Origin of the sequence: Pseudonocardia sp., from assembly GCF_050250275.1 — a bacterium.
Taxonomy (GTDB): domain Bacteria; phylum Actinomycetota; class Actinomycetes; order Mycobacteriales; family Pseudonocardiaceae; genus Pseudonocardia.
In genome coordinates this window covers 1-45031 of the sequence record NZ_JBFWOY010000045.1, presented here as the reverse complement: position 1 = coordinate 45031, position 45031 = coordinate 1, and the positions used below count along the sequence as shown (strand labels likewise).

Here is a 45031-nt window from a genome sequence, read left to right as displayed (position 1 = left end):
TCGGGCACCGGATGGAACTGGGTCTCGAAGGCCACCGAGAAGGCCCGGCCGCCCGCCACCTCGGCGCGCGCCGCCGGGTCGGTGTGGAACACCCCCGACGACAGGTACTCGAACTCGAGGATGGGACCGTCGAACCCGTTGAACCGGTAGAAGCCGACGACCTCGTCGAAGAAGCCGGGCGACAGGGCCCGCGGCCAGATCGTCAGCGTCATCGCCGACAGCGCCGCCATCGCGACGGGCGACTCGCCCGCCAGGACGTGGTCGGCGGCGAGGATGACGCCGATCTTCTCGTGGCGCAGCGTCGCGCACTCCAGGTCACCCGACAGCGTCGGGCAGCGCGCCAGCCCGATGTCGAATCGGCCCGCCTTGACCGCCTCGACCCCCTCGGCCTGCCACATCTCGCACATCTGCAGCGCCACGTCGGGATGGCGGTCGTGCAGCTCCGCGACCAGCAACGGGAGGGTCTCGTCGGCGAGTGTGGGGGTGAAGGAGATCGCGAGCAGCCCGGCCTCCCCCGCGGCGGTGCGCCGGGTGCGTTCGAACGCCGTCGACACCGCGTCGAGGATGCCGCGGGCGTGGTCGAGCAGCTCGCGGCCGGCCTCGGTGAGCTCGACGTTGCGGGTGGTGCGCCGCAGCAGCTGCACCCCCAGCTCCTCCTCCAGCTGGCGGATCTGCGTCGAGAGCGCCTGCTGGACGACGTTGAGGCGCTTCGCGGCGCGCGAGAAGTGCAGCTCCTCCGCGACGGCGACGAAGGCGCGCAGATGCCGCAGCTCGGCGTGCCCGCTCACGTGCCCGATTCTCACCTCCCCGACCGGTCCTGGCCAGGGTGGTGCGACCGCGCCCGCCCGGCCGATCGCCGTGCGGGGCGCTGGTCGCCCCGGCGACCCTCGCCCGTCGCCGGCGGACCGTGAGCCGATCCGGGCAGCGTCCGGCGTCGTTCACCGAACACCCCCTGGGCGAGATCCCCCGCCGGGCACCAAGATGGCCCCGAGACGGTTCGGGGACACGCGGACGCCATACAGGACACGCACGGGAGTCGAGCATGAAGATCGGGATGGTCGGGCTGGGACGCATGGGCGCCAACATGGTGCGCAGGCTGATGCGCGACGGGCACGAGTGCGTTGTCCACGACGTGTCACCGGACGCCGTGAAGCAGCTCGAGTCCGAGGGCGCGATCGGGGCGTCGTCGCTGGCCGAGCTCGTCGGCAAGCTGGAGGCGCCGCGCACCGTGTGGCTGATGCTGCCCGCCGCGATCACCGGCCAGATCGTCGACCAGGTCCTGGAGCTCGTCGAGCCGGGCGACGCGATCGTCGACGGCGGCAACTCGTCCTACCGCGACGACATCGACCGGGCCGAGCACACCGCGACCCGCGACGTCGACTACGTCGACTGCGGCACCAGCGGCGGCGTGTGGGGGCTCGACCGCGGCTACTGCCTGATGATCGGCGGACCCGACCGCGCCGTCGAGCGGCTCGACCCGGTCTTCGCCTCGCTCGCCCCCGGGATGGGCGACGTGGACCGCACGCCCGGCCGCACGGGTGACCCGTCGCCGTCGGAGCAGGGCTACCTGCACTGCGGACCGTCCGGAGCCGGGCACTTCGTGAAGATGGTGCACAACGGCATCGAGTACGCCCTGATGGCGGCCTACGCCGAGGGCCTCAACATCATCAAGAACGCCGGGATCGGTACCCACGCCCACGACGTCGACGCCGAGACCGCGCCGCTGGCCGCGCCGAAGTACTACCCCTACGACGACATCGACCTCGGTGAGGTCGCCGAGGTGTGGCGGCGCGGCTCCGTGGTCAGCTCGTGGCTGCTCGACCTCACCGCGCAGGCCCTGCACTCCGACCCGACGCTGGAGCAGTTCTCCGGCCGCGTCTCCGACTCCGGCGAGGGCCGCTGGACGTCCATCGCCGCCATCGAGGAGGGCGTGTCCGCGCCGCTGCTGACCACGGCGCTCTACGCGCGCTTCGGTTCCCGCGGCAGCGAGCTGTTCGCCGACAAGATCCAGTCGGCGCAGCGGATGGGATTCGGCGGGCACATCGAGAAGAAGGCATGACGGGCTCGTCCCAGCCGGTCGCGGGCGACGTCCTCGTCCTGTTCGGGATCAGCGGCGACCTGGCGCACAAGAAGATCCTGCCCGCGCTGTACCGGCTGACCGAGCGCGGCGAGCTGACCGTGCCGGTCGTCGGGGTCGCGCTCACCGACTGGGACACCGACGCGCTGCGCCGTCACGCCGCCGACGCCGTCCGTGAGGCGATCGACGACGTCGACGACGCTGTGCTGCAACGCTTCCAGGACCTGCTGACGCTCGTGGCGGGCGACTACTCCGACGCGGGCACCTTCACCCGGCTGGCCGACGAGGTGCACTCGCGGGCCACGGCCGACGACCCGTTCGTCGTGCACTACCTCGCGGTGCCGCCCAGCCTGTTCGCCACGGTCGCCGACGCCCTCGCGGGCGTCGGTCTGCACGAGCGGGCGCGGCTCGTCGTCGAGAAGCCGTTCGGGCACGACCTCGCGTCGGCCCGCGCGCTGAACGCCGAGCTGGCGAAGCACTACACCGAGGACCAGGTCTTCCGCGTCGACCACTACCTCGGCAAGGAGTCCGTCGAGGACCTGCTGGTGCTGCGCTTCGCCAACACGGTGTTCGAGCCGCTGTGGAGCCGCAGCTGGGTCGAGCGCATCGAGATCACGATGGCCGAGAGCTTCGACGTCGCCGACCGCGGCTCGTTCTACGACGCCGTGGGCACCGTGCGCGACGTCCTGCAGAACCACCTGCTGCAGGTACTCGCCTACCTGACGATGGAGGTGCCCAACAGCGACGCCGCCGACGACCAGCGCGACGCCAAGCACGCACTGCTCGCCTCGGTCCGCTCGATCGACCCGGCCGAGACGGTCCGCGGCCAGTACACCGGCTACCTCGACGTGGCGGGGGTCGCGCCGGGCTCGACGACGGAGACCTTCGTGTCGGTCGTCCTGCACATCGACGACTGGCGCTGGACCGGGGTGCCGGTGCACATCCGGGCGGGCAAGGCGCTGGCGGAGACGTTGCTGGAGATCGACGTCGTCCTGCAGGCCCCGCCCCGGCCGCTGTTCGCGGGGGCCGACACCGCGACTCCCCCGGCCAACCGCATCCGCATCCGGTTGCAGCCCGACTCCGCGGTCACCTTCTTCCTGCTGGCCAAGCAGCCCGGCAAGGGCGACGTCGCCGTCGAGGTGCCGGTGGGGGTCGACCTGCGGCAGGTGTTGGGCCTGGCGCACGAGCCCTACGAGCGGATCTTCGGCGACGCCCTGGTGGGCGACCCGGCGCACTTCGCCCGGTTCGACACCCTGGAGGAGGCGTGGCGGATCGTCGCGCCGATCCTCGACGCGACGACCACACCGGAGCCCTACACGCCCGGGACCTGGGGCCCCACCTCCGTCACGGACGCATCCACAACGTCCAGCGGGTGACGGGCACGTACCCCATCCGCCGGTAGACGCCGGCACCGGCGTCGCTCGCGATCAGCACCGCGGGCGACGACGGGTCCGCGAGGGTGGCGGCCCGGGTCACCGCCGACCCGACGCCACGGCCCCGGAACCGTGGCAGGGTCGCCACGGCCTCGACGTCGACGAGGCCGTGGCCGGTGTGGGACAGGGCGACGGCGGCCGGTTCGCCCTCCACACGGGCCAGCCAGAAGCGCGTCGCCCCGCCCAGGAGACCCGCCGGGGCCGGCGAGTGCGGCACCGGGTAGCCGGCGGCGAGGACACGGTCCCACTCCCCGAGCACCTCGGCGTCGACGACCTCCTCCACGGTGACGCCCGGCGGCGCGGGCACGGGCGCGGCACCTCCCGCGGGCCGCACCATGAACGGCGGACGGCCCATGAGCACCAGGCCGGCCGGGGTCAGGTCGGCGGTGGGACCCGGACTCACGACCAGCAACGGCCTGCCGTCGGGGAAGAACCCTGCCGCAGCGGCGGCCCCGGCCGGCTCCGGCGGGACGTCGAACAGGGCGGCGTTGAGGAACACGCAGGGCGACCCGGCGTCGGCGAGCACGACACCCGGCAGGCACCCGGTGCGCCCGCCCGCGGCCATGGCCCACGCGACGGCCCGGCCGGCCATGGCGGCCAGCGCGTCCCGGACGACCGTCGGCTGGTCGACGACCGTCACCGGTCAGCCCTCCAGCCGGTAGAAGCGGAACATCGCGTCCTCGATCGGGAGGTCGGTCACGCGGGAGAAGCCGGCATCGGCGGCGTAGCGGCGCAGCGTCGCGGGGCGCATCACCGTCCCCGTCGCGGCCGAGTGCTCGGCGCACCGGCCGACAGGCAGGCAGTGCAGCACGCTCGCGGCGTAGAACAGCCGGTCGACGGGCCCACCGGGGACGATGAACCCGTCGGCGGCGTTCTCGTCCATGACGACGACGGGCCCCCGGGTGAGCCGGCGCGCGCTGCGCAGGGCGGCGACCGGGTCGGCGAGGTCGTGGATCATCTCGAACGCCAGCACCCCGGCGTGGTCGCCGGTCAGCGCGGGGTCGGTGACGTCGGCGACGACGAATCGGACCCGGTCGCCCACGCCCGCCTCGGCGGCGTTGCGGCGCGCGGCGTCGATCGAGGCCGGGTCGGCGTCGAACGCGTCGACGGTCGCCGCGGGGTAGCCGCGGGCGATCGAGATCGCCGCCCAGCCGACGCCGCACCCGAACTCGGCGACGGACCCGCCGGCCCGCAGGGCGGCGTCGAGGTCGGGGACCGTGGGTAGCCACTGCGACACCAGACGGCCGGTGAACGCGGGCCGGTTGAACCCGCCCTGCGCGTGCTGGACGCCGTAGTCGGCGTACGGAACGCCGCCGCCGCTGCGGTACGCCCGCTCGAGCGCCGCCATGACGCGGCCCGCCGACTCCACGAACCCGGCGATCGGGACGACGTAGGCGGGGCTGTCGGGATCGAGCAGCACGGCCTCGCTGCCCGCGGGCAGCGTGTAGCGGCGGGCCTGCGGGTCGGCGGCCGGGTCGTCCACGGCCAGGATCCCCGCGGTGGCCTGCTGCTCGCACCACTCGCGGACATAGCGGGCGTCGACGTCCGCGGCGGCGGCGAGCTCCCCCGGCGTCACCGGTCCGGGCCCGTCGGCGAGCGACCGGTACAGGCCCAGCCGCTCCCCCAACCCGACCGTCAGCAGCTCGATCGCGCCGATCCCCGCCTCGAACAGCCTCCCGGCCAGCTCCTCGGCGACCTGCTCGGGCGCACGGTCCTCGATCGTGGTCATGGTGTCCTCCTCGGTCCGGTGGTGTCACCGGGGAAGGCGCCAGATCGGGCGTGGCGGTGCTACAGCCGCCAGGTCACGTCACGATCGGGGGCGTAGCGGCAGAACGTGCCCGTGCGCACCGACGTCGCCAGATGGCGTCCGAGGTCGGGCAGCACCGCGTCGATGCGCGCCAGTGCCTGCCGGATCCGGTTGCCGACGGCCTTGCGCATCCGCTCGACGTCCGACCCCGCGGTACGGGCGCGCCCGCCGAGGCCGGTCACCGCGGCCAGCTCCGCGAGCAGCGCGGCGCGCTCGTCGGCCGCCCGCTCGGCACGGGCGTGATCGTGGTCGTCGGTGGCGTCGTCGACCTCGGCGGCGAGGTCGCGCAGCCGGGCACGGTAGGCGTCCAGCGCGGTCCGGTCGGCCAGCTCGACGGGGGCCGCGGCGACCAGCGCGCCGGTCAGCTCGTGCACGGCGACCTCCTGGCCCGGCCGGGCCAGCAGCACCGCGAGGTCGCGCAGCCCCTTCGCGTCCCGCAGCCGGACCTCGCGGCCCGCCCAGCCGACCGTCCAGACGTCGCCGTCGCGGCGGAACGTGCCCACCCCCGCCCCCGCCCCGGCCTCCGGGGACCCCGCCGCGGCCCGGGTCCTGGCCGCCAGGGCGGGTCCCGCGGCCGCGTCGAGCCGGGCCGCGGCGGCCAGGTGCCTGCGGGCCGCCGCGGCGTCACCGAGCAGCGCGGCGAGCCTGCCGAGATACCCGTCGACGCTCCCCCACGTCGCGGCGAAGATGCCCTCGACGGCGAACAGCCCGGCGAACGGCGCGAGCCGAGCCCGCACGACACGCGCCGCGTCGTGGTCGCCGAGCAGGACCGCGGTCTGCGCGGCCTGCACCACCTCGGGCAGCCACTCGCTGTCGTGGGGGGTGTCCTCACGCACCGCCAGGTAATGGTGCAGCGCCTGCCGCGCCTGGTCGGCGGCTCCGGACAGCGCGTGCAGCAACGCGACCGTGCAGGGCGCCGACACCACCGGGTCCGGGGCCAGCTCCACGAACCGCGCGACCGACCCCGAGGCACGGCCGTCGAGGCCGGCGCGGACGAAGTCCTGCGTCATCGCGAGCAGCTCGGCGTTGCCGCCGGCCGACGCCGTCACCAACCGGGCGAGCTCGGCCCGGTGCCCGGCCTCGGCCGCGACGTCCCCGTGCATCGTCGCGCGGGCCCCGCGCCACAGCGGGACCGGCCAGGCCAGGTCCGGGCGGCGCACCGTCGCGGCGACCCGGGCATAGCCGTCGATCTCGGCGTCGACGCCCGCCCAGTCGCCCGCCTCCGCGAGCGCGACGAGGCGCAACCGCCTGCCGAGCAGCTCCGCGACCCGGTCGCCGGCCGCGCGTGCCGTCGCGACGATCTCGGTCGCCGCCGCGGTGCGCGCGCGGACGTGCTCCGGGCCGGCCGCGGCGTCACACCACGCCGCCAGCGCGCCCGCCAGCGCGCGCGGGTCGTCGAGGCGGCGCGCCATCGCGACCGCGGCGTCGGCCAGACCGGTCCGGCGCGCCTCACCGGCGGTGAAGCTCAGCGCCACCGACAGCCGCGCCGTCACCCCGCAGCGCAGCACGGTGTCCGCCGCGGGCAATGCCTCGAGGGCCTCGGTCAGCACCGCGACCCGGTCCGGATCGGACAGGTCGACCTCGAACCCGACGGCCCCGCCGGTGCGTCCCAGCGCGGCGGTGGCCAGCAGGTCCGCGCGGCCGAGGGCGCGGGCGAGTGTCGTGGCCGCGGTGAAGTCGCGCCGCGAGCGCTCCGGGTCGCCCGCGGCCAGCGCCGCCTCACCCCGCGCGCACAGCAGCGTGGCCCGCCGCCCCTCCGGGTCGGCGTCCTCCCCCGCCAGCACCAGCAGCGCCTCGTCGAGCCAGGTCCGCGCGTCCTCGTAGGCGGTAGCGCCGGCGGCGTGCGTGGCCGCCGCCTGCGCCGCTGCCGCGGCGTCACGTGCCTCGTCCCGCTCCCCCGACAGCCGCGCGGCCGCCAGCAGCTGGCGGGCGACGTCGGCGGCGGACGCGGTTCCCGCCCCCCGGCGCAGCGCGAGCACCGCCGCGGCACGCCGGTGCAGGTCGAGGCGTTCCCCGGGCGCGGTCCGGGCCGCCACGGTCTCGGCGACGAGGGCGTGGGGGAACCGGTACCGGCCGCCGTCGTCGCGCAGCAGCCCGGCGGCCGTCGCCGGTCCGGCCTCGGCCGCGAGCGCGCCGGGGACCAGACCGGCGACCCGCGCCAGCAGCGTCGCGTCGACCCCGGCCGTCACGCCCGCGTCCAGCACCGCCGCGGCCCGTAGGACGGCCTCGGCGCCGTCGGGAAGCCGGTCCAACCGCCGGTCGAGGACGGCGCGCACCCCGCCGGGGACGCCGCCGTCGCGCCCGCCGCGACGCATCCGGACGACCTCGGCGGCGAAGAACGGGTTCCCGCCGGTGCGTGCGTGCAGGTCGGCCGCGGCCGCCGCGTCGAGCTCCACGCCGGTCAGCTCGGCGAGCACCGGCACCAGATCGTCGGCCACGAGGCCGCGCAGGGCGATGCGCCGGTCGGCGACCAGGTCGTCGAGCGCCTGCGCCGCGGCGGGATCGCCCTCGCGGACCGTCGCGAGGAGCACCACCGGCGCCGCGGCCAGGTGCGCCCGCAGCGCGCCGAGCAGCCGCAGCGTCGGTGGGTCGGCCCACTGCAGGTCGTCGACGACGGCGAGCAGCGGCCCGGCGTCGCGCAGCGCGGCGGCGACCGCGTCGAACAGGAGGAACCGGGCCAGCTCCGGCTCGGCGGCCGGGGCGACGTCGAGGGCGTCGGCGCGGCCGAGGGCGGCGAGCAGCTGCGCCACCGGCCAGTACGGCGGGGCCCCACCGTCGGCACGGCACGCCGCCCAGGCGACGCGGACACCGTCGCCCCTCAGCCGGTCGGCCACCTCGGCGACGAGCCGGGTCTTCCCGATGCCGGCGTCACCGACGACCAGCGCGGACGTGCTGCGGCCGGCCGCGTACGCGGCCGCCGCCGCGGCGAGCAGCTCCCGCTGCTCGGACTCCCGCCCGCGGAGCACGCGCGGGAGTATGGCCCTCGCCGCCCGGCCACGGAACCCCGCGACGGGGCGATCGGGTCTGGAGCACCGCCGTGCGACGTCCCGGGGGTCACTGCTGGTAGACCGGTCCCATCGTCCCGTCGAGGTCCGGGGTCTTCTCGACGACGCCGTAGCGCACCATCAGCTGCCCGAGCAGCGCGACCTTGTCCTTGTCGAGGGTCGCTGAGTAGTTGGGCAGTGCCATCTTCTGCAGGGTGGCAGGCGGGATCTTCGTGTACGACGCGACAACTGCGCGGGTCTCGTCCGGGTTGGCCTTCGCATATTCGGTGGCCCGGTCAATGACGGTCTTGAACTTGCGGACTGTCTCGGGATTCGCGGACACGAACTGGCGGGTCGCGAAGTACACGCCGATCGGGAAGTCCAGCGCGGGTCCCTCGAAGTTGTAGAGCACCGGTCGCAAGCCGGCGTCGAGGCCCGCGGTCATGTACGGCTCGACCAGCCACGCCGCGTCGATCCGCCCCGCCAACGCTGCCGCCGCCATGTCGGGGAACTGCATCTCGACGAACTTCAGCCCCGACGGGTCGATGCCGTCACGTTCCAGAGTGGCCTTGATGGTGAGGTCGCCGAGGCCGTTGAGGGTGTTTACCGCGATCGTGCTGCCCTTGAGGTCTGCCTCGGTGCGGATCGGGCTGTCCGCGGGAACTATCACCGCGGACGTGATGTGGGCCTTGTCGTCGATGCTGCTCGCGGCGTTGTTCTGGCCGGCGATGGCCTGCAGCGGCAGGCCCTGGGTGTTGGCCTTGAGCACCGAGATCAGGTTTCCGGTGCCGATCTGCCGCTCGCCGTTGACCAGCGACGGAATGATCGCGGCCGCCCCGCCGCCGGTGCTGATGTCGACGGTCAGGCCCTGCTCGGCGAACCAGCCCTTCTGGTTGGCGAGGTAGAGCGGTGCGTCGGTGGTCAGACCGACGATCCCAACGGTCAGCTTCGTGGTCTCACCAGTACTCGAACCGGAGCCCGATCCGGAACCGCAGGCGGCGATGGTGGTGGTGAGGGCGGCGAGAGCGACCAGCGCGGCCGCCCGTGGGGGGAATCGCATGGGTCCGTCCTTCGGTCGGCGTGCATGAGGGTGTGGGTACTGTGCGAAGAGCCGTGTTCGAGAAGTGCCCTGCAGGGGCCCGCGGGTACGGGCGCCGTTCGAGGGACCACCGTGGCGGTCAGGACCCGGTGCCGAGCCAGATCAACCGGTCACCGTCCAGGCGCGCGGCGCCAGCCGCGCACAGCTCGGTGAGGTAGGCGCACATCGTGTTGAGCAGCGGGCTGCCGTCGTCGTAGCGCGGGTAGTGCTCCCGGGTGGCCCGGGACAGCTCGGCCACCGTCGCCGACCCGGCCTTCGCGAGCGCGGCCTCGATGACGACGGCGTACTCGTCGGCGAACCGGCGGGACTCGGCGACCAGCTGCGCCGCGCGGTGCGCGGTGCACACCCCGGTGTGAGCGGTCCCGACGATCTCCGCGCCGCACCCGGCGAAGAAGTCCAGCGAGCGGCGGTACTCCTCGACATGGCGATAGTTGGGGAAGAAGTCGGCCCGTCGCTGCAGGGGGGTACCCCTGGCCTGCAACGCGTCCCCGGTGAACAACACCTTCGCTGCCCGGTGCAGCAGCGCGACCGAGCCATCGGTGTGCGCCGGGATGTGCTCGACCGACAGGACGTGGCCGCCACCGAGGTCGATCTCGTCGCCGTGGGCGAGCTCCACGGTGACCGGGAGGTCGGCACCGCACAGCCGCCGGATGCGGTCGACGGCCTCGGCCGGCGGTTCCCAGGCGGGCCGGAAGCGCAGGTACTCCTCGGCGACGTAGCGCTCGGTGTCGGTGATCCAGGCGACGTCGGCGGGGTGCGCGGCGATCGCGACGCCCGGGTTGTGCTCGGCGACGACGCCGTTGCCGCCCCGGTGGTCGTGGTGGCCGTGGGTGTTGACCAGCAGCTCGACGTCGGCGAGCCGGTGGCCGAGCTCCCGCAGGCCTTCCACGAGCCTGCCGGCGGCGGTCTCGGGCACGCCCGGGTCGATCACGGTGAGCCGGGTGCCCTCGACGACGTAGATCTGCAGTGGCACGTCCTCGAAGGGGGCGTCGATCGCGTGGACGCCGGGCGCGAGGGTCTCGACGATCACGACCGAACCCCGATCGCGTCGGCAACCAGCTCGCGGGCGAACAGCGGGGAGAACTTGAACCCGCGCCCCTCGCAGGCCACCACCGCCGTGACCGGCCCGGACCGCTCGACGACGAACCGGCCGTCGGTGTGGGTGAACAGGCACGTGTCGAGGCCGACGGGGGCCGACGAGGCGTGCGGGAGCCGGGCCCGGACGTGTTCCATCAGCACCTCGACGGTCCGCGGGTCCGGCTCGCCGCGGGTGCCCGGCTCCGGGGCGGGTGCGCGGTGGTCGTCCATGCCGAGGCGGACAGTGGTGTCGCCGCTGGACACCCAGTACTTGGACGGGTCGCCCTCCTCGAACAGAGCGGGCAGCGTGCGGGCGCCGGGGTCGTCGACGTAGACGACCGTCTGCCGCGTCGCGCGGGCGTCGACGTGGATGCCCAGCGGTGAGACCAGCGCGGGCGTCCACGATGCCGCGGCGACGACGGCGTGCCGCACCCGGGCGGCGCCGGTCGCGGTCTCGAGTACGACCCCGTCGCCGTCGCGCGCGAGGCCGTGCACGGCGGCGCCCTCGTGGACGACGCCGCCGCCATCCTCGGCGAGGCGCCGCAGCAGCGTGAGCACGCGGTCGGCGCGCAGGGTGCCGCCGTCGGGGGTGTGCACGACGGGCGCGCCCGGTCCGAGGGTCAGGCCGGGCCACCGCGCCTCGACCGTGGCGGGGTCGAGGACCTCGTGCTCGATCCCGGCCGCGGCCAGCGCGGCGGCGACCGGCTCGGGGCGGGCGGTGCGCAGCATCGCGCCCTGCGCCCAGTAGAGCTCCGGGTCGTGGGCGGCGAGCTCACGCCAGAGCGCGCCGGCGCGACCGGCCGGTTCGACCAGCTCGGGCATCAGGTGCGGGGTGGCGAACGCGCGGGCCGGGCCGTGGCTGGAGCCCAGCGGGTGACCGATGTGGTCGCGTTCGAACAGGACCGCGCTGCGTCCGGCCGCAACGGCCTCACGCAGGACCGACAGGCCCATCACTCCGCCGCCGACGACGCCGATGTCGTAGGTGTCCATCCGTGTTCCTTCCGTGCGCAGGGGGTCAGTGGACCGGGAGCTCCGGGGCGAGGGTGCGGACCACGACGTCGGTGGGCGCGACCTCGGCGAACACGGTGCCCATCAGTCGCAGGCTGTTGCTGTGCAGGTCGTCGACGTAGCCGGCGACGGCGTCGGAGGCGACGACGACGCGCAGGTCGCGGAAGAACGCGTCCCGCACGGTCGACTCGACGCAGAAGTCGGTGCGGACCCCGGCGACGACGATCGTCGTGGCGCCGAGCCCGGCGAGGACCTCGTCGAGCGTGGTGTCGTGGAAGGCGCTGAAGCGGCGCTTGCGCACCACGGTGTCGCCCGGACGCGGCTCGAGGCCTGCCACGAGCTCCGCGCCCCAGGTCCCGGAGCGCAGCCCCGTCGCGGCGAGGAACGGGCTGCGTTCGGCCAGGAGGCCGACCTGGGCGTCGTCGTCCCACTCCATCCGCACCCACACGACGGGCCGCCCACCCGCCCGGGCGGCGGCGACGAGCGCGGTGATGCGTTCGACCAGCCCGTCGAGGTCGGCGACGCGCAGCCCGGCGCCGGCGAACACCCCGTCGGGATGGCAATAGTCGTTCTGCACGTCGATGACCACGAGCGCGGTCACGTCCCCACCGGTCACGTCCCCGCCGGTCACGATGTCGCTCCGCGGTTGGCGGTGAGCTGCGTGTGCGCCGCCGCCGCCGCCGTCGCCCGGCCGAGGTCCTCGCTCGCGATGGCATCGACGAGCTCGACGTGGACCTGCGCACCCAGCCGCGTCGACACCTCGGGACCCGGCTCGATGGGCGTGACGCCCTGCAGCCTGCTCTCGACGTACTCCAACATCGACAGGTAGGTGTGGCGCAGCACCTGGTTGGGCGTGATCTCGACCATCCGCCGGTGCAGCGCCCAGTTGATCCGCAGGTACTTCCCCCACGCCAGGTCCTCGGCGGCCATCGCGCGGGCCAGCTCCCGGAGCTCCTCGACGTCGCGCGAGTTCCGGTAGCGGGTCGCCTCCAGGATCACCAGCGGGTCGAGCTGGTCGCGGACGGTCAGGCAGTCGGCGACCGTCACCGAGTCGCCCGAGAGCTCCAGCATCTTGCGGCCCAGCCGGACCAGGGCCGTCGGGGACGCGACGAACACCCCGCCGTTGGGGCCCGGCCGCATCGTGACGGTGCCGCGCGCGCTGAGCAGCCGGATCGCCTCGGTCAGCGTGGCGGGCGCGGCGTCGTACTCCTGGCACAACGTCTGTTTGGTGCCCAGCCGGTGCCCGGAGGCGAGCTGTTCGTCGGCGATGCGGCGTTCGATGGCCGACGCGATGTGCTCGGCGCGCGACGTCCGCGCCGTCTCCCCCGTGCTCACCAGGGCTCTCCTTCGTTCGTCGCGGACACCGGCGCCGGCAGGCGCAGGCCCAGCAGCCGCAGCGCATTCTCGCCGAGCACCGCGGCGGTCTCCGCGGCGTCCAGCCCGAGGCCCGTGACCGTTGCGACGGGGTCGCGGTCCGCGAGGTCGAACGGGGTGTCGGTGCCCAGCAGCACCCGCTCGGCGCCCATGTCGTCGACGAGGCGGCGCAGCAGTACCGGGTCGAACACGGCGGTGTCGTAGTGGAGCCGGCGCAGGTAGCGGGTGGGGGGCGCGTCCGAGACACGCGTGACGTCCTTGCGGTGCCAGCCGAGGTCGAGCCGCGGTCCGACCCCGGGGAAGCAGCCGCCGCCGTGGGCGAGGCACAGCACCAGGTCGTGGCGGTCGAGCACGCCGCCGAGCACGAGGCGGGCCGTCGCCAGCGCCGTCTCCGCCGGATACCCGAGCAGCTGGACGAGGTGGTAGGAGGTCAGCCGGTCGACCGCGGACACGGTGCTGGGGTGCAGGAGGACGAAGGTGCCACGACGCGCGAGCTCCGCCCACAGCGGTTCGTTGACGGGGTCGTCGAGCTCGCGGCCGCCGCCGAAGGTACCGATGGTGACGCCGTGCATGCCCAGCTCGTCGAGGCACCTCCGGAGCTCGTCGACGGCCGTGGGTAGACCGACCGGGACCGTGCCCAGGCCGGTGAGCCTGCCCCCGGACCCGGCCACGAACTCGGCGACCGCGTCGTTGGACCGGGCGACGACGTCGGAGGTGAGCCGGTCGTCACGGCTCTCGGACGCGAAGACGAACGGCGGCGCCGACACGGCCTGGTGGGACACCCCGGACCGGTCCATGTCGGCGAGCCGCGCGGCGAGGTCGTACTGCTGCGCGGGCAGCGGGATGCGCGCGCCGTCCGCGAGGCCGCAGACCCGCGGGTCGAGCGAGACCCACTCCTGCGCGACGCCGTCGAGGTCGGCGAGCCCACGCTCGGCGAGTCCGCTCAGCAGCGGCATCGGCAGGACATGGGCGTGCACGTCGACGACGTGGTGCGGACGGGTCGCGTCAGCCACGGGAGGCCACGTACCGGTCGTAGTCGTCGCCGAGCAGGGAGCGCAGCAGCGCGGTCGCGGGCGTGGACGACCCGGCGTTCTCACCGGTACCGAAGACGAGGCGGGCCAGTTGCGAGAGCAGGTAGGGGTGCAGCCCCATCTCGTGCAGGGCCCGGAAGTCGCGTCCGCGGATCGCGGCGCGCTCGGCGTCGCTCATGTCGTAGCCTGCCAGCACCGCGTCCTCGTCGGCGACGAACCGGGCGCGGAGGTCCTCGTCCCATTTGAGGTCCTGCACGAAGTCGTTGGCCCGCAGCAGCGGGTCGAAGCTCTCCAGCGGCATCGTCACACCGTTCCCGTCGTGGCGGTCTCGCGGGCGTCGTCGAGGTCCCAGCGGACCGCGCCGACCCCGCACCGCCATTGGTCGAAGGCCACGTAGCCGAGCGACTCGCACGGCCGGGGCCCGATCGCGCCCATGACGACGACCCAGCTGAGCAGCTCGGCGGTGCCGCCGGAGCCGGCCTCCTCCATGCGCTCCAGCGTCGCCTCGGCGAGCACCCTGTCGTGGTCGCCCTCGACGAGCAGGTCCAGCCACCAGCGGTCGAACTTCTCGTCGATCTCCAGGTAGCGCGGGCCACCCGGCTCGTGGCTGAGCCCGCCGGAGCCGAGCAGCGCGACCCGCAGCCCCGCGGGCAGGTCGTCGCGGATGGCGTCGCCCAGCGCGCGTCCGAACGCGTAGCAGTCGTCCTGGTCCGGGATGGGCGGGACGGTGCAGTTCTGCAGCACCGGGACGACGGCGACGCCGAGGTCGGCGAGCCCGGTGAGCGTCGCCGGAACCGACAGGTTGTCGTCGAAGCGCAGGTTCGCGGTGGCCCCGCGCAGGCTCCTGCCGGTGTGCCCCAACGACTCCAGCAGCCGCGTTGCGACGTCGGGCGCGCCGGGCAGGTCGTAGTCCGGGACGCGCAGCCACGGCTTGAACCACTCGTCCGGGCCGCGGTGGCGCTCGGCGAGGCCGAAGGTGAAGTCCGGGTAGTCGTGCAGGCGGGCATTGGCGACGTGGTCGTTGCCGACGACGAGGACCACGTCGGGCCGGGCGGCGACGAGCGCCTCACGGATCCCGTCGTAGGCACGCCGGACGGTCCGCTGGTCCTCCTCGGATGCCTTCGAGAACCAGCCGGTCAGGCCGGGTGCGTGGCTGGCCGCCAGCGCGGCGGTGATCTCGGCCATGGTCGTGTCGTCTCCTCGTTCTCAGGCCGCCGGGCGGCGGATGGCCCGGTAGATGTGCGCGCGCAGGTGGGCGAACGCGGGGGTCTCCTTCGTCGTGACCTGGTCGCGGTCCGGGGGCAGGTCGACAGTGACGACCTCGTGGACCGTCGTCGGGCGCTGTGTCAGGACGACGACCCGGTCGGCGAGGTAGACGGCCTCGTCGATGTCGTGGGTGACGAACAGGATGGTGACGCCGTAGCGGCGCCGGACGGCGAGCATGACGTCCTCGAGGTCGGCGCGGGTCTGGGCGTCGACGGAGGCGAACGGCTCGTCCATCAGCAGGATGTCGGGCTGGTAGGCCAGGGCCCGGGCGATGGCGACACGCTGCTGCATGCCGCCGGAGAGCTGGAAGGGGTAGTGGTCGGTGAAGCCGGTGAGCCCCACCGAGTCGACGGCGTCGCGGATGCGTTCGTCGCGTTCGGCGGCGGGCAGCTTGCGCCGGCGCAGCGGCAGCGCGATGTTGCCGCGCACCGTCAGCCAGGGCATGAGCGAGCGGCTGTAGTCCTGGAAGACGAGCGCCAGCTGTTCGGGCGGCCCGGTGACCGGGGTTCCGGCGAGCCGCACCTCCCCCGCGGTCGGCGTCATCAGCCCGGACATGCACTTGAGCAGTGTGGTCTTCCCGCACCCCGAGGGGCCCACGACGCAGACGAACTCCTCCTTGGCGACGTCGAAGCTGACGTCGCCGATCGCGACCGTGGCCCGCGCGCCACTGCCGTAGGTCTTCTGCAGACCGCACACCTCGAGCACGGTGTCCTTCTTCCCGTCGGTGGCCGTGGGCCGGTGGGTGTCGTCGGCCCGGGTGTTCATCGGGCACGCTCCGTCGCGTGCCGGTGCCAGGCGAGGACGCGGCGCTCGACGAGTCCGAGTGCCGCGTTGAGCAGGTAGCCGAGGACGCCGAGCAGGATGATCCCCGACCACATCTGCGGGATCGCGAAGTCGCGCTGGGACTGCAGGACGAAGTAGCCGACGCCGTTCGTGCTGGCCACCAGCTCCGACACCACCGTCATGATCAGCGCGAGCGACAGGCTGGTGCGCATACCGGCGACGATCTGCGGCCCGGTCCCGGGCAGGACGACACGCGTCAGCCTGTCCCAGCCGGTGATGCCGTAGATCCGCGCTGTCGCCGTCAGCGTCGGGTCGAGGCCACGGATGCCGTCGACGGTGTTGAGCAGCACGGGCCACAGGCACACCACGGCGATCACGAAGATCTTCATGGTGTCGCCGATGCCGAGGACCAGGATCCCGAACGGGATGAGCGCGGGCGGCGGGATCGCGCGCAGGAACTCCACGACGGGTTCCGCGGCCCGCGCCGCGAGCGGCACCGATCCGATGACGACACCGGCCGCGACCCCGACGACGGTCGCGATCGCGTACCCGGCGGCGAGCCGGTAGAGGCTCGGCAGGACGTCGGAGCCGAACCGGTCGAACAGCCACGTCTCGCGGAAGGTGACGAGCATGTCGGTGACCGGCGGGAAGTAGAACGAGGTGCTGCCGGCCGACCATGCGATCAGTGCGGCGACGATCAACAGCGGGACGGCGATCTCCAGGATCAGCCCGATCCTCCGGCGGTTCACGCGACCTCCTCGAGCCGGTGGGAGGCGTGCCAGTGCAGAAGCGGTCGTTCGATGCGGCGCAGCACCGCGTTGAGGCCCCAGCCGAGCAGGCCGGTGACGGCGATGAGCGCGTACATGAGCTCGACGTCGCCGCCGTTCTGGGCCTCGGTGATGGCGCGCCCGATGCCCGGCGACCCGACGACGAGCTCCGCGGTCACCGCCAGCACGAGCGCGACCGACGACGAGATGCGCACGCCGGTGGCCAGGTAAGGCAGGACGCTAGGGATCAGGACGCGGGCGACGGTGTCGCCGCGGCGGAGCCGGTAGGACCGGGCGGTGTCGAGTGCGACGGGGTCGACGTCGCGGGCACCGTAGATCATCTGCAGCAGCAATGGCCACAGCGAGGCGAACGCGACGAGGAAGACCTTCGTCTCGATCCCGGACCCGTAGACCAGGATCGCCAGCGGGATCAGTGCCACCGACGGCACGGGGCGCAGGAACTCGACGACAGGGCGCAGCGCGCGGTAGAGCCACCAGCTGGAACCGATCGCCAACCCCACGGGCACCGAGACAAGGATTGCGATGAGCAGCCCGATCGCCCAGCCCTGCAGGGTCTGGGCCAGGTCCGTCCAGAACCGTCCGTCGCCCAGCTGCCCGACGAGACGCACCAGGACGTCGCTCATCGGAGGGAACCAGCGGATCGGCAGCAACCCGGTCCTGGAGGCGATCTCCAGCACGGCCAACACGCCGATAACGGCAACCGTCCCTGGCAACCAGCGATGCGGCCGTGGCATCCGCGCCTCCTCGCCTCGGTGCGTCACCGCTCCTCGCGGCCCCGCTCGGCGATTGACTATATTCATTATGGTTTGACGCGCAAGAGTCTCTTCTTGTCGGATCACCGGCCCGCCGCCGGACACGACGAGGCTCCCGGTCGTGGAAACCCACGACCGGGAGCCTCGTCGGATACGCTCGTGCGGACCCCGCTACGGGGGCCCGGTCAGCGCGGCAGCGCCTTGTTGTTCTTGTTCTTGATCGCCGTGTAGGCGGCGGCGCCGACGAACAGCACGGCGCCGATCACCAGCGCGGCACCCAGGAACTTGAACACGGCCCCGAGCACCGAGATGACGATCCAGATCGCGAGCGCGACCCCCAGGATTTTCAGCAGCATGTGCGAACCCCTCCTCCACCGTCCATCCTGTCCGACGAACGGGCCGCCGCGGTAGTTCCCGCGCCCGCCCGCCCGGCCGGTCACGGTTCGAGGTAGGACTCCCAGACGTCGATGTCGACGGTCGAGGCCGGGTCGGCGTCCTCGCCCCACAGCTCACGGGCGTCGAACCGCACCGTGTAGAGCGGTTCGGGGGCCTCGCCGGCGCCGTGGGCGTTGCGGTCGGGCAGGACGTGCGCGCCATGGACGGCCACCACGGTGGCGAGGTGCCCGCGCGCGTAGCGGGGCAGCCTCGTGTGCCCGCGGGGGTGCATGGTGCGGGTCCTGACCCGGTCACCGACGGTGAACCGCGCGGGCGTCGCCGTATCGCGGGTGTACGGGGTGCCGACGGCGAGGGCCGCGGCGACGTCGGCGGCCCGCAGCACCCGGGTGGGCTCCCCCGGGCCGGTCGCCCGGCCCGCGGCCAGCTCGTCGCGCGTCACCAGGCCGTGCGCGACGAGCAGGTTCTCGAGTCCGCGCAGCCAGATCGCGTAGTAGCTCGACGTCAGGTACTCGGCGGGCGGGAGGGACTCGCGGACGTGGCGGCTCTCGTCGATCGTCCAGCGGCCCGTGGCGCCGGCGGCGAGGGTGAGCGCGAGGACGCGGCGTTCCCAGTCGGCGTGGAACAGCTCGCCCTCGGGTTCGGGGACGACCGGGCCGAAGCCCATCATCCCCCCGAGGTCGGCGGCGCCGTTCACGTCGCGGCGCCGGGGGTGCGGGCGAGCCCGGTGCCGATCATGGCGTCGCGGGTGACGAGGTCGGCCAGCGCCGCCTCGTCGAGGTCGTCGGTGCCGGGCGGGCGCATCGGGACGACGAGGTAGCGCACCTCGGCGGTCGAGTCGTGGACGGCGATCCGGGTCGTCGCCGGCAGCGTCACCCCGAAGTCGGCCAGGACCCCGCGCGGGTCGATGACGACGCGGGACCGGTAGGCGGCGGACTTGTACCAGGTCGGCGGCAGGCCCAGCACCGGCCACGGGTAGCACGAACACAGCGTGCAGACGACGACGTGGTGCTCGTCGGGGGTGTTCTCCAGGGCCACCATGTGCTCGCCCTGCCGGCCGCCGAACCCGAGCTCGGCGATGGCCGGGGTGGCGTCGGTGAGCAGCCGCGCCCGGTACGCGGGGTCGGTCCAGGCCCGCGCGACGACCCGGGCGCCGTTGCGCGGCCCGACGTCACGCTCGTACGTCGCGATGATCGCGTCGAGCGCGGCGGGGTCGACGTACCCCTTCTCGACGAGAATCTCCTCCAGCGCGGCGGCGCGCGCCTCCACCGACGTCCCGGACCCGGCCATGCCCCGACCCTACGGCGTCGGCGGGTGGAAACCGGGTCGCCGACGGGGGTGGTGTCCACACCCCCGGACTCACGGTGGCGCCGTCGTCGCGGACCCCCGCCCGGCGGCAGCCTTCTCCAGGACACCAGGGCCGCCGCCGCGGCCCCGCTCACAGGGGGAGACACCGATGACCGCCATGATCGACCAGCACGACAGCCTGTCCCGCATCGCCGGCCCCGTCCTGTTCCCGGGCGACGACGGCTACGCCGAGGAGACGGGCGGGTTCAACCTCACCTACCGTCCCGGACCGGCCGTCGTCGTGGGGGCGACGTGCGCCGACGACGTCGCCGCCGCCGTCGCGCACGCCGCGGCGACGGGCCGTCGGGTCGCCGTACAGGCCACCGGGCACGGCCTGACCTGCGACCTCTTCGGCACCGTCCTCGTCTCGACGCGGCGGATGACCGAGGTACACATCGACCCGGTCGCCCGCGTCGCCCGCGTCGGTGCCGGGGTGCGCTGGCGCGCGGTGATCGACGCCGCCGCCCCGCACGGGCTCGCGCCGCTGAACGGGTCCTCGTCGGACGTCGGCGTCGTCGGCTACACGACCGGTGGTGGCCTGGGCCCGCTGGCGCGCCGCTACGGCTTCGCCGCCGACCACGTCCGCCGGTTCACCCTCGTCACCGCCGACGGCGCCGTCCGCGACGTCACCCCGGCGTCGGAGCCGGACCTGTTCTGGGCGGTCCGCGGCGGCAAGGGCAACTTCGGGATCGTCACCGACATCGAGTTCGACCTCGTCCCCGTCTCGCGGTTCTTCGGCGGCGCGCTCGTCTTCGGAGCCGACGACGCGCACGCCGTCCTGCACGCCTGGCGCGCCTGGGCCCCGACGCTGCCCGAGGAGACGACGACGTCGGTGGCGCTGCTGCGCACCCCGCCGGACCCGGCGCTGCCCGAGCCGATCCGCGGTCGTTTCGTCGTCGCCGTGCGCTTCACCCACCTCGGCGACGCCGCGTCCGGCGAGGCGCTGCTCGCGCCGATGCGGGCCGCGGGCACCGTGGTGCTCGATGCGATCGCCGACATGCCCTATCCCGCGATCGACGCCGTCCACATGGACCCGACGACCCCGATGCCGATGTGGGATCGCGGTGGCGCGCTGTCGGCGCTGCCGGCCGAGGCCGTCGACGCCGTCCTCGCCACCGCGGGCCCGGCCGCGGACTGTCCGCTGGCGATGGTCGAGCTGCGCCTGCTCGGTGGCGCCATCGGCCGTGCGCCGGCGGTGCCCAACGCGGTCGCCGGCCGCGACGCCGCGTTCTCGCTGTTCACCGTCGGGGTGCCGGTGGGACCGCCCATCGAGCTGGTGGCGGCCGCGGCGGCCCGGGTCGTCGGGTCGGTCCGGCCGTGGGCCTGCCGGGGCCTGGTCAACCTGCTCGGTCAGGCCGGACCGGACCGCGTCGGCGACCTGTGGGACGAGGCGGACCGCGCGCGGCTGCTCACGATCCGCGGCCGCGCGGACCCGACGGGCCTGTTCGCGACGAATGTCGTGATCGGCTGAGCGTCGCCGAACCGCCGGGCCGCCCTGTCGCGGTCCGGCGGTTCCGCATGGGGGTGACCGGGGCCACAATCGCCGCGTGAGCGCGGACGCGGCCGACCTCCTGTGCCCGGTGCTCGTCGGCCGCGACGGCGAGGCCGCGACGCTCGTGGCCCACCTCGACGCCGCGTGCGCCGGGGCGGGTCGCCTCCTCGTCGTGGAGGGTGAGGCGGGGGCGGGGAAGTCGCGGCTGCTGCGCCACGTCGCCGACGTGGCGGCGGCGCGCGCGGTGCCCGTGCTGACCGGCCGGGCCGTCCCGGGTGGGTCGCCGCTGCCGTTCCGGCCGCTGTCGGAGGCGGTGCTGGTCGCGGGGCGACGGCTGCGGACCGCCGACGTGCCCGACCTCGTCGGTTTCGGCGGCGCGCTGGCCCGGCTCGCCCCGGACGCCGCGGCGGCACCGCCGACCGCGGCCGAGTCCCCCCTGCTCGTGGCCGAGGCCGTCGTGCGGCTGCTGCGCCATCACGGGCGCGACCGGGGCTGTCTGCTGCTGCTGGAGGACCTGCACTGGGCCGACGCCGAGACCCTCGCGGTCGCCGCCTACCTGGCCGACACCCTCGGCGACGAGCCGGTGCTGTGCGTCGCGAGCACCCGGCCCGGCCCGGGGCCCGTCCGGACCGCGCTGCTCGACCGGCTGCCCCGCGGCGCCGTGCTGGGCCTGGGCCCGCTCGGTCCGGACGCGTGCACGAGCATGGTGGCCGCCTGCCTGCGCACCGACGACCCGGACCCGGCGCTGGGCGCGTTCGTCGCCGGGCACTGCGACGGGCTGCCGTTCATGGTCGAGGAGCTGCTCGCCGGGCTGGTCAGCGGCGGCGCCCTCGTCCGTGCCGGGGCAGGCGGCTGGCGCGTCACCGGCCCGCTCACCCCGCAGGTGCCGCGCAGCCTCGCCGAGTCCGTCCGGTCCCGGCTGGAGCAGCTGCCGGCCAGGGGGATCGACGTCCTCGGGGCGGCGGCGACGCTCGGCCGGCGTTTCGAGTGGGAGCTGCTGCCCGGTGTCGCGGCGGTCGACGGGGCCGTCGCCGTCGAGGTGCTGCGGGCCGCCGTCGCCCAGCAGCTGGTCGCCGTCGACGGGACCCGCTTCCGCTTCCGGCACGCCCTGTCCCGCGAGGCGGTGCTGGCCGAGCTGCTGCCGCCCGAGCGGGCCGCGATGGCCGGCCGGGCTCTGGTCGCCGTGGAGCGCGGCCATCCGGGCCTGCCCGCGCAGTGGTGCGAGCTGGCCGGGTCGCTCGCCGAGACCGCGGGCCTGCCCGGCCGGGCCGCGGCGCTCGCCGTCGAGAGTGCCCGGCGCGCACACCGGCGCGGGGCGCTGGGCACCGCGGAGGCGGCGGCCCGCCGGGCCCGTGCGCTGGTGCCGCCGGGCTCACCGGTTGCGGCCGATGCCGACGAGTCGCTCGCGCGGACCCTCGCCGAGGCCGGCAGGCCCGTCGAGGCGCGGGAGGCGGCCGCGCGGGCCCTGCCGCTGCTCGATGACGATCCCGCGCGCGCCTGCGACCTGCTGCTGGTCATGACCCGGGCGGCGATCGCCGCAGGCGCCGCCGACGCGGCCGCGCTCCTCGCGGCGGCCCGCGCGACGGCCGCCCGGGCACCGGACGACGACGCGGTCGCGGCTCGGCTCGACGCCGTCGACGCGCACATCGCCCTGGCGGGCGACGACACCGTCGGCGCCCGGGCGCTCGCTGACCGCGCGGTGGCGGTCGCGGTGCGCGCGGGAGCACCCGAGGTGGAGTGCGAGGCGTTGGAGGTGCTGGGCCGCACCGGGTCGACGCCGGCCGAACGCACCGGCGCGTTCGACCGCATCGCCGCGACCGCCGAGCGGCACGCGATGGCGCACTGGCGGATCCGCGCGCTGCACGAGACGGCGCTGACCACGTGGGGGCCCGAGGGGAGGCGGCGGGTCGCGCAGGTGCGCCGCCTCGCGGTCGACGCCGGGGCGCTGGTCACCGTCGCCCAGATGGACCTCGTGCGGGCCGATCGCGCGCTCTCGGCCTTCGACGCCGCGACCTGCCTCGACGCCGCGACCCGCTGCGTCGAGGCGAGCCGGCGCTACGGGCTGGCCAGCCTTCCGGTCGCGCTGCTGTGGCTCGCGGGTGGGCACGCCCTCACCGGCGACGTCGCCGCCACCGAGGCCGCCCTGGCCCGCGCGCAGGACGCCGCGCCCGGCGACCCGCGAATCCTCGCCGACGCGTGGGGCCGGGTCCGGGCGCGCCTGGCGCAGGTCCGGGGCGACCGCGCGGCCCAGCGCGCCGCCCTCGACCGGTCGATGGTCCACACCCGGGTCGCGCCGCGGACCGGGTCGGTCTACCCGGGCCAGTTCGAGTGGGCGGTGCTCTGCGCGATCGACGACGACGACCTCGGCGCGGCCGCGCGGGCCGAGATCGCGGACAGCATGATGGCGCGCAACGGTTTCGACGCGCCCGTGCTGCTCTCGCAGGCCGTCGCGCACGGCCGGTGCGGCCGGGCGGCGCTGGCCGCGCAGGCGGTCGCGCGCGCCCGCGGGAAACTCGCGCAGCTCGGGGTGCAGGACTGGGCGATCCAGGTGATGCTGCTCGTCGCCGAGGCGGCGGTACGCGACGGCTGGGGCGAGCCGGTGACGTGGCTGCGGGAGAGCGAGGCCCATTTCGTCGCCGTCGCGCAGGAGGGGCTCGCCCAGGAGTGCCGCAGGTTGCTGCGCCGCGCCGGCGCCCCGGTCCCCCGTCGCCGGGCCGGTGACCCCGACGTGCCGACGCAGCTGCGTGGGATGGGCGTCACCGGCCGGGAGTTCGAGGTGCTCGTCCTCATCGCCGACGGCCTGACCACCCGCGAGATCGCCGACCGGCTCGTGCTGTCGCCACGCACCGTGGAGCACCACGCGTCGCGGCTGCTCGCCCGCACCGGGCGGCGTTCGCGCGCCGAGCTCGCCGACCTCCTGCGCCAAACCGGGTAGGGGCCGGCCGTTGACCGGGTACCTGCCACCCGTTCCGCCGTCGCCCCGGTGGGGGCAGCCTCGTCGGGTATGGAGACCACCGTCCACGAGATCGCCGAGGGCGTCTACCGGCTCTCGACGCTGCTGCCCGACGTCGCCGGCGCAGGCTTCACGATGAACCAGTTCCTCCTCGACGCCGAGGAGCCGCTGCTGTTCCACTGCGGCCCGCGCCGGCTGTTCCCGCTGGTGTCGGCGGCCGTCGCGAAGGTCCGGCCCGTCGAGGACCTGCGCTGGCTCGCCTTCGGTCACGTCGAGTCCGACGAGTGCGGCGCCATGAACCTGTGGCTGGCCGCCGCACCGCACGCCCAGGTCGCCCACGGCGCGCTGGGCTGCATGGTGTCCCTCGACGACCTCGCCGACCGCCCGCCCCGCCCGCTCGCCGACGGCGAGGTCCTCGACATCGGCGGGCACCGGCTGCGCCACGTCCCCACCCCGCACGTCCCCCACGGCTGGGAGGCGCAGCTGCTGCACGACGAGACGACCGGCACGCTGCTCTGCGGGGACCTGCTGACCCAGATCGGCGAGGCGCCACCGCTGGTGCACGACGCCGACCTGGTGTCGGCGGCGTTCGCGGCCGAGGACGTCTTCCACGCCACCGGGCTCACCGCGCAGACCGCACCGACGATCCGGGGCCTGGCCGACCTCGCGCCCCGGACCCTCGCGCTGATGCACGGTCCGTCGGCGACCGGGGACTGCGCCGCGACCCTGCGGGCGCTGGCCGAGGGCTACGCGGCACGGCTCGACGCCACCGCGGCGACGGTGTGACGGCGGCGGGGATGGACATCGTGGACGCCGTCGACGTCGCCACCGTGCCGGCGATCGGCCGGGCCGAGGCGGTGCCGGTCGCGACGACCGAGAACGACCGCTTCACCGCGCTGCTGCGGGCGTTGCCCGCCGACGCCTGGGACCGGCCCACCGACTGCACGCGCTGGACCGTCCGCGACGTCGTCGCGCACGTCCTCGGTGCGGCGGAAGGGTTCGTCTCGCCCCGGGAGTTGGCGCGGCAGCTGCGCGGGACCTGGGCGGCCCGGCCCCACGGCGGCATGCTCGCGTTCGTCGACGCCCTCAACGAGGTGCAGGTCCGCGACCGCCGGGACGTGCCCGTCGCGCAGCTGGTGGAGCGGTTCGCCACCGCCGGCCCGCGCGCGGCGCGGGTCCGGGCGCGGCTGCCCGGGGCGCTGCGGGTGATCCCGGTCCCGTTCCCGCAGCCCATCGGCAGGCGCGACCTCGCCTACGGTGCCGACCGCCTGTACACCCGCGACATCTGGATGCACCGTGTCGACGTCGGCCGGGCCGCCGGGATCGCCCCCACCCTCACCCCGGAGCACGACGGCCGCATCGTCGCCGACATCGTCGCGGAGTGGGCGACCACCCATGACGAGCCGTTCGACCTGGTGCTCGGCGGGCCGGCGGGTGGGCGGTTGCGCCGCGGGACCGCGACCGCCCTGCACCTCGACGCCGTCGAGCTGGTCCGGCTCCTGTCCGGGCGGGGTGTGGCCGACGGCGTCCTGCGGCACCCGTTCCCGCTCTGAGCCGCCGCGGCCCGGTGCCGCCCGGCCCCGTCTTTCGGGTCCCGTGCCTGCCGTCGACGCCGTCTCGACGCCGGTCCGGGGCGGCACGGGCGTCAACCCGGAACCCTGTGACATCTTGATGACGTCATCGTGACGCCATACACTCCGCGGCATGTCCGACGTGGAGCTCCGCATCTCCGACACCGACCGCGAGCGGGCGGCCGCCGTCCTGCACCGAGCGGTCGGCGAGGGCCGTCTGACCTGGACCGAACACGACGAACGGCTCGCGGCGGTCTATTCCGCCCGGACCGCGTCGCAGCTCGCGCCCTCGCTCGCCGACCTGCCGGGCGGTGCCGCCGCCGGCACACCCGTCACGGTCCGGGCCGCCGCGGCCGACCCGCGGTCGACGTCACCGATGACGTCGACGGCCGAGCCGCTTCACGTGCTCCTCGGCAAGATCGCCCGCCGGCCCGACGTCTCGTCGGGGCGCGTGGAGGCCGAGGCCGTGCTGGGTGCCGTGGTCCTCGACCTGCGCGACCTGCCCGCGGGCGCGGTCGTCGAGGTCGTGGCGAACTCGTTGCTGGGCAAGGTCGAGGTGCACGTGTCGCCCGGGACGCGGATCGTCGACCACGGGACCGCGGTGCTGGGCAAGCGGTCGCTCGTCGAACGCCGCAGTGCCCGCGGGGTGCTGCCGCGGCCCGACTCCCCCACCGTGCACCTCGGCGGGCACTCGGTGCTCGGCCACGTGCGGGTGCACGTGGCCTGACCGGCTCAGAACGGGTTGCGGCTGCCCTTGAGCTCGCTGAACGACGGCACCTCGGCCAGCAGCTTCACGGCGTCGAAGAGCCGCATCGCCTCGTCACCGGTGGGCACCGGCACGACGACGGGCCCGAACCAGGCCTTGGCGCCCAGGCGCAGGACGGGGCTGCCCGCCTCCTGGCCGACCGCGGTCTGCGACTCCTCGTGGGACGCCTTGATCACCACGTCGAGCCCGGTGTCGTCGGCGGCGTCGAGCAGCGTGGCCGGCAGGCCGGCGTCGGCGATCGCGGCGGCGAGCAGGGTGTCGTCCCAGTCCTCGCCGTTGTCGTGGCGGCGGACGCCGAGCGCGGTGAACAGCCGGCCGCGGGCATCGTTGTCCTCGACCGCCGCGAGCACGCGCAGGACCCGCACACCCTGGGCCATCAGCGGCCGGAACTCCTCGGGGATGTCCTTGTCCTCGTTGAGGATCGACAGGCTCATCAGCCGCCACGTCACCGTCGCGGCACCCGCGTCGGCCACCTCGGTGATCCAGCGGGAGGTCCGCCACGTGAAGGGGCAGCCGGGGTCGAAGAAGAAGTCCACAGACGTCACTTCCGCAGGCTACGCGTCCCGGAGTTGACCGTTCAACTTCCGACGGTCTCACGCCGGCGCTCCGCGAACACCTCGCGCAGCGGACGCACCGGGAACCCCTCGTCGGCGAGCTTCCGCCGGGCCCGCCTGCGGGCGATGATCACCCCGGCCAGGGCGATCCCCCACACGGCGTACTGGACCGTCCACGCCGCGCGGAACGAGTCCGGGGTGTAGCCGCCGGCCAGGCCGAGCACCGCCCCCACCCCCAGGGTCACCAGCAGCGACGCGGTGAACCCGCCGATGTTGACGATGCCGACGGCGGTCCCCTGCCGGTGCCCGGGGTTGAAGGTGCGGGCGTAGTCGAACCCGATCATCGACGCCGGGCCGCCCGCCGCCAGGACCACGACGAGCGCGACGACCAGCCAGCGCGGCGCCGGGGCCGGCGTGAGCAGCACCGCGGTCCACGTGACGGCCGTCGCCAGGATCACCCCGATGACCAGCCACGACCGCCGCGCGGGGTGGCGGGCGGCGAACTCGCCGAACAGCGGCCCGGCGACGACCCCGACCAGCACGAGCAGCGTCAGGATCCCGCCCGCCGCCGCGGGCGACATGCCCTGGCCGACGACGAGGTACGGCACGCCCCACATCAGCGCGAACACCGTGCCGGCGAACTGGGTGCCGGTGTGGGTCCACAGCCCCAGCCGGGTGCCGGGCTCGGCCCACGACGCCCTGAGCGAGTCCGAGACCGCCCGCCACGACGTCGCCGACACCGGGACGGGCGCACCGGCAGGCCGGTTGCGCAGCACGGCGGCCACGGCGATCGCCGCGGCGACACCCAACCCGGCGGCGGAGACGAACGCCGGCGCCCAGCCGCCCTGGTGCAGCAGCGCGGCGAACGGCACGGCCGAGAGGATCTGGCCACCCTGGCCGAGGAGACCGGTCAGCTGCGTGAGGACCGGCACCCTGCGCGCCGGGAACCACGCGCTCACGACGGACAGGACGCTGATGAACGTCAGCGCGTCGCCCGCGCCGACGAGGACGCGCGCCGCGATCGCGAGCGGCAGCGTCTCGGCCAGCGCGAGGAGCAGCTGCCCCGCCGCCATGATCAGCGCACCGGCGACGACGAGCGCGCGGGCGCCGAAGCGGTCGAGCAGGATGCCGGTGGGGATCTGGAGCATCGCGTAGACCAGCAGCTGCAGGACGAGGAAGCCCGACAGCAGCGCGGGCGCGGCGTCGAAGCGGTCGGCGGCGTCGAGACCGGCGACGCCGAACGTCGTCCGGTTCATGACGCCGACGAGGTAGGCGAACAGACCGACGGACCAGACCACCCACGGGCGGAAACCACGCATGCTCATGACTGCTCCCATGGTGCGCCCGGCCGGCCCCGGACGGCGCCCGGATGCGGGCCGCCTCACGATGTGAGATGCACCGGCCCGGTACGCAACCGCCGGTACCCGCCGCCCACGCCGACACCCGGACGAGGAGAATGGGACAGCTCCGCGGATCCACGGGATGCTGTGCGGGCTCCCGCGCGTTGTGCGGGAAGGCCGGGCACGTCGCCCGGCGACGGGTGTCCCGCACGGGACGCGCGAGACGACGGCCGGAGGACACACGGTGCTCGACCCGCAGGAGCTCTACACGGTGGCCGACGACGCCCCGCAGCTGAGCGACCCGGTGCTGGTGGTCGTGCTCGACGGGTTCGTCGACGCGGGCAACGCGGCGCGGCTCGCCGCGGAGGCGCTCGTCGAGGGCCGGGAGACGACGCCGGTGGTCCACTTCGACGTCGACCAGCTCGTCGACTACCGCAGCAGGCGTCCCCCGCTGCAGTTCGAGACCGACCACTGGGCGTCCTACTCCCCGCCGGTCCTCGACATCGTCGCGGTCACCGACACCGGCGACACCCCCTACCTGCTGCTGTTCGGCCCGGAGCCCGACACCCAGTGGGAGCGGTTCGTCGCGGCGGTGGAGCAGATCGTGCGACGGTTCGGCGTGCGGCTGGTGATCACGCTCAGCGGCATCCCGATGGCCGTGCCGCACACCCGCCCGATCGGGGTCACCGCCCACGCCACGCGGGCGGACCTCGTCGAGGGCCACACGGCGTGGTTCGGCAGCGCGCAGGTCCCAGGGTCGGCGACGGCGCTGCTGGAGTACCGGCTCGGCGAGGCCGGCCACGACGCGATGGGCTTCGCCGTCCACGTGCCGCACTACCTGGCGCGCGCGGAGTACCCGCAGGCCGCACGGACGCTGCTCGACCACACCGGCGTCTCGGCAGGCCTGTTCCTGCCCACGGAGTCGTTGACCAAGGCGGCGGAGCGCACCGAGGTGGAGATCGCCGAGCAGGTCGAGAACTCCGAGGAGGTCGCGCAGGTCGTGTCCGCCCTGGAACGGCAGTACGACACCGTCGCGGAGGCGGCCGGCGAGAGCGGCTCGGGCGGGCTGGGCGGCGAGCTGCCCAGCGCCGAGGAGCTGGCGGCCGAGGTGGAGCGCTTCCTCGCGATGCGTGACCCGGAGGACGAGCTGCCCGGCGACGACGGCCCCACCGCCCGCGACTGATCACCGCGCCACCGACCGCTCGGTGGGTGGCGCGGTGCCGGAGCTCAGTCGGTGACGTCCAGCGCCGCGGTGACGACGGCGTCGGCGTCGATGCCGTGGTGGCGGTAGACCGAGGTCAGGTCGCCGGACTGGCCGAACCGGGAGACGCCGAGATGCGTCGCGCGGACCTGGTTGATCCCGGCGAGGAACGCCAGCGTGTGCGGGTGCCCGTCGAGGATCGTGACGAGCGGCGCCGCGCGGTGGGCCGGGAACGCGGCGTCGAGCACCCAGGTGTCGGCATCGCCGTGGCCGGCCCGGGCCTGGACGGCATCGAACAGCAGCCCGGGGCTCGTCACGCACACGACGTCGGCGGCGATTCCCTGCGCGGCGAGCCGGTCGGCGGCGGTCAGGGCCTCGGGCACGACGGCGCCCATCGCGGCGATCGTGACGTCGGGGGTGCCCGCACTGCGCCGCAACGGGTACGCCCCGGCGACGACCTGCTTGCGGCGACGCTCCCGGGCCGCCGGATCCGTGGGGACCGCCGCGAGGGTCTGGTCGACCGGCCGGGTCGAGAGCCGCAGGTAGGCCGAGGTCCCGTCGGGGCGGCCCAGCCGCGCGAGCGAGGCCAGCAGCGTCCACTCGACGTCGATGGCGAACGCCGGCTCGTAGGTGGTGCAGCCGGGCTGCTCCATCCCGACCGACGGCGTGGTGATCGACTGGTGCGCCCCGCCCTCGGGCGCCAGCGACACCCCCGACGGGGTGCCGACGAGGATCGACTGCCCGCCCGCGTAGATGCCGAACGACCACGGCTCCAGCGCCCGCTCGACGAACGGGTCGTAGAGCACACCGATCGGCAGCAGCGGCTGACCCCACCGGCTCCAGGTCGCGCCCAGCTCGCCCAGCAGCCCGACGAGGTTGCCCTCGGCGATGCCCAGCTCCAGGTGCTGGCCGGTGGGCCGCTCGCGCCAGTGCAGGATCGTCTCGGGGTCGTCGTCGAACCAGTCGCGACGCTCGTCCGGCGACCACACCCCGACCTTGTTGACCCAGCCACCCAGGTTGGTCGAGGACGACACGTCCGGGCACAGCGTGACGACGCGCGCCGCCGCCTCCGGGGCCGAGCGGGTCAGGTCCAGCAGGGTCCGGCCCAGGGCGGCCTGCGTGGTGGCCTTCCCGCTCGGGGTACGGCCGATGTCGGTGGGGACGTCGACCTTCGGGAGCGCCGGAACGGCGGAGCGGTGCAGCCGGGTGGCGGTCTCGCGGCACAGCTCGGCCGCGGCGGAGTCGTCGGCGAAGCGGGCCCACGGGTCGTCGACCGACGTCCCGACCGATGCGGCCAGCTCGGCCAGCTGCTCGGCCGTCAGCAGCGACGAGTGGTTCTGCGGGTGGCCCGCCGTCGACAGGCCGTGGCCCTTCACCGTGTAGGCGAGGATCACGGTCGGGCGGGTGTCGTCGATCGCGCGGAAGGCGTCGCCGACGGCCTGCAGGTCGTGCCCGCCGAGGTTGCGGATCGCGGCGTGCAGGGTGGCGTCGTCGAGGGTGTCGACGAGGGCCTGCAGCGCCGGCGAGTCGGGGAGGCGTTCGCGCAGCTGGGCCGGGGTACAGCGCAGCAGCCGCTGGTACTCCGGGTTGGGCATGTCGTCGATGCGCCGGCGCAGCGCGTCGCCACCCGGGCGTTCGAACAGCTCGTGCAGCAGCCGGCCGTACTTGACCGTCAGCACCTGCCAGCCCGCCGCCTCGAACATCCCCTGGATGCGGAAGGCGCCGATGTTGGGCACCACCCGGTCGAGCGACTGCCGGTTCAGGTCGACGATCCACACGACCTCGCCGAGCTCACCGACCATCGGGTCGAGGATCGCCTCCCAGCAGGCCCCCTCGTCGAGCTCCGCGTCGCCGACCAGCGAGTACTGCCGGCCCATGCCCGCGCCGCCGCCCCGGGAGTCGACGTAGCGCCGCGCCAGCGCACCCCAGATCGGGGCGGTCGCGCCGATGCCGACCGACCCCGTCGAGTAGTCGACCGGGTCGGGGTCCTTCGAACGGCTCGGGTAGGACTGCAGGCCGCCGAACTCGCGCAGCGTCGTCAGGTAGCGCTCGTCGAGCTCCCCGAGCAGGTAGTTCACCGCGTGCAGCACCGGCGAGGCGTGCGGCTTGACCGAGACCCGGTCCTGCGCGCGCAGGTGCTCGAACCACAGCGCGGTCATGATCGTCACCATCGACGCCGACGACGCCTGGTGCCCGCCGACCTTCAGACCGGTCGGGTTGGGGCGCACGCGGTTCGCGTGGTCGATGATCGCGGTGGAGAGCCAGAGCACCCGCTTCTCGACCTCACCGAGCACGGCGAGCCGATCGTCGGCGATCGCCGCATCAGGGCCGGACGACATTGCGGTGCTCATTCCGATCACACTCCGGGCTTCTGGGACGCAAGTTGCCCGCCCATCCGACCACCAGGCACCATCACTGCACCAGCTCCGGCCTGTCGACCGTGCAGGGTGCACGGTCGGCATCGTCCGCTACCACCCGCGAAGGTGCAACGTGCCCAGTCCAGGACCCGTCGACCCCCGGATCGATCCCACCGGGCACCGCATCGACGCCGTCGACGCGCGGCTGCTGCTCGCCCTGTCGGAGAGCCCCCGCGCCACCGTCCTCGCCCTCGCCGAGCGGATGGGCATGTCACGCAACACCGTCCAGGCCCGGCTGGCCCGCCTCGACCAGCACCGCGTCCTCGGCGGGTTCGAACGCCGCATCGACACCGCGGCACTGGGCTACCCCCTCGTCGCCTACGTGACCGTGCAGGTCACCCAGAGCCGCCTCGACGAGGTCGGCGCCGCCCTCGGGCAGGTCCCCGAGGTGCTGGAGGTCCTCGGCATCTCCGGACAGTCCGACCTGCAGGTCCAGGTCGTCGCCCGCGACGCCGACGACCTCTACCGGGTCGCCGGGGAGCTGCTCGCCGTCGACGGCGTCGAACGCACGACCACCGGACTGGTCATGCGCCGCCTGGTCGACTACCGGGTCGAACCCCTCCTGCGACGGATCGCGGCCGGCCCCGGATAGGGGACGTCCGGTGGACCACCGTCGATGGGTTCGGTGATGCGGGCGGTTCCCGGCAGGGCGGGCCCGTCCCGGATACCGGGGTCGTATCCGGGACGGCGACAACACGGCCAGGGGCCGCCCGGGCGCCGGGACCGCGGCGCGTGGTCCATCGGAGGTCCCCTACCGTCGCGGGCGTGACAGAGCTGCTCCCCGGCACCGCCCGCACCCTCTACGCCCGCACCGCCCGCGCCCAGCGCGACGGCCGCGTCCCCGGGCTCGTCGCCGGCGTCGTCCGCGACGGCGGGCTCGCCTGGTCGGCCGCCCGCGGCGACGTCGCCGAGCCCCACCGCGACGTCGCGCACCGGCTCGGGTCCATCACCAAGACCGTCGCCGCGATCACCGTGATGCGGCTGCGCGACGAGGGCCGCCTCGACCTCGCCGACCCGCTCGAGACGCACCTTCCCGGCACCCCGCTCGGCGACCGCACCCTCGGACAGCTGCTGTCCCACATGGGCGGCGCCACGTCGGAGAGCCCCGGCGGCTGGTGGGAGCGCACCCCCGGCACGACACTGGAGGGGCTCGGCCTCTCCCCCGCCGACGCCGTCCTCGCCCCCGCGCGGCGTTTCCACTACTCCAACTTGGGGTTCGGGCTGCTCGGTGAGCTCGTCGCCCGCGCCCGCGGCCGCTCCTGGGCCGAGGTCGCCCGCGACGAGGTGCTGCTGCCGCTCGGGATGACCCGCACAACGCCGCGCCCCGTCGCCCCGGCGGCGCAGGGCTTCGCGGTGCACCCGTGGGCCGACGTGCGGGCGCCCGAGCCCGAGTTCGACGCCGTCGTCATGGCCCCCGCAGGCCAGCTGTGGGCGTCCGCGACCGACCTCGCCCGGCTCGGCGCGTTCCTCATCGGCGACACCGGCGACGTCCTCGCCCCGGCGACGCTCGAGGAGATGACGGTGCCGTCGGGCATCGACGCGGGCGACGGCCCCGGCTGGTCGTCCTACGGGCTCGGGGTGCAGGTGCGCCGCGTCGAGAGCGGCGCGACGCTGGTGGGGCACGGCGGGTCGATGCCCGGCTTCCTCGCCGGCCTGTGGGTCGACCGGGAGGAGCGGACCGGAGCCCTCGCCCTGGCCAACACCACCTCGGGTCTCGACGGCGGCCTGCCCGCCGCCCTGCTCGCCGACGTGAAGGCCGCCGAGCCGCACGTCGTCGAGGCGTGGCGGCCCGCGCCGTCGCCGGTCCCGGTCGAGCTGCTCGGCCCCTGGTACTGGGGCCCGTCGCCGTACGCGCTGCGCGCCGTCCCCGGCGGGCTGCTGCACCTCGGCGGGCTCGGGCGGCCGGGCCGGTCCAGCCGCTTCCGGCCGGGCCCCGACGGAACCTGGATCGGGATGGACGGCTACTTCGCCGGCGAGACGCTGCGCCTGGACCCGGTCGCCCTGAACCTTGCGACGTTCGTCTTCACCCGCACGCCCTACGACCCCGCGGCCCCGGTCCCGGGCGGCACGACCGCCTGGGCATGACCGCCCTCACGACCCCGGGGCGGGCCGCCGACGGACCGCGGGCACCCTCACGGCTGCCCCGGGCCTCCCGAGCAGCAGTGGGGTTGCGCGCCGTACCGGGCGCGCAACCCCACGGTCGCGCCGACCGCTGCGGACAGCAGTGAGGTTGCGCGCGGCTGTCCGGGTCAGGGCTGCAGGACGACCTTGCCGGTGACGCGGCGCTCGTCGATCAGGGCGAGCGCCTCTGCGGCCCTGTCCAGCGGGAACGTCTGCGAGATCACCGGGTCGAGCGCTCCGGAACGCAGGTGCGGCAGCAGGTCCGCCCACTGCCCGTGGATGTAGCCCTCGTGCGCGAGCGCATACCCGCCCCAGGCGACGCCGACTACCTCGGTGTTGCCCAGCAGCAGCCGGTTGACCTTGACCGTCGGGATCTCGCCGGCCGTGAACCCGACGACCAGCACCCGCCCGAACGGGGCGAGCGAGCGCAGCGAGTCGGTGAACCGGTCACCACCGACGGGGTCGACGACGACGTCCACCCCGCGCCCACCGGTCAGCTCGCGGGCCGCGTCCTTGAACCCGTCGACGAGGACCGTGTCGTGCGCACCCGCGGCCTTCGCCACCTCGGCCTTCGCCTCGCTCGACACGACGCCGATCACCCTGGCGCCCATCGCCCTCGCGAGCTGGGTGACCGCGGTGCCGACGCCACCCGCCGCACCGTGGACGAGCACGTCGTCGCCCTCGCGGAGCCGGCCGCGGACGGCCAGGGTGAAGTGCGCGGTGAGGTAGTTCATCGGCAGGCAGGCGCCCGCGGCGAACGAGACCTCGTCGGGGAGCGGGACGACGCGGTCGGCCGGGACCGCGGCGACCTCGGAGAACGCGCCGTAGGTCGAGAACCCGGCCACCCGGTCGCCCGCGGCGAGGCCGGACCCGGCAGGCGCCTCCCGGACGACGCCGGCCAGCTCGGAGCCGAGGCCGAAGGGCGGGTCGGGCTTGTACTGGTAGAGCCCGCGGGTCAGCAGGACGTCGGGGAAGTTCACCCCCGCCGCGCGGACGTCGATCAGCACCTGCCCGTCGCCCGCCGCGGGTTCGGCGACGTCACGCACCTCGACCGCCGCCGGACCGTCGAGCCGGACCACCTGAACCGAACGCACCCCGTACCTCCTCGTACCGTGCCGCCCTCGTACCCGGGCCCTCAGCCCATCCTGGCCGGGGACGGCGCCCCCGCGACCGGCAGGTGTGAGCGACCCGACGCCGCGACCGTCACGGTCCCCGCCACCGCGATGACGACGAGCGCCCCCAGCAGCCACGGATACCCGACGACGTGCGCGGCGACGGCGAGCACCGTCGGCAGCAGGAAACCGATGTAGGCCAGGGCGTAGTAGACGCCGGTGAGCCCCGCGAGGTCCTCGGGCCGGGCGAGCCGCTGGATCTCCAGCAGCCCGGCGACGACCGCCACCCCGTACGCGGCCCCGAGCACGACCGCGGCACCGAGAGCCACCCACGGCGACCGCTCCACAGCGGCGACGACGCTCGCCGCGAGCCCGCCCGACATCACGACCATCGACACGACGACCGCGCGCGCGTCGGTGCGCCGGTCGAGCTTCTTGGCGATCGGCTGCACGGCAGCACCGGTGAGCAGGGTCGCCACCGTCAGCAGCGTCGAGTAGGCCAGCCCCCACGAGCCGAGCCGGTCACCGACGAGCTGCGGCATGATCGCGTACGCCACCCCGGCCGAGCCGAAGATCCACGGCGCCATCGGGAGGACGACCCGCAGGAACCGGGGGTGCCGCGCCGCGCGCAGCGGCGGGACGTGGGTGCCCGTGCCGCCCGGGACGGTCTCGGGAGCCCGCGGCAGGAGCGCGAGCGCGACGATCGTCAGCACCCCGTGGACGACGTAGGGCAGCTCCATCGGCAGCGGCCCCCACTGCGCCAGGACCCCGGCGACGCCGGCGCCCAGGCCGAACCCGAGCGTCAACGACAGCGCCGCGCGCCGGGCCCCGGCGCCGGCGGGCGCGTCGTCGAACGGGGGTTCCGACAGCTCCTTCACCCACGTCGACCCGACCGCCATCGCGACGGCGACCGCGGTCCCGGTGGCGAAGCGTCCGGCGAAGATCGGGACCGGGCCGGACTCGCCGAGTGCGAGCAGGACGCTGGCCAGCAACGACGCGGCGGTGCCCGCGATCATCAGCGGGCGGCGGCCCCAGCGGGCGCACAGCCGCCCGGCGAGCAGCAGCGTCGGCACCACGCCGACGACGTACGCGCCGAGGAACGCGTCGACCGTCAGCACCGAGTACCCGGCCGCGTCCCGGTACATGATCAGCAACGGGGTGAACTGGTTGCCGCCCCAGCCGCAGCAGAACATCGCCGCCGCGACGGCGAGCCAGGCCCTCGACCTCATCGCGCCGGCCGGTGGGTGCCGTCGAGGTGGGCGGGCAGCAGCGCGGCGAACCGCTCGGCGTCGAGGGCCTCGATCGCGTCGACGAGGGTGGCGTGCTCGTCGACGACGACGGCGATCTGCTCCGGGTTCGGGGCGAGCGCGTGGATGCTCATGCGGCGCTGCCGGTCGCCGAGCGTGGCGTAGAAGCGGACCGTGATCCGGTTGCCGCCGGCGTCGACGATGGTGCGGTGGAACGCCTCGTCGGCGGCCGCGACCGCGGGGAGGTCCCCCCGGGCGGCGTGGCGGCGCTGCACGTCGAGGGCGGCGCGCAGCCGCGCGACGGCGGCGGGCACGTCGGCGGGGCGGCGCAGCAGCCGCCGGACCGCAGCCGTCTCGACGGCCTCGCGGGCGTCGAGCACGTCGTCGGCCTCCCCGACGGGCACCGGCACGACGACGGCGCCGCGCTTGGGGATGAGCTCCAGCAGCTCCTCGGACTGCAGGCGCAGGAACGCCTCGCGCACGGGGGTGCGGCTCATGCCGAGCCGTTCGGCGATGTCGCCCTCGCTGAGCAGGTGCCCGCCGGGCAGGCCGCCGGACAGGACCAGCTCCTTGGTGGCGGCGTAGGCGCGGTCGGCCGCGGGTTCTCGCGTGGGCACGCGACGACCGTACGGCATAGATGCAAGCTTGCATCCATGGCGTGGTCGTACGGTGCTCCCGTGGCCGGAGCACGGGCGTGGGCGCTGTTCGCCGCCGTCTCGGTGCTGTGGGGCGTGCCCTACCTGTTCATCGGCGTCGCGCTGCGATCCGGGTTCGGACCGGTCTCGCTCGCCGCCGCCCGCGTCGTGCTCGCCGCGCTCGTCCTCACCCCGATCGGCCTGCGCCGGGCCCGCCGGGCGCTCCTGCGCGGCCGCGGCGGCCGGCTCGCGGTGCTCGCCGTCGTCGAGGTCGTCGTGCCGTTCGTCCTCATCCCCGTCGGCGAACAGACCGTCCCCACCGGCACCGCCGCCGTCGTCATCGCAACCGAACCACTGTTCGTGCTGGTCACCGGGCTCGTACTGGGAACCCGGGCGCGGCCCGGCATGGCAGCGGTGATCGGGCTGCTCGTCGGCCTCGGCGGCGTCGCCGTGCTCTCCGGCGTCACGGGCGCCGGGGTCGGTGTCGTGGCACTCGTCGCCGCCGCGGCCTGCTACGCCGTCGGCGCAGTCCTCATCAGCCACTGGTTCGGCGACGTCCCCGCCCTCACCGTCGCCGCCGGCATGCTCGCGATCGCCGCGCCCCTGCTCACCGCCGCCACCGCCGGCGCCGTCGCCCTCGGCGCCGAACCCCCACCCGCGCCGACCCCCGCCGGGCTCGCCGCCGTCGCCGCGCTCGGCATCGGCGCCACCGCCGCCGGGTTCGTCGCGTTCTTCACCCTCGTCGCCACCTCCGGGCCCGACCACGCCGCGCTCATCACCTACGCCGCACCCGTCGTCGCCGTCGCGTGCGGCGCGCTCCTGCTCCACGAACCCCTCGGCCCACGGACCCTGCTCGGCGCCGCGCTCGTCTTCGCCGGGGCCTGGTCGGCAACCCGGCCGGCCCGTGTCCGGGCCCCCCGCGGCGATCGCCCGACGTCACCACCAGCACCGTGACCGTCACCCTCCCCCGGCTGTCGGCGGAGATTCCGGGGCTGGAAAAGTTGGGTCGATGCGTCTGGTCTTCGCGGCACACGAACACGAGGAGTACGGGCTCGTCCGCGACCGGCTGCTGACCGCGGTCCTCGCCCGGTCCCGGCGGCTCGGCCGCGAGGTCGACCCCGCGCTCGTCGGCGCCGCACTCGACTACAAGATCGGTGTCGACGGGCGGCTCGGCCGCTGGACCCGCCGCCACGTCGCCGACGCCCTCGCGGTGTGGTTCCCCCGCACCGTCGCCGTCGCCGACAACGAGTGGGCCGAGATCCCGCACGCCCTGCACGAGCTGTTCGCGCTCCTCGCCGAACAGGACCGCCTCGACTGCGGCTCCGCACCCGTCGGCGACCTGCACGACCAGGTCACCGACTCCACACCCGCCCTCTACGACGCGATGGCCGACGAGCGCAACTACGACCTCGGCAAGTTCTGGAACGTCCAGATGATGCGCCACGACGTCGACAAGGCCGACGTCCTGGCCGTGCAACGCTTCCTCGAACAGGCCACCCGCGGCGAGCTCGACATCGACCGCGACGCCCTCGCCGCCGTCACCCGCGAGGAGACCCGCCGGCGCGAGCAACCCGACGACGTCCCCCTCACCCCCGGACCGGTGCTGCTGCCGTCGGCGGCCGCACTCGTCGAGAGCGCGTCGGCCTCCTCCGCGCTGGAACGGCTGCGCGCCTTCACCTACTGGATCCGGGCGGGTCGCCGGCTCACCCGCGAGGGGCGGCTGCACCTGTCCGACGCCCTCGCCCTCGCCGAGGCCCTCGGCCTCGACCACTTCTACCGCGACACCGCCCGCACCAGCGACGACCTCCCCGACGTGTCGCTGCTGGTGTCGTGGGCGCGGCAGGCCCGGCTCGTGCGCGTCGTCAACCGGCGGCTCGTGCCCGTCAAGGGCTCCGGGCCGCTGCTGCACCGCCCCATCGAGTTCTTCCGCCGCGCCTTCGACGCCCTCGGCCGCCTCGGCGACCACTTCGGCGGCACCGACGTCTTCGGCGCGCCGTCCCTGTTCAGCATGTCGCTCGGCGAGGCCTTCCCCGTGCTCTGGTACGACCTGTACCAGGCAGGAGGGGGCCCGGTCCCCGTCGAGCACTTCTACCGCCTCGTCCGCGAGACCGTGAACGGCCAGTTCGGCTGCGTCGTCGACGACCTCGCCGGGGACGTCGAACAGCGCCTCTGGCGACGCGACGTCACCGCCCTCCTCGACGCCCTGGAGCTCCTCGGCGCCGTCGAGCTCGAGGAGAGCACCGACCACGACCACCTCACCGCCCTCGCCGGCCGCGACGACCCCGACCCCACCGTGGTCTCGCTGACCCCCATCGGCATCTGGGTCTGCAACCAGCTGCTGCTGGAACAGGGCGTGCACGCCCCGCTGGTCGGCGAGTTCGCCGACGAGGACGTCGAGTACGTCTGCGTGCGGATGTCGGGATGCCGCCCCGAGATCGCCGAGGCCGAGCTCGCCGCCTGGGTCGCCGCCCGCGACCCGCGCACCGCGGCCCACGAGCTGACCCGCTTCCTGCGCCGCACCGACGACCCCGGCCACCGCGAGCTCGTCGTCGCGGCGCTCGCCAGGACCGGGGAGGGCGGCCACGAGGTGACGCGACGATTGGAGGAGCGGGCCGTGCGCCGGGGCCGCCGCGTCCCCGAGGGCTCGCACCCCGTCCCCGAGCCCCGCGCCGCCGTCGTCCGCTCGTAGCCCGTCCGCGCGCAACCCCACTGCTGCGAATCCGCCCCGGCACGACCGTCAGGTTGCGACCACGACCCCGCGCGCAACCTCACTGCTGCAGACCGCCCCGCCGAGGACCGTCAGGTTGCGCCCGCCACACCGCGCGCAACCTCAGCGCTGCGGATCGGCCCGGGAACGACGAAGAGGTTGCGCGCCGGGGTCGGCGCGCAACCTCTCGGTCGACGGTGGGGTGGGTCAGGCGCTGCGCTGGTGCGGGATCCGGGCGGCGACGTCGACGCGGCGGGCCAGGGCCGTGGTGTCGCGGGTCAGGTGGTAGTGCCCGTGGGTGGACCGGTTGCAGCGGTAGGAGCGCATCGGCTGCGAGCCGAGCGACTCGAACTCGCGGCCGGCCTGCTCCGCCGCCGCACGGTCGGGGTAGATGACCTTGCCGTCGGTCCGGCCACCCTGACGCCGCGGGGCGGTGCCGCTCAGCTCCGCGCGGCTGGGCTGGCAGAACTGCGGGCCGCCGTCGGAGCGCAGCCGTGCGTGACGCATGACGACGGCGGCGCGGGCCGGGTCGCGCACCGGCTTGCGGGGCGCCGGGATCATGGGAAGCACGGTGGCGATCGTGTCGGCCGCGGTGTCGTCGGGGGCGGTGCGCGGGGCGCCGATCACGACCTCACCGTTGCCGTGCGTGCCCTCGGGACGTGTCGCGTCACCGCTCGTGTGCCGGTCCATGCCGTCCTCCGTTCGCCGTTGTCTGAGCATCGCTGATCGGACGGCGTGTCGTTAGCCGTGCATCCATCGCTTCGCCCGTTCGTGTGACACCGGATCGATTCGTGACGGTGCGTCAGATTCGAGCGCGTCGCCCCGTGCGACTCACCGCTTCGTGAACGACCGATGCGGCCGTCCGGATCACCGCAGGTGAGCGCCTCGTCGACGGTGGGTCACGCGGCACCGCACGGTCGGATCGCCGGGGCGGCGGCCGCGACCTTCTGCCCCTACCCTTCCCCTCGCTGTCGCGGCGGGAGGACCCCGGGCGCGGCGGCACGGGAGGCCCGCGATGCAGTGGTCCGACGCGTTCGTGACGACCGGGGAGGGACCCGGCGTCTTCGCCGTGCTGCCCGGGCACCGGCACACCGTCCTCGACTGGATCGCCCGCCACCGCCCGCCCCTGGTCGTCGCGCGTGAGGTCGGGTCGCCGCCCGTCGACGCCTGGGTGGTCCTCGACGGCGGCATCCTGCGGACCCACCGGCACCGGCCTGAGCCCGGCCGCGACCACGGCCCACCCGACCGCGGCCCCGCCGAGGCGACGGGCGACGGGTCCGGCGAGCTGGCGCCGGGCATGCGGATCGTCGGCTGGGCGGCGCTGCGGCTCATCGCCGGGGACCTCGACGTCGGCCTGCCCGCCGGCCCGCTGCCCGGCGAGCCGCGGGTGCCCGCCGATCGGGCGTCGCTGCGCCGCCGCCACCTGACGACGTCGGCGTCGGACCCGGGCGTCGCCGAACAGGCCGAGCTGCTCGCCTCCTGCACCGATGTGCGCATGCTGCGCTGGGTCTCGACGGTGCTGGCGGCGACCGCTGCCCCGATGGCCGCCACCGACCTGCGGGTCGTGTGAGCGTTGCCCGCGGCGTCCACACTGGGCGCATGGCGGGGCGTTGGGTGCTGCACGTCGACCTCGACCAGTTCATCGCGGCGGTCGAGGTGCGGCGGCGGCCGGAGCTGGCAGGGCTGCCCGTCGTCGTCGGCGGGCGGGGTGACCCGACCGGGCGTGCGGTCGTGGCGACGGCGTCCTACGAGGCCCGCGAGTTCGGCGTCCGGTCGGGGATGCCCTTGCGCACGGCGGCGAAGCGGTGCCCGGACGCGGTGTTCCTCCCCGCCGACAACCCCGCCTACGACGCCGCCTCCGACGAGGTGATGACGGTGCTGCGGTCGTTCCCGGTGGTCGTCGAGGTGATGGGCTGGGACGAGGCGTTCCTCGGCGCGGTCACCGACGACCCGGAGGCGCTCGCACACGACGTCCAGCGTGCGGTCGCCGAGCGCACCGGCCTCTCGTGCACGGTCGGGATCGGGGACAACACGGTGCGCGCCAAGATCGCGACGGGGTTCGGCAAGCCCGCGGGCACCTTCCGGCTGACCCGGTTCAACTGGTTCGCGACGATGGGCGACCGGTCCACGACGGCGCTGTGGGGCATCGGGACCCGGACGGCGCGCCGCCTCACCGAGCTCGGGTACCGGACCGTCGCCGAGCTGGCCGAGGCCCGGCCCGCGGAGCTGGCGGACCGCCTGGGTCCGGCGATGGGGCCCTACTACGTGCAGCTGGCCCGCGGCATCGGCCGCGAGGAGGTGTCCGACGCCCCGCACGTCGCCCGTTCGCGCAGCCGGGAGACGACGTTCCCGACCGATCTCGACGACTGGGCCGCCGTCGGCGAGCAGGTCGCGACGCTGGCCCGCCGGGTGGCCGACGACGTCGCCGCCGAGGGCAGACCGGCCGTGCGGATCGGGGTCACGCTGCGGTTCGCACCGTTCCTCACCCGCAGTCGCAGTGCCACGCAGGCGAGGCCGGTCTCGACGGCCGAGGAGCTCGTCGTGGGTGCGCTCGCGGTGCTGGACCTGTTCGAGGAGCGCTACCGGGCGCGGCCGGTGCGCCTGGCCGGGGTGCGGGCCGAGTTCGCACCGCCCTGACCGGACCCGCCCTGACCGGACCCACGCCGACCGGACCCGCGCCGACCGGTTCCCACCGCTGCGGCAGGGGTCGGGCTCAGGTCACGGGCATCGGCACCGGGGTGTCGGCCGTGTCCCACGCCGCCCGGCGCAGCGCCCGGTAGATCACGCCCGCGTCGCCCAACCGTCTGCGCAGCAACCGTTCCAGGCCGCCGATCGGATAGAGGTTCTGCGGGGCCCGGGAGTCCTTGTAGCCGTCGGAGGCGTAGCGCGGCAACGTCACCTGCGACAGCGCCGCCATCGCCACCGCCTCGGCTGCCGGCTGGGCCGCACTGCACTCCAGCCGCACCACACCCGCCCACGGCGACCCCGGGCCGGTGGGCAGCCGCAGGTACCAGGTGTAGCGCTGCCACGACGTGCCGAGCAGGAACACGGGTGTGCGCTCCCCCGGCGCGAGCGTGGCGATCAGGGCGTCGAGCTCGGGCTGCAGCCGCTGCAGGTAGCGGGTGCGGTGCGTCTTGACGTAGCCGAGCGCGCGCGGCAGGTGCTGGCGTCCCCGCAACGGGCCGTCGACCACCAGCAGGTCGTCGTCGCCGGTTCCGGCCTCGGCGCGGGCGCGGCCGGCCGCGTCGACCTCGATCGCGGCGAGGCGGCCCTGCAGGGCGAGGCTCAGGTTCTGGGCGGGCGCGAGCCCGCCGCCGGCCGGGACCACCTCGGCCACGTACCGGCCCGCGGGGGTGACGACGTCGGTCGCCCCCTCCGCCGACGTCAGCAGCGACCGCGCGACCGTCACCGCGACCGGTTCGGCACGGTCGCCCGCGCAGCACACGACGCCCGCGGCGTAGGACGCGCAGAGCGCGGCCGTGCTCGACCCCGGGCCGACGTCGGCCGATCCGTCGTCCACCCAGGCCTGCGCGTCGACCCGGCGCACCCCGTCGACGAACAGCGTGGCCGCGGGCGGGCGCACCCGCGGATCGGGGACCACCGGTTCCCAGCGGTCGGCCGCCGTCTCGACGGTGACGTCGATGCTGGCGTCGGACGTGGCCGCCTCGTCGCCCGCGTCGGCGTCGAGACCCGTGCCGTAGGACGGGTCCCACGGGTCGACGGTGAACCGCATCCTCGGGCCTGCCTCTCCTCGCGGTGTGCGGCCCCGATCGTCGCCGATGCCGCCGCCCCCGCGACCCCCGACCCGCCGAGCGGCCCGCCGGCGTGCGCCGAACCGTCGTGCCGGCCCCGCCAGGGCCGGCCACCAACCGTTCACCGATCGACCCGCGCGGACTGTCGGTGGGTGGTGCCAGGCTCGCCCGGTCCGAAGCAGTGCGACGCACTCACGGAGGTGTGCGATGACCACTCACGAGGGCCCGTGGCAGGCGGGGACGCCGTGCTGGGTCGACCTGACCGTTCCCGACGTCGCGGCGGCCACGCGGTTCTACGGGTCGGTGCTCGGCTGGACGTTCGTCGACACCGGGCCCGACTTCGGCAACTACCGGATCGCGCAGGTGGGCGGACGTGCCGCGGCGGGCATCGGGCCGGTCATGCAGGAGGGCCAGCCGTCGTTCTGGACGCTCTACATCGCCTCGGACGACGCCGACGCCACCGCGAAGCTGGCGACCGACAACGGCGGCACCGTCATCGCCGGCCCGATGGACATCCCCGGCAGCGGGCGGATGGTCATCGTCGCCGACACCGTGGGCGCGGTGTTCGGGGTGTGGCAGACCCTGGGGATGGACGGCGCCCAGGTCGTCAACGAACCCGGCGGTCTGGTCTGGGAGGACGCCCGGCTGACCGACCCGGAGCCGGCCCGCGCGTTCTACGCGGCGGTGTTCGGCTACACCTACGACGCCGTCGAGGGCGCGCCGGGCGACTACACGACCTTCTCCCTCGGCGGTGAGGTCAAGGGCGGCATGGGTGGGCTCATGGGCGCGCCCGAGGGCACCCCGAGCCACTGGATCGCCTACTTCGGGGTGGCCGACGTCGACGCCGCGGTGGCCGCGGTCCAGGCCGGTGGTGGTGCGGTGGTGATGGCACCGGCGAACTCGCCGTTCGGACGTATGGGCATCGTGACCGACCCGTTCGGCGCGCCGTTCTGCCTGCACGGCCCCGTCCCGGACTGACCGGTCCGCCGGGCGACGAGCCCGCTATCGACGGGCGTGCGACGCCGGTCGACCGGCCCGGCCGAACCGGTGCCCGCCACTACACTCGCGGCGTGGATTACCTGGTCAGCGGCGTCGGGGTGCTCGACAAGACCATGCACCTGCTCAACCAGATCGAACGCCGCCAGCCGCTCGGGTTCCCGGAGCTCGCCGAGTCCGTCGAGTTCCCGCGGACCACGACGCACCGGCTCGTCGCGGCCCTGGAGACGCACGGCTTCGTGCGCCGCGACGAGCGCGGGCTGCTCGTCACCGGTAGCCGGTTCGCCACCGCGAGCCTGTCCCAGATCGCGACGCCGGTCCTGGGTCGGCTCTCGGCCGACACCGGCGAGAGCACGCAACTGTTCGTCCGCCGGGGCCCGCACCGGCTCGTGGTGGTCTCGATCGAGTCGTCGGCGGAGCTGCGCACGACGGTGCCCGTCGGTGCGCTGCTGACCGTCCACAAGGGGTCGGCGGGGCGGTTGCTGCGCGGCGAGGCGGACGCGCTGCGGGCCGGGTGGGTGCAGAGCGTCGGGGAGCGGGCGGCGGGGATCGCGTCGGTCAGCGCCCCGGTCCACCGCGGTCGGCAGGTCGTCGCAGCGGTGTGCCTGTCCGGCCCGGTCGAGCGGCTGGGTACCGACCCGGGGTGGCGCTACGCCGAGCCGGTGATGGCGGCGGCGCGGGAGATCGAGATCGCCGCGGCGACGTCGGTCGACTGACCGCGGCCCGGCCGCGCCGGGCCGCGGCCGCGCGCCGCGGGTGGGCGTGCCCCCAGCCCGCGGCGAGCGGCCGGACCGAGGTCACGACGCGGGCAGCCCCCACAGCTTCAGGAACCCGGCCGGAAGCGCGCCGCCGTAGCCCTTGCCGTCCTCCGGCGGGACACCGGACTCGTTCACGTTCGTCTTGTCCCAGTTTCGGATCGGGGTGCGCTCGTCGACCGGCGGCTGCCCG

Annotated in this window: 42 protein-coding genes; 16 read left to right on the top strand and 26 right to left on the bottom strand. The window is 74.9% G+C overall.

Annotated elements, in window-relative coordinates:
* On the bottom strand, positions 1-788 hold a 788-nt coding region (locus AB7F12_RS29095), incomplete at its 3' end, for a LysR family transcriptional regulator (protein ID WP_428518045.1).
* Positions 789-1042: 254 nt separating this feature from the next.
* On the opposite strand from AB7F12_RS29095, the gene gnd reads away from it, so the two are divergent.
* Entirely contained in the window at positions 1043-2059 is a 1017-nt protein-coding gene (gnd, locus tag AB7F12_RS29090; protein ID WP_428498548.1) for a phosphogluconate dehydrogenase (NAD(+)-dependent, decarboxylating), read from the top strand.
* Positions 2056-3453, top strand: coding sequence for a glucose-6-phosphate dehydrogenase (zwf, locus tag AB7F12_RS29085; protein ID WP_428498549.1), 1398 nt, complete (start codon positions 2056-2058; stop codon positions 3451-3453). The genes gnd and zwf overlap by 4 nt, the downstream gene beginning before the upstream one ends.
* Here the strand turns inward: zwf and AB7F12_RS29080 are convergent.
* From AB7F12_RS29080 to nthA, 17 genes are all read right to left on the bottom strand, one after another.
* Positions 3422-4150, bottom strand: a complete 729-nt coding sequence (locus AB7F12_RS29080) for a GNAT family N-acetyltransferase (RefSeq protein WP_428498550.1) — start codon at positions 4148-4150, stop codon at positions 3422-3424. The genes zwf and AB7F12_RS29080 overlap by 32 nt on opposite strands.
* Positions 4151-4153: 3 nt before the next feature.
* On the bottom strand, positions 4154-5239 hold the full coding sequence (locus AB7F12_RS29075; protein ID WP_428498551.1) for a class I SAM-dependent methyltransferase: 1086 nt from the start codon (positions 5237-5239) through the stop codon (positions 4154-4156).
* Between the two features lie 59 nt (positions 5240-5298).
* Positions 5299-8283, bottom strand: a complete 2985-nt coding sequence (locus AB7F12_RS29070) for an ATP-binding protein (protein WP_428498552.1) — start codon at positions 8281-8283, stop codon at positions 5299-5301.
* An 88-nt stretch (positions 8284-8371) separates the two neighbouring features.
* Positions 8372-9361, bottom strand: coding sequence for an ABC transporter substrate-binding protein (locus AB7F12_RS29065; protein WP_428498553.1), 990 nt, complete (start codon positions 9359-9361; stop codon positions 8372-8374).
* Positions 9362-9479: 118 nt separating this feature from the next.
* Positions 9480-10430, bottom strand: a complete 951-nt coding sequence (locus AB7F12_RS29060) for an MBL fold metallo-hydrolase (protein ID WP_428498554.1) — start codon at positions 10428-10430, stop codon at positions 9480-9482.
* Positions 10427-11467 carry an NAD(P)/FAD-dependent oxidoreductase gene (locus AB7F12_RS29055; protein WP_428498555.1) on the bottom strand — a complete coding sequence of 347 codons (1041 nt, stop codon included), beginning with the start codon at positions 11465-11467 and terminating at the stop codon, positions 10427-10429. The genes AB7F12_RS29060 and AB7F12_RS29055 overlap by 4 nt, the downstream gene beginning before the upstream one ends.
* Positions 11468-11492: 25 nt before the next feature.
* On the bottom strand, positions 11493-12116 hold the full coding sequence (locus tag AB7F12_RS29050; RefSeq protein ID WP_428498556.1) for a cysteine hydrolase family protein: 624 nt from the start codon (positions 12114-12116) through the stop codon (positions 11493-11495).
* Positions 12113-12820: a FadR/GntR family transcriptional regulator gene (locus tag AB7F12_RS29045; protein ID WP_428498557.1), complete on the bottom strand. Its 708-nt coding sequence runs from the start codon at positions 12818-12820 to the stop codon at positions 12113-12115. The genes AB7F12_RS29050 and AB7F12_RS29045 overlap by 4 nt, the downstream gene beginning before the upstream one ends.
* On the bottom strand, positions 12817-13872 hold the full coding sequence (locus AB7F12_RS29040) for an amidohydrolase family protein (RefSeq protein ID WP_428498558.1): 1056 nt from the start codon (positions 13870-13872) through the stop codon (positions 12817-12819). Before AB7F12_RS29040 ends, AB7F12_RS29045 begins: the two co-directional genes overlap by 4 nt.
* Complete coding sequence (locus tag AB7F12_RS29035) at positions 13865-14191, bottom strand: hypothetical protein (RefSeq protein WP_428498559.1); 327 nt, start codon at positions 14189-14191, stop codon at positions 13865-13867. The genes AB7F12_RS29040 and AB7F12_RS29035 overlap by 8 nt, the downstream gene beginning before the upstream one ends.
* A gap of 2 nt (positions 14192-14193) precedes the next feature.
* Positions 14194-15075: a hypothetical protein gene (locus AB7F12_RS29030; protein WP_428498560.1), complete on the bottom strand. Its 882-nt coding sequence runs from the start codon at positions 15073-15075 to the stop codon at positions 14194-14196.
* A 21-nt stretch (positions 15076-15096) separates the two neighbouring features.
* The gene (locus AB7F12_RS29025; RefSeq protein WP_428498561.1) at positions 15097-15921 is read right to left on the bottom strand and encodes an ABC transporter ATP-binding protein; all 825 of its coding nucleotides are present in this window, start codon (positions 15919-15921) and stop codon (positions 15097-15099) included.
* Positions 15918-16688: an ABC transporter permease gene (locus AB7F12_RS29020; protein ID WP_428498562.1), complete on the bottom strand. Its 771-nt coding sequence runs from the start codon at positions 16686-16688 to the stop codon at positions 15918-15920. Before AB7F12_RS29020 ends, AB7F12_RS29025 begins: the two co-directional genes overlap by 4 nt.
* The gene (locus tag AB7F12_RS29015; RefSeq protein ID WP_428498563.1) at positions 16685-17413 is read right to left on the bottom strand and encodes an ABC transporter permease; all 729 of its coding nucleotides are present in this window, start codon (positions 17411-17413) and stop codon (positions 16685-16687) included. The genes AB7F12_RS29020 and AB7F12_RS29015 overlap by 4 nt, the downstream gene beginning before the upstream one ends.
* 251 nt (positions 17414-17664) lie before the next feature.
* Entirely contained in the window at positions 17665-17835 is a 171-nt protein-coding gene (locus AB7F12_RS29010; RefSeq protein WP_428498564.1) for a hypothetical protein, read from the bottom strand.
* An 80-nt stretch (positions 17836-17915) separates the two neighbouring features.
* Positions 17916-18569: a nitrile hydratase subunit beta gene (gene nthB, locus AB7F12_RS29005; protein WP_428498565.1), complete on the bottom strand. Its 654-nt coding sequence runs from the start codon at positions 18567-18569 to the stop codon at positions 17916-17918.
* On the bottom strand, positions 18566-19162 hold the full coding sequence (nthA, locus tag AB7F12_RS29000) for a nitrile hydratase subunit alpha (protein ID WP_428498566.1): 597 nt from the start codon (positions 19160-19162) through the stop codon (positions 18566-18568). Before nthA ends, nthB begins: the two co-directional genes overlap by 4 nt.
* A gap of 166 nt (positions 19163-19328) precedes the next feature.
* Here nthA and AB7F12_RS28995 point away from each other — a divergent pair, with 166 nt between their 5' ends.
* The 5 genes from AB7F12_RS28995 (at position 19329) to AB7F12_RS28975 (ending at position 25962) form a co-directional block, all read left to right on the top strand.
* Positions 19329-20690, top strand: coding sequence for an FAD-binding oxidoreductase (locus AB7F12_RS28995; protein ID WP_428498567.1), 1362 nt, complete (start codon positions 19329-19331; stop codon positions 20688-20690).
* A 76-nt stretch (positions 20691-20766) separates the two neighbouring features.
* Positions 20767-23646 carry an ATP-binding protein gene (locus AB7F12_RS28990; protein WP_428498568.1) on the top strand — a complete coding sequence of 960 codons (2880 nt, stop codon included), beginning with the start codon at positions 20767-20769 and terminating at the stop codon, positions 23644-23646.
* Positions 23647-23715: 69 nt separating this feature from the next.
* Positions 23716-24450, top strand: coding sequence for a hypothetical protein (locus AB7F12_RS28985; RefSeq protein ID WP_428498569.1), 735 nt, complete (start codon positions 23716-23718; stop codon positions 24448-24450).
* Positions 24451-24461: 11 nt separating this feature from the next.
* Positions 24462-25217, top strand: a complete 756-nt coding sequence (locus AB7F12_RS28980) for a maleylpyruvate isomerase family mycothiol-dependent enzyme (RefSeq protein ID WP_428498570.1) — start codon at positions 24462-24464, stop codon at positions 25215-25217.
* Between the two features lie 151 nt (positions 25218-25368).
* Positions 25369-25962 (top strand): DUF1707 SHOCT-like domain-containing protein, encoded by a 594-nt coding sequence (locus tag AB7F12_RS28975; RefSeq protein ID WP_428498571.1) that lies wholly within the window; start codon positions 25369-25371, stop codon positions 25960-25962.
* Between the two features lie 5 nt (positions 25963-25967).
* Here the strand turns inward: AB7F12_RS28975 and AB7F12_RS28970 are convergent, their stop codons facing one another.
* Together AB7F12_RS28970 and AB7F12_RS28965 are read right to left on the bottom strand one after the other, a co-directional pair.
* Positions 25968-26546 carry a disulfide bond formation protein DsbA gene (locus tag AB7F12_RS28970; protein ID WP_428498572.1) on the bottom strand — a complete coding sequence of 193 codons (579 nt, stop codon included), beginning with the start codon at positions 26544-26546 and terminating at the stop codon, positions 25968-25970.
* A gap of 32 nt (positions 26547-26578) precedes the next feature.
* Positions 26579-27880 (bottom strand): MFS transporter, encoded by a 1302-nt coding sequence (locus AB7F12_RS28965; protein WP_428516485.1) that lies wholly within the window; start codon positions 27878-27880, stop codon positions 26579-26581.
* A gap of 259 nt (positions 27881-28139) precedes the next feature.
* On the opposite strand from AB7F12_RS28965, the gene AB7F12_RS28960 reads away from it, so the two are divergent.
* Positions 28140-29078, top strand: coding sequence for a proteasome assembly chaperone family protein (locus tag AB7F12_RS28960; protein ID WP_428499235.1), 939 nt, complete (start codon positions 28140-28142; stop codon positions 29076-29078).
* 44 nt (positions 29079-29122) lie between these two features.
* Here AB7F12_RS28960 and AB7F12_RS28955 read toward each other — a convergent pair whose 3' ends face one another.
* Positions 29123-31447, bottom strand: coding sequence for a transketolase-like TK C-terminal-containing protein (locus tag AB7F12_RS28955; RefSeq protein ID WP_428499234.1), 2325 nt, complete (start codon positions 31445-31447; stop codon positions 29123-29125).
* A gap of 139 nt (positions 31448-31586) precedes the next feature.
* Here AB7F12_RS28955 and AB7F12_RS28950 point away from each other — a divergent pair, with 139 nt between their 5' ends.
* Both AB7F12_RS28950 and AB7F12_RS28945 read left to right on the top strand, forming a co-directional pair.
* Positions 31587-32105 (top strand): Lrp/AsnC family transcriptional regulator, encoded by a 519-nt coding sequence (locus AB7F12_RS28950; RefSeq protein WP_428499233.1) that lies wholly within the window; start codon positions 31587-31589, stop codon positions 32103-32105.
* A 173-nt stretch (positions 32106-32278) separates the two neighbouring features.
* Entirely contained in the window at positions 32279-33598 is a 1320-nt protein-coding gene (locus AB7F12_RS28945; RefSeq protein WP_428499232.1) for a serine hydrolase domain-containing protein, read from the top strand.
* Between the two features lie 164 nt (positions 33599-33762).
* Here AB7F12_RS28945 and AB7F12_RS28940 read toward each other — a convergent pair whose 3' ends face one another.
* Genes AB7F12_RS28940 through AB7F12_RS28930 form a run of 3 tightly spaced genes read right to left on the bottom strand, consistent with a single transcriptional unit; the run spans position 33763 to position 36610 of the window.
* Positions 33763-34728, bottom strand: a complete 966-nt coding sequence (locus AB7F12_RS28940; RefSeq protein ID WP_428499231.1) for an NADPH:quinone oxidoreductase family protein — start codon at positions 34726-34728, stop codon at positions 33763-33765.
* 41 nt (positions 34729-34769) lie between these two features.
* Positions 34770-35975, bottom strand: a complete 1206-nt coding sequence (locus AB7F12_RS28935; RefSeq protein WP_428499230.1) for an MFS transporter — start codon at positions 35973-35975, stop codon at positions 34770-34772.
* Positions 35972-36610 carry a GntR family transcriptional regulator gene (locus AB7F12_RS28930; protein ID WP_428499229.1) on the bottom strand — a complete coding sequence of 213 codons (639 nt, stop codon included), beginning with the start codon at positions 36608-36610 and terminating at the stop codon, positions 35972-35974. Before AB7F12_RS28930 ends, AB7F12_RS28935 begins: the two co-directional genes overlap by 4 nt.
* A 60-nt stretch (positions 36611-36670) precedes the next feature.
* On the opposite strand from AB7F12_RS28930, the gene AB7F12_RS28925 reads away from it, so the two are divergent.
* Positions 36671-37582: an EamA family transporter gene (locus tag AB7F12_RS28925; protein ID WP_428499228.1), complete on the top strand. Its 912-nt coding sequence runs from the start codon at positions 36671-36673 to the stop codon at positions 37580-37582.
* A 55-nt stretch (positions 37583-37637) separates the two neighbouring features.
* Entirely contained in the window at positions 37638-39317 is a 1680-nt protein-coding gene (locus tag AB7F12_RS28920) for a hypothetical protein (protein WP_428499227.1), read from the top strand.
* Positions 39318-39542: 225 nt separating this feature from the next.
* Here AB7F12_RS28920 and AB7F12_RS28915 read toward each other — a convergent pair whose 3' ends face one another.
* Positions 39543-40025, bottom strand: coding sequence for a hypothetical protein (locus tag AB7F12_RS28915; protein ID WP_428499226.1), 483 nt, complete (start codon positions 40023-40025; stop codon positions 39543-39545).
* Positions 40026-40350: 325 nt separating this feature from the next.
* On the opposite strand from AB7F12_RS28915, the gene AB7F12_RS28910 reads away from it, so the two are divergent.
* Positions 40351-40905 carry a hypothetical protein gene (locus tag AB7F12_RS28910; protein WP_428499225.1) on the top strand — a complete coding sequence of 185 codons (555 nt, stop codon included), beginning with the start codon at positions 40351-40353 and terminating at the stop codon, positions 40903-40905.
* 29 nt (positions 40906-40934) lie between these two features.
* Entirely contained in the window at positions 40935-41972 is a 1038-nt protein-coding gene (locus tag AB7F12_RS28905) for a DNA polymerase IV (RefSeq protein WP_428499224.1), read from the top strand.
* Between the two features lie 76 nt (positions 41973-42048).
* Here AB7F12_RS28905 and AB7F12_RS28900 read toward each other — a convergent pair whose 3' ends face one another.
* Positions 42049-43068: a DNA double-strand break repair nuclease NurA gene (locus AB7F12_RS28900; protein WP_428499223.1), complete on the bottom strand. Its 1020-nt coding sequence runs from the start codon at positions 43066-43068 to the stop codon at positions 42049-42051.
* 226 nt (positions 43069-43294) lie between these two features.
* On the opposite strand from AB7F12_RS28900, the gene AB7F12_RS28895 reads away from it, so the two are divergent.
* Positions 43295-44065 (top strand): VOC family protein, encoded by a 771-nt coding sequence (locus AB7F12_RS28895; RefSeq protein ID WP_428499222.1) that lies wholly within the window; start codon positions 43295-43297, stop codon positions 44063-44065.
* Between the two features lie 92 nt (positions 44066-44157).
* The gene (locus AB7F12_RS28890; protein ID WP_428516482.1) at positions 44158-44799 is read left to right on the top strand and encodes an IclR family transcriptional regulator; all 642 of its coding nucleotides are present in this window, start codon (positions 44158-44160) and stop codon (positions 44797-44799) included.
* Positions 44800-45031 lie beyond the last annotated feature (232 nt).

What these genes read in the sequence shown, in the direction of transcription:
- gnd (WP_428498548.1), top strand. Translation starts at nt 1,043, where the DNA reads ATGAAGATCGGGATGGTCGGGCTGGGACGCATGGGCGCCAACATGGTG.
- zwf (WP_428498549.1), top strand. Translation starts at nt 2,056, where the DNA reads ATGACGGGCTCGTCCCAGCCGGTCGCGGGCGACGTCCTCGTCCTGTTC.
- AB7F12_RS29075 (WP_428498551.1), bottom strand. Translation starts at nt 5,239, where the DNA reads ATGACCACGATCGAGGACCGTGCGCCCGAGCAGGTCGCCGAGGAGCTG.
- AB7F12_RS29065 (WP_428498553.1), bottom strand. Translation starts at nt 9,361, where the DNA reads ATGCGATTCCCCCCACGGGCGGCCGCGCTGGTCGCTCTCGCCGCCCTC.
- AB7F12_RS29055 (WP_428498555.1), bottom strand. Translation starts at nt 11,467, where the DNA reads ATGGACACCTACGACATCGGCGTCGTCGGCGGCGGAGTGATGGGCCTG.
- AB7F12_RS29035 (WP_428498559.1), bottom strand. Translation starts at nt 14,191, where the DNA reads ATGCCGCTGGAGAGCTTCGACCCGCTGCTGCGGGCCAACGACTTCGTG.
- AB7F12_RS29030 (WP_428498560.1), bottom strand. Translation starts at nt 15,075, where the DNA reads ATGGCCGAGATCACCGCCGCGCTGGCGGCCAGCCACGCACCCGGCCTG.
- AB7F12_RS29025 (WP_428498561.1), bottom strand. Translation starts at nt 15,921, where the DNA reads ATGAACACCCGGGCCGACGACACCCACCGGCCCACGGCCACCGACGGG.
- AB7F12_RS29010 (WP_428498564.1), bottom strand. Translation starts at nt 17,835, where the DNA reads ATGCTGCTGAAAATCCTGGGGGTCGCGCTCGCGATCTGGATCGTCATC.
- nthA (WP_428498566.1), bottom strand. Translation starts at nt 19,162, where the DNA reads ATGGCCGGGTCCGGGACGTCGGTGGAGGCGCGCGCCGCCGCGCTGGAG.
- AB7F12_RS28995 (WP_428498567.1), top strand. Translation starts at nt 19,329, where the DNA reads ATGACCGCCATGATCGACCAGCACGACAGCCTGTCCCGCATCGCCGGC.
- AB7F12_RS28985 (WP_428498569.1), top strand. Translation starts at nt 23,716, where the DNA reads ATGGAGACCACCGTCCACGAGATCGCCGAGGGCGTCTACCGGCTCTCG.
- AB7F12_RS28980 (WP_428498570.1), top strand. Translation starts at nt 24,462, where the DNA reads ATGGACATCGTGGACGCCGTCGACGTCGCCACCGTGCCGGCGATCGGC.
- AB7F12_RS28975 (WP_428498571.1), top strand. Translation starts at nt 25,369, where the DNA reads ATGTCCGACGTGGAGCTCCGCATCTCCGACACCGACCGCGAGCGGGCG.
- AB7F12_RS28965 (WP_428516485.1), bottom strand. Translation starts at nt 27,880, where the DNA reads ATGAGCATGCGTGGTTTCCGCCCGTGGGTGGTCTGGTCCGTCGGTCTG.
- AB7F12_RS28955 (WP_428499234.1), bottom strand. Translation starts at nt 31,447, where the DNA reads ATGAGCACCGCAATGTCGTCCGGCCCTGATGCGGCGATCGCCGACGAT.
- AB7F12_RS28935 (WP_428499230.1), bottom strand. Translation starts at nt 35,975, where the DNA reads ATGAGGTCGAGGGCCTGGCTCGCCGTCGCGGCGGCGATGTTCTGCTGC.
- AB7F12_RS28920 (WP_428499227.1), top strand. Translation starts at nt 37,638, where the DNA reads ATGCGTCTGGTCTTCGCGGCACACGAACACGAGGAGTACGGGCTCGTC.
- AB7F12_RS28915 (WP_428499226.1), bottom strand. Translation starts at nt 40,025, where the DNA reads ATGGACCGGCACACGAGCGGTGACGCGACACGTCCCGAGGGCACGCAC.
- AB7F12_RS28910 (WP_428499225.1), top strand. Translation starts at nt 40,351, where the DNA reads ATGCAGTGGTCCGACGCGTTCGTGACGACCGGGGAGGGACCCGGCGTC.
- AB7F12_RS28905 (WP_428499224.1), top strand. Translation starts at nt 40,935, where the DNA reads ATGGCGGGGCGTTGGGTGCTGCACGTCGACCTCGACCAGTTCATCGCG.
- AB7F12_RS28900 (WP_428499223.1), bottom strand. Translation starts at nt 43,068, where the DNA reads ATGCGGTTCACCGTCGACCCGTGGGACCCGTCCTACGGCACGGGTCTC.
- AB7F12_RS28895 (WP_428499222.1), top strand. Translation starts at nt 43,295, where the DNA reads ATGACCACTCACGAGGGCCCGTGGCAGGCGGGGACGCCGTGCTGGGTC.